At 37.0% G+C, this 57,671-nt stretch carries 45 protein-coding genes and 1 tRNA gene (1 of these 46 running past the window's edge); 34 read left to right on the top strand and 12 right to left on the bottom strand.

Annotated elements, in window-relative coordinates; all coding sequences use genetic code 11:
• The 17 genes from acnD to Q4493_RS09625 all read left to right on the top strand — a co-directional run.
• On the top strand, nucleotides 1-2,446 hold the 3' portion of the coding sequence (gene acnD / locus Q4493_RS09705) for a Fe/S-dependent 2-methylisocitrate dehydratase AcnD (RefSeq protein WP_303452018.1). It extends 197 nt beyond the left edge of the window; the window shows 2,446 of its 2,643 coding nt (coding positions 198-2,643); its start codon lies beyond the left edge, outside the window; the stop codon is at nucleotides 2,444-2,446.
• Nucleotides 2,447-2,621: 175 nt separating this feature from the next.
• The gene (prpF, locus tag Q4493_RS09700; protein WP_303452016.1) at nucleotides 2,622-3,827 is read left to right on the top strand and encodes a 2-methylaconitate cis-trans isomerase PrpF; all 1,206 of its coding nucleotides are present in this window, start codon (nucleotides 2,622-2,624) and stop codon (nucleotides 3,825-3,827) included.
• Nucleotides 3,828-4,026: 199 nt separating this feature from the next.
• Complete coding sequence (locus Q4493_RS09695; protein ID WP_303452014.1) at nucleotides 4,027-4,776, top strand: SIMPL domain-containing protein; 750 nt, start codon at nucleotides 4,027-4,029, stop codon at nucleotides 4,774-4,776.
• A 97-nt stretch (nucleotides 4,777-4,873) separates the two neighbouring features.
• Entirely contained in the window at nucleotides 4,874-5,347 is a 474-nt protein-coding gene (locus tag Q4493_RS09690; RefSeq protein ID WP_303452012.1) for a GAF domain-containing protein, read from the top strand.
• Nucleotides 5,348-5,349: 2 nt separating this feature from the next.
• Nucleotides 5,350-5,631: a hypothetical protein gene (locus Q4493_RS09685; protein WP_303452010.1), complete on the top strand. Its 282-nt coding sequence runs from the start codon at nucleotides 5,350-5,352 to the stop codon at nucleotides 5,629-5,631.
• A 19-nt stretch (nucleotides 5,632-5,650) separates the two neighbouring features.
• Complete coding sequence (gene proQ, locus Q4493_RS09680; RefSeq protein WP_303452008.1) at nucleotides 5,651-6,379, top strand: RNA chaperone ProQ; 729 nt, start codon at nucleotides 5,651-5,653, stop codon at nucleotides 6,377-6,379.
• A 17-nt stretch (nucleotides 6,380-6,396) separates the two neighbouring features.
• Nucleotides 6,397-8,430, top strand: a complete 2,034-nt coding sequence (gene prc / locus Q4493_RS09675; RefSeq protein WP_303452006.1) for a carboxy terminal-processing peptidase — start codon at nucleotides 6,397-6,399, stop codon at nucleotides 8,428-8,430.
• 226 nt (nucleotides 8,431-8,656) lie between these two features.
• Entirely contained in the window at nucleotides 8,657-10,114 is a 1,458-nt protein-coding gene (nhaC, locus tag Q4493_RS09670; RefSeq protein ID WP_303452004.1) for a Na+/H+ antiporter NhaC, read from the top strand.
• A gap of 185 nt (nucleotides 10,115-10,299) precedes the next feature.
• Nucleotides 10,300-12,867 carry an aminopeptidase N gene (pepN, locus tag Q4493_RS09665; protein WP_303452002.1) on the top strand — a complete coding sequence of 856 codons (2,568 nt, stop codon included), beginning with the start codon at nucleotides 10,300-10,302 and terminating at the stop codon, nucleotides 12,865-12,867.
• Between the two features lie 4 nt (nucleotides 12,868-12,871).
• Nucleotides 12,872-13,087 carry a DUF2835 domain-containing protein gene (locus Q4493_RS09660; protein ID WP_303452000.1) on the top strand — a complete coding sequence of 72 codons (216 nt, stop codon included), beginning with the start codon at nucleotides 12,872-12,874 and terminating at the stop codon, nucleotides 13,085-13,087.
• Between the two features lie 371 nt (nucleotides 13,088-13,458).
• Nucleotides 13,459-15,534: a DUF1302 domain-containing protein gene (locus tag Q4493_RS09655; protein ID WP_303451998.1), complete on the top strand. Its 2,076-nt coding sequence runs from the start codon at nucleotides 13,459-13,461 to the stop codon at nucleotides 15,532-15,534.
• An 11-nt stretch (nucleotides 15,535-15,545) separates the two neighbouring features.
• Nucleotides 15,546-16,904: a DUF1329 domain-containing protein gene (locus Q4493_RS09650; RefSeq protein WP_303451996.1), complete on the top strand. Its 1,359-nt coding sequence runs from the start codon at nucleotides 15,546-15,548 to the stop codon at nucleotides 16,902-16,904.
• A gap of 86 nt (nucleotides 16,905-16,990) precedes the next feature.
• Nucleotides 16,991-18,001, top strand: coding sequence for a YCF48-related protein (locus Q4493_RS09645; protein WP_303451994.1), 1,011 nt, complete (start codon nucleotides 16,991-16,993; stop codon nucleotides 17,999-18,001).
• Complete coding sequence (locus Q4493_RS09640; protein ID WP_303451992.1) at nucleotides 18,002-20,335, top strand: RND family transporter; 2,334 nt, start codon at nucleotides 18,002-18,004, stop codon at nucleotides 20,333-20,335.
• A gap of 297 nt (nucleotides 20,336-20,632) precedes the next feature.
• A complete protein-coding gene (locus Q4493_RS09635) occupies nucleotides 20,633-25,474 on the top strand; it encodes an NAD-glutamate dehydrogenase (protein ID WP_303451990.1) in 4,842 nt (1,613 codons plus the stop codon).
• Between the two features lie 55 nt (nucleotides 25,475-25,529).
• The gene (gene pyrD, locus Q4493_RS09630) at nucleotides 25,530-26,540 is read left to right on the top strand and encodes a quinone-dependent dihydroorotate dehydrogenase (RefSeq protein WP_303451987.1); all 1,011 of its coding nucleotides are present in this window, start codon (nucleotides 25,530-25,532) and stop codon (nucleotides 26,538-26,540) included.
• Between the two features lie 82 nt (nucleotides 26,541-26,622).
• Nucleotides 26,623-26,883, top strand: a complete 261-nt coding sequence (locus Q4493_RS09625) for a DUF2999 family protein (RefSeq protein ID WP_303451985.1) — start codon at nucleotides 26,623-26,625, stop codon at nucleotides 26,881-26,883.
• A gap of 58 nt (nucleotides 26,884-26,941) precedes the next feature.
• On the opposite strand, the gene ccoS is transcribed toward Q4493_RS09625, so the two are convergent.
• The 7 genes from ccoS to ccoN all read right to left on the bottom strand — a co-directional run bounded on the left by ccoS (nucleotide 26,942) and on the right by ccoN (nucleotide 33,414).
• Nucleotides 26,942-27,160, bottom strand: a complete 219-nt coding sequence (gene ccoS / locus Q4493_RS09620; protein WP_303451983.1) for a cbb3-type cytochrome oxidase assembly protein CcoS — start codon at nucleotides 27,158-27,160, stop codon at nucleotides 26,942-26,944.
• A gap of 5 nt (nucleotides 27,161-27,165) precedes the next feature.
• The gene (locus Q4493_RS09615; RefSeq protein ID WP_303451981.1) at nucleotides 27,166-29,583 is read right to left on the bottom strand and encodes a heavy metal translocating P-type ATPase; all 2,418 of its coding nucleotides are present in this window, start codon (nucleotides 29,581-29,583) and stop codon (nucleotides 27,166-27,168) included.
• A gap of 5 nt (nucleotides 29,584-29,588) precedes the next feature.
• Nucleotides 29,589-30,083 (bottom strand): FixH family protein, encoded by a 495-nt coding sequence (locus Q4493_RS09610; RefSeq protein ID WP_303451980.1) that lies wholly within the window; start codon nucleotides 30,081-30,083, stop codon nucleotides 29,589-29,591.
• A 113-nt stretch (nucleotides 30,084-30,196) separates the two neighbouring features.
• A complete protein-coding gene (ccoP, locus tag Q4493_RS09605; RefSeq protein ID WP_303451978.1) occupies nucleotides 30,197-31,165 on the bottom strand; it encodes a cytochrome-c oxidase, cbb3-type subunit III in 969 nt (322 codons plus the stop codon).
• A complete protein-coding gene (locus Q4493_RS09600) occupies nucleotides 31,158-31,334 on the bottom strand; it encodes a cbb3-type cytochrome c oxidase subunit 3 (protein WP_303451976.1) in 177 nt (58 codons plus the stop codon). Before Q4493_RS09600 ends, ccoP begins: the two co-directional genes overlap by 8 nt.
• A gap of 2 nt (nucleotides 31,335-31,336) precedes the next feature.
• Nucleotides 31,337-31,981, bottom strand: coding sequence for a cytochrome-c oxidase, cbb3-type subunit II (ccoO, locus tag Q4493_RS09595; protein WP_303451974.1), 645 nt, complete (start codon nucleotides 31,979-31,981; stop codon nucleotides 31,337-31,339).
• Between the two features lie 11 nt (nucleotides 31,982-31,992).
• The gene (ccoN, locus tag Q4493_RS09590) at nucleotides 31,993-33,414 is read right to left on the bottom strand and encodes a cytochrome-c oxidase, cbb3-type subunit I (protein ID WP_303451972.1); all 1,422 of its coding nucleotides are present in this window, start codon (nucleotides 33,412-33,414) and stop codon (nucleotides 31,993-31,995) included.
• A gap of 399 nt (nucleotides 33,415-33,813) precedes the next feature.
• On the opposite strand from ccoN, the gene Q4493_RS09585 reads away from it, so the two are divergent.
• Nucleotides 33,814-34,263: a hypothetical protein gene (locus Q4493_RS09585; protein WP_303451970.1), complete on the top strand. Its 450-nt coding sequence runs from the start codon at nucleotides 33,814-33,816 to the stop codon at nucleotides 34,261-34,263.
• 127 nt (nucleotides 34,264-34,390) lie between these two features.
• On the opposite strand, the gene Q4493_RS09580 is transcribed toward Q4493_RS09585, so the two are convergent.
• A complete protein-coding gene (locus Q4493_RS09580; RefSeq protein ID WP_303452311.1) occupies nucleotides 34,391-35,014 on the bottom strand; it encodes a LysE family translocator in 624 nt (207 codons plus the stop codon).
• Nucleotides 35,015-35,312: 298 nt separating this feature from the next.
• Between Q4493_RS09580 and Q4493_RS09575 the strand changes: the two genes are divergently transcribed.
• The 6 genes from Q4493_RS09575 to Q4493_RS09550 all read left to right on the top strand — a co-directional run bounded on the left by Q4493_RS09575 (nucleotide 35,313) and on the right by Q4493_RS09550 (nucleotide 43,503).
• The gene (locus Q4493_RS09575) at nucleotides 35,313-36,710 is read left to right on the top strand and encodes an efflux transporter outer membrane subunit (RefSeq protein ID WP_303451968.1); all 1,398 of its coding nucleotides are present in this window, start codon (nucleotides 35,313-35,315) and stop codon (nucleotides 36,708-36,710) included.
• A 3-nt stretch (nucleotides 36,711-36,713) separates the two neighbouring features.
• Nucleotides 36,714-37,991 carry an efflux RND transporter periplasmic adaptor subunit gene (locus tag Q4493_RS09570; RefSeq protein ID WP_303451966.1) on the top strand — a complete coding sequence of 426 codons (1,278 nt, stop codon included), beginning with the start codon at nucleotides 36,714-36,716 and terminating at the stop codon, nucleotides 37,989-37,991.
• Nucleotides 37,988-41,083, top strand: coding sequence for an efflux RND transporter permease subunit (locus tag Q4493_RS09565; protein WP_303451964.1), 3,096 nt, complete (start codon nucleotides 37,988-37,990; stop codon nucleotides 41,081-41,083). The genes Q4493_RS09570 and Q4493_RS09565 overlap by 4 nt, the downstream gene beginning before the upstream one ends.
• A 23-nt stretch (nucleotides 41,084-41,106) precedes the next feature.
• Nucleotides 41,107-41,457: a purine nucleoside phosphoramidase gene (gene hinT / locus Q4493_RS09560; RefSeq protein WP_303452309.1), complete on the top strand. Its 351-nt coding sequence runs from the start codon at nucleotides 41,107-41,109 to the stop codon at nucleotides 41,455-41,457.
• A gap of 151 nt (nucleotides 41,458-41,608) precedes the next feature.
• On the top strand, nucleotides 41,609-42,682 hold the full coding sequence (locus Q4493_RS09555; protein ID WP_303451962.1) for a sensor histidine kinase: 1,074 nt from the start codon (nucleotides 41,609-41,611) through the stop codon (nucleotides 42,680-42,682).
• Nucleotides 42,679-43,503 (top strand): LytTR family DNA-binding domain-containing protein, encoded by an 825-nt coding sequence (locus Q4493_RS09550; RefSeq protein ID WP_303451960.1) that lies wholly within the window; start codon nucleotides 42,679-42,681, stop codon nucleotides 43,501-43,503. The genes Q4493_RS09555 and Q4493_RS09550 overlap by 4 nt, the downstream gene beginning before the upstream one ends.
• Nucleotides 43,504-43,540: 37 nt before the next feature.
• Here Q4493_RS09550 and Q4493_RS09545 read toward each other — a convergent pair whose 3' ends face one another.
• From Q4493_RS09545 to Q4493_RS09535, 3 genes are all read right to left on the bottom strand, one after another.
• Nucleotides 43,541-44,551: a 6-phosphofructokinase gene (locus Q4493_RS09545; protein ID WP_303451958.1), complete on the bottom strand. Its 1,011-nt coding sequence runs from the start codon at nucleotides 44,549-44,551 to the stop codon at nucleotides 43,541-43,543.
• A gap of 189 nt (nucleotides 44,552-44,740) precedes the next feature.
• Nucleotides 44,741-46,192 (bottom strand): pyruvate kinase, encoded by a 1,452-nt coding sequence (gene pyk, locus Q4493_RS09540; RefSeq protein WP_303451956.1) that lies wholly within the window; start codon nucleotides 46,190-46,192, stop codon nucleotides 44,741-44,743.
• 34 nt (nucleotides 46,193-46,226) lie between these two features.
• Nucleotides 46,227-47,078 carry a MurR/RpiR family transcriptional regulator gene (locus tag Q4493_RS09535; protein ID WP_303452307.1) on the bottom strand — a complete coding sequence of 284 codons (852 nt, stop codon included), beginning with the start codon at nucleotides 47,076-47,078 and terminating at the stop codon, nucleotides 46,227-46,229.
• 294 nt (nucleotides 47,079-47,372) lie between these two features.
• Between Q4493_RS09535 and zwf the strand changes: the two genes are divergently transcribed.
• Genes zwf through Q4493_RS09510 form a run of 5 tightly spaced genes read left to right on the top strand, consistent with a single transcriptional unit; the run spans nucleotide 47,373 to nucleotide 53,029 of the window.
• Nucleotides 47,373-48,842: a glucose-6-phosphate dehydrogenase gene (gene zwf / locus Q4493_RS09530; RefSeq protein WP_303451954.1), complete on the top strand. Its 1,470-nt coding sequence runs from the start codon at nucleotides 47,373-47,375 to the stop codon at nucleotides 48,840-48,842.
• Nucleotides 48,842-49,531: a 6-phosphogluconolactonase gene (pgl, locus tag Q4493_RS09525; RefSeq protein ID WP_303451952.1), complete on the top strand. Its 690-nt coding sequence runs from the start codon at nucleotides 48,842-48,844 to the stop codon at nucleotides 49,529-49,531. Before zwf ends, pgl begins: the two co-directional genes overlap by 1 nt.
• A gap of 27 nt (nucleotides 49,532-49,558) precedes the next feature.
• The gene (gene edd, locus Q4493_RS09520) at nucleotides 49,559-51,376 is read left to right on the top strand and encodes a phosphogluconate dehydratase (protein ID WP_303452305.1); all 1,818 of its coding nucleotides are present in this window, start codon (nucleotides 49,559-49,561) and stop codon (nucleotides 51,374-51,376) included.
• 18 nt (nucleotides 51,377-51,394) lie between these two features.
• Nucleotides 51,395-52,369: a glucokinase gene (locus Q4493_RS09515; RefSeq protein ID WP_303451950.1), complete on the top strand. Its 975-nt coding sequence runs from the start codon at nucleotides 51,395-51,397 to the stop codon at nucleotides 52,367-52,369.
• A gap of 9 nt (nucleotides 52,370-52,378) precedes the next feature.
• On the top strand, nucleotides 52,379-53,029 hold the full coding sequence (locus Q4493_RS09510) for a bifunctional 4-hydroxy-2-oxoglutarate aldolase/2-dehydro-3-deoxy-phosphogluconate aldolase (protein WP_303451948.1): 651 nt from the start codon (nucleotides 52,379-52,381) through the stop codon (nucleotides 53,027-53,029).
• A gap of 117 nt (nucleotides 53,030-53,146) precedes the next feature.
• Here Q4493_RS09510 and fabA read toward each other — a convergent pair whose 3' ends face one another.
• Complete coding sequence (gene fabA / locus Q4493_RS09505) at nucleotides 53,147-53,662, bottom strand: bifunctional 3-hydroxydecanoyl-ACP dehydratase/trans-2-decenoyl-ACP isomerase (RefSeq protein ID WP_303451946.1); 516 nt, start codon at nucleotides 53,660-53,662, stop codon at nucleotides 53,147-53,149.
• A 170-nt stretch (nucleotides 53,663-53,832) separates the two neighbouring features.
• Between fabA and Q4493_RS09500 the strand changes: the two genes are divergently transcribed.
• The 5 genes from Q4493_RS09500 to Q4493_RS09480 all read left to right on the top strand — a co-directional run bounded on the left by Q4493_RS09500 (nucleotide 53,833) and on the right by Q4493_RS09480 (nucleotide 57,670).
• The gene (locus Q4493_RS09500) at nucleotides 53,833-54,090 is read left to right on the top strand and encodes a hypothetical protein (protein WP_303451944.1); all 258 of its coding nucleotides are present in this window, start codon (nucleotides 53,833-53,835) and stop codon (nucleotides 54,088-54,090) included.
• 140 nt (nucleotides 54,091-54,230) lie between these two features.
• Complete coding sequence (gene uvrY / locus Q4493_RS09495) at nucleotides 54,231-54,875, top strand: UvrY/SirA/GacA family response regulator transcription factor (protein ID WP_303451942.1); 645 nt, start codon at nucleotides 54,231-54,233, stop codon at nucleotides 54,873-54,875.
• A gap of 29 nt (nucleotides 54,876-54,904) precedes the next feature.
• The gene (gene uvrC, locus Q4493_RS09490) at nucleotides 54,905-56,743 is read left to right on the top strand and encodes an excinuclease ABC subunit UvrC (protein WP_303451940.1); all 1,839 of its coding nucleotides are present in this window, start codon (nucleotides 54,905-54,907) and stop codon (nucleotides 56,741-56,743) included.
• A gap of 100 nt (nucleotides 56,744-56,843) precedes the next feature.
• On the top strand, nucleotides 56,844-57,425 hold the full coding sequence (gene pgsA / locus Q4493_RS09485; protein ID WP_303451937.1) for a CDP-diacylglycerol--glycerol-3-phosphate 3-phosphatidyltransferase: 582 nt from the start codon (nucleotides 56,844-56,846) through the stop codon (nucleotides 57,423-57,425).
• A gap of 172 nt (nucleotides 57,426-57,597) precedes the next feature.
• A tRNA-Gly gene (locus tag Q4493_RS09480) sits at nucleotides 57,598-57,670 on the top strand.
• Nucleotide 57,671: the final 1 nt, after the last annotated feature.

Here is a 57,671-nt window from a genome sequence, read left to right as displayed (position 1 = left end):
TATAGAGAATAAACAAGATTTAGATTTTCCTTGGTATCCAGCGCGGGTTGTTTGTCACGATATTCTGGGCCAAACGGCCTTGGTTGATTTAGCCGGTTTACGTGATGCTATTGCTGATCAAGGTGGCGATCCTGCAAAAGTGAACCCTGTCGTGCCTACGCAATTAATTGTCGATCACTCATTGGCTGTAGAACACGGTGGTTTTGAACGTGATGCTTTTGATAAAAACCGCGCCATTGAAGATCGCCGCAATACTGATCGATTCCATTTTATCGAATGGACCAAAACCGCCTTTAAAAATGTCGATGTAATCCCTGCCGGAAACGGCATCATGCATCAAATAAATTTAGAAAAAATGTCACCTGTTATTCAATCAAGGGATGGTGTTGCTTTTCCAGATACGTGTGTTGGTACGGATTCTCATACACCACATGTTGACGCTCTAGGTGTTATCGCTATTGGTGTTGGTGGTCTTGAGGCAGAAACCGTAATGTTAGGTCGGCCATCAATGATGCGATTACCAGATATTATCGGGGTTAAACTCATTGGTAAAAGACAAGCAGGTATCACAGCTACTGATATCGTTTTAGCGATCACTGAGTTTTTACGTAATGAAAAAGTCGTGTCAAGTTATCTAGAATTTTTTGGTGAAGGAACGGTTGATTTAACCATAGGTGACCGAGCCACTATTTCAAACATGACACCTGAGTACGGTGCTTCTGCTGGCATGTTTTATATTGATCAGCAAACCATAGACTACTTAACATTGACTGGACGAGAGCCAGAGCAAGTGGCTTTAGTTGAAACTTATGCTAAACATACAGGGCTTTGGGCTGATGATTTAAAAGAGGCTCAATATAAACGCGTGCTAACCTTTGATTTATCGACGGTAGGGCGTAATATGGCAGGTCCATCAAATCCTCACCGACGTTTAGCGACTGCTGATTTAGCTTCTAAAGAAATTGCTAAAAATCTAGAGCACTGTAAGCAACAAGAAGCGGCGGGCGAAATGCCTGACGGCGCTGTGATCATCGCGGCTATTACCTCTTGTACGAATACCTCTAACCCGCGCAATGTCGTTGCGGCGGGACTTATTGCCAAACGAGCAAATGAATTAGGTTTACTGAGAAAACCTTGGGTTAAATCATCTTTTGCACCGGGTTCTAAAGTCGCAAAACTATATTTAGAAGAAGCCGGCCTGCTAGAGGAAATGGAAAAACTAGGCTTTGGTATAGTGGGCTATGCCTGTACCACATGTAATGGTATGTCTGGCGCTTTAGATCCCAAAATACAACAAGAAGTTATCGATCGTGACTTGTACGCAACGGCCGTATTATCTGGTAATCGTAATTTTGATGGACGTATTCATCCATACGCAAAACAAGCCTTTTTAGCATCACCACCATTAGTGGTCGCGTATGCCATTGCCGGCACTATGCGTTTTGATATTGAAAAAGACGTCTTAGGACAAGATCAACAAGGTAATGATGTTACCTTAAAAGATATTTGGCCCTCTGATGAAGCCATTGATGCAATTGTTTCTTCGTGTGTCAAGCCTGAACAGTTTAAGAAAATATATACGCCGATGTTTGATCTAGGCGCATTTGAACCTGCAGAGAGTCCATTATATAACTGGGATGAAAAAAGCACGTATATCCGCCGTCCTCCTTATTGGGATACCGAAGGTCAAGGTGCGCTTGCCGGAGAGAGGACCATGAAAGGGATGCGACCATTAGCAGTATTGGGTGACAATATTACTACGGATCATTTATCGCCCTCTAATGCTATTCAACTTAACAGTGCGGCTGGTGCTTATTTAGCTAAAATGGGCTTGCCTGAAGCTGATTTTAACTCTTACGCCACGCATCGAGGTGACCATTTAACAGCGCAGCGTGCAACGTTTGCAAATCCTAAATTATTTAATGAAATGTGTCAGGATGAAAATGGCACAGTTATTCAAGGTTCGTTAGCACGTATTGAACCTGAAGGTACACAGAGTCGGATGTGGGAAGCGATTGAAACATATATGGATCGTAAACAACCATTGATTATTATCGCAGGTGCTGATTATGGCCAAGGTTCATCACGTGATTGGGCTGCTAAAGGGGTGTGGTTAGCCGGAGTGGAAGTGATTGTTGCCGAAGGTTTTGAACGTATTCACAGAACTAACCTTATTGGCATGGGAGTTTTACCGCTTGAATTTCTTCAAGGCGAAACGCGTCATACTTACCAAATTGATGGTAGTGAAACGTTTGATGTTAAAGGTGAAACCTCACCAGGTGGTAATATGACCGTTAAAATGACACGTCAAAAAGGTGAGCGCGCAGGGGAAGTAATAGAAATAACAACCAAGTGTCGCTTAGATACTGCAGAGGAAGTTATTGTTCATGCCGCAGGCGGGGTATTACAGAAATTCGCTACCGACTTCTTGGAGTCTAATGTTTAAGCTGCTATTTTCGTCGTTAACTTTGTTAGGAGTGCTCATGTACACTTGTATATTCCGCGCTCCTGCCTTGTTATCAATAAAAATATCTAGCTTAACCATCAAACTCATAATGAAATAAATATATGTAAAGCGACTCTGGTCGCCTTTTTAAATTAAATGAAAATGAGAAATATATATGTCATTTCCTCCTCAAGTTAAAATTCCCGCAACTTATATGCGTGGTGGTACATCCAAAGGGGTGTTTTTTAATTTAACTGATTTACCAAAGCGTTGTCAGGTTGCTGGGAGTGCACGCGATAATATGCTTTTACGCGTCATTGGCTCACCCGATCCATATGGTAAACAAACTGATGGAATGGGGGGCGCGACATCAAGCACTTCAAAAACGGTGATTTTATCGAAAAGTGACATGCCTGAACACGACGTTGATTATTTATTTGGTCAAGTAGCCATTGATAAAGCGTTTGTCGATTGGTCTGGAAATTGCGGTAACCTTAGTGCAGCGGTTGGATCTTTTGCGATCAATTCAGGCTTAGTCAATCGTTCACGTATTCCCGAAAATGGCGTGTGTACTGTGCGTATTTGGCAGAAAAATATTGCAAAAACTATTATCGCACATGTACCCATTGTTAACGGCGAAGTACAAGAAACGGGGGATTTTAAACTTGATGGCGTCACTTTCCCTGCAGCAGAAGTCCCCGTTGAATTTATCTCGCCTGTTGACCCTTCTGAAGCTATGTTTCCAACAGGAAATGTTAAGGATGTTCTACAGGTGCCAGCCTCAGGTGGATACGATAGCATTGAACTTGAAGTGACGATGATAAGTGCTGGTATTCCTACAATCTTTATTAACGCTGAAGACATCGGTTATCAGGGCACTGAATTACAAGATGCTATTAATAATGATGAAATGGCGTTAGATCGTTTTGAAGTGATCCGCGCACATGGTGCACTTAAAATGGGGTTAATATCGGATATTTCTCAAGCTGCTGAACGTCAACATACCCCGAAAATCGCCTTTGTATCTTCGGCAAAAAAGTATACAACCTCGAGTGGTAAATACATTCAAGCTGATGAAATAGATTTAAATGTTCGTGCGCTTTCAATGGGAAAACTCCATCATGCGATGATGGGTACTGCTGCAGTTGCTATTGGCGCAGCAGCGGCAATTCCGGGCACAATAGTTGCCCTTGCCGCGAGTAAAAATGAAAAGCAAGAAGCCATTGAATCTGTCACATTTGGCCATCCATCAGGCGTATTAAAAGTAGGGGCCAAAGCCAGTAAAATTGATGGTCATTGGATTGTTGATAAAGCCATGATGAGCCGTAGTGCACGTATATTAATGGAAGGTTGGGTGCGTATCCCTGGAGATTCATTTTAAACGCTCACTTATTAATCGCCGCCTCTTACTCTTAAAAACTTAACTTAAATGAAGTCCCATTTTTTATAAAAATTATGGGGCTTTTTATTTGCATGAAAAAGGTAAATTGTTAAGCTGAACTTATTAATAATGCTTGTTGTCAGATGATTAAAGGTGAATTGAATACCCATTCACCTCATTTATTTTTGTAGGAGTGAAAATGTTTAAACGATTAGTCACCATTGGTTTGTTATTCATATTGCCTAACGTCAATGCTTTTGAGGGGATTGAAGTTACCGGTAAAGCGTCTGTGATGGCAATTCCTGATGTATTCTCATTAACAATTAGTATTAAAGAGAGAGGAAAAAGTGCTAACAAAACGAAAACGATAGTGGATGATAAAAGTGCTAACATTGTAAAAATGTTTATAAAACGTGGCATAAACGAAGAGAGTATCGATTCTTCACAAGTCCATATGTTTCCCATTTATGAAAAACCTTCGATAACATTTGAACAGCAAGAGCTACATAAACGGATTAACCCTCAAGAGAAAATAACATTATCTGGTAAAAGTTCACATCAAGATAACACCCGCCGCTTAACGCAGTTTGAAGTGAGTAGAACTATTAGTATTTCTTTTAAACAATTATCGCTTTACGACCAAATACTTGATGATTTAGTTAAACTAGGGGTAAGCCAAATTTCTCCCGTTGAAATGTCAATGGAAAATTCTGAGAAATTGTATCAACAAGCTTTATCTCAAGCTATTGATAAAGCGAAACAAAAAGCAAGTGATATCGCAAAGCAAGCCGGTGTTAAATTAGGTGGTCTTTTATCTTTAAAAGAATCGGGATATTATTCACCGATGCGATTTACTATGGCTAGTGAGGCAAAATCTAGTTTTAGTACGCAAGTCACCAAAAAAGCCGTTTCTGCTCAAGTTATCGCCATTTATGCCATAGATGATTAGATAATCTGTCTATTTAGGAATATATCTGCCATAAAGCTTTAATTTAGCGTATTATCGCGGTATGTTATGGCCATTTTGAAAATAGTGAATTATTTCTATGCTTAAAACTGATTTTTATGCTCAGTTAACACAGCAAACTAACGCTATTATTGGTGATGAAAAAGATATCATTGCTAATATGGCTAATATTAGTGCGTTACTTTTTGACGCTTTGGATAAAGTGAATTGGGTCGGTTTTTATCGGGTTTTTGGCCAAGAGCTTGTTTTAGGGCCGTTTCAAGGTAAAATTGCTTGTATTAGGATCCCCGTAGGTAAAGGGGTTTGTGGTACAGCGGTTTCAGAAAACAAAACTCAACGTATTGCCGATGTACATCAGTTTTCAGGACATATAGCTTGTGATGCGGCAAGTAATTCTGAAATCGTTATCCCAGTTGTAGTGAAAAATAAAATTATTGCTGTGTTAGACATCGACAGTGTAGCGTTTGATCGTTTTGATGAAGATGATCAACAAGGCCTAGAAGCAATTGTTGAAATTTTTGCACAATCAGTTGATAAAACACAAGAGTCGTAATCATGAAAGAATTTGTTGTTATTCATGATTATCTGGTTTCAGAAGCCGTTGTTGGTGACTGGGATGGTCAGGAAGAGTTAGTCGCAGAAAATCTTAATGAGATTTATCATACTTTGTATGATTATGCAGAAGAAGACATTGAACCTGAGGTATTAAGTGAATTACTAGCTTTGGTTTGGGAAAACTGGATAGGGCAAGATGCTTTAGCCGAAATTGAAAGTTCAGATATTAGTGACTGGTGTCAAAACCTGCTTGCTAATCGTGATCAGTATTTAACAGAGTAATTTAATAGAAAGTTGTATTATGGAAACTAAAACAGAAAGTGAAACACCTGTAGAAACTGCAGTAGAAACAGAAGCTCAGGTTGAGGCTAATACTAAACGCACCAGTACTAAAGAAATTATCGCTTATTTAGCGGAAAAATTTCCTGCATGTTTTTCAATCGAAGGTGCTGCTAAACCACTTAAAATAGGTATCTTCCAAGATCTTGCTGAACAGTTAACTGATGACGATACGGTAAGTAAAACACGTTTACGTCAAGCGCTTCGTCATTACACAAGTAGCTGGCGCTACTTAAAAGCTATTAAATTAGGTGCATTTCGTGTAGATATTAATGGCGAACAAGCGGCTGAAATTGATCAAGAACAAGCAGATTATGCGGCTAAAACGTTAAAAGAAAGCCAAGAAAAATTTGGTAACAAAAATTATAAAGACAATAATGGTAAAAAAACTTATAAAGGTAAAAAGCCTGAAAATAAAGACGCACAGTTAAAGTCAGGCGATAAAAGCAAGGTAAAAGATAAAGCTAAGTTTAAAGCTGTAAAGTCAACTAACCGTGCACAATCTAAAGTAACAGTTAAACTTAAACCTGTAGAGTCAAGTGCAGTAACTGTAGGTAAAGCAGTTAAAGTTCAATTAGGAAATTCGCCAATTGATGCTGTTATTACTGAAGTTTCGGGCAATGAAGTGAGTGTGCAACTTAATTCTGGAATGGTTGTCAAAACTCAAGTCAAAAATATTTTCACTGAATAATTTATGGAGTAGCAAGCATGCAAAAAATTTGTCGTATCGCACTTGCCGTATCGTTATCGCTAACCTCTGTTAGCCTATTTGCTTTATCAAATGCTGACAAATCAACACCTTTGCCGATTTTAGCACCTGAAGGTCAGCATGCTGCTTCTAGTAAAAGAATTACTGCACAATTTACCCGTGCTCATTATAAAACTGTTCAGATGGATGATGTTTTATCTGAACAGATTTTTGATCGTTATATCAAACAACTCGATTACAATCGTAATGTCTTTTTAGCTTCTGATATTAAGGGGTTTGAAAAATATCGTTTAGATTTTGATAGCGTTATTGCTCGTGGAAAACTTGATGTCGCTTATGATATTTATAATTTAAATATGCAACGTCGATTAGAGCGTTATGAATACGCGCTAACCTTATTAGAAAAGCCTTTCGATTTCACCAAAGAAGAAACTTATACCTATGATCGCGAAAATGCTGATTGGCCAGTTTCTGAGGTTGAGTTAAATGAATTATGGCGATTAAAAGTTAAATATGATGCGCTAAATTTAACGCTAGCGGGTAAAGAATGGGAAAAAGTTCAAGAAGTATTAGGAAAGCGTTATCGCTATGCCATAAAACGTTTAAAACAAAGTGAAAGTGAAGACGTTTTTCAAATCGTGATGAATAGTTTTGCTCGTGTGGTTGAACCTCATACTTCGTACTTATCCCCAAGAAATGCTGAACGATTCCAGATGGATATGAATTTATCACTTGAGGGAATTGGCGCAGTTTTAAGAGCAGAAGAAGATTATACGGTCATTCAAAGCATTGTTACGGGTGGCCCAGCAGATAAATCTAAAGCGTTAAAGCCAAAAGATCGTATTGTTGGTGTTTCTCAAGGTGAAGAAAAATTTGAAGATGTGATCGGTTGGCGGTTAGATGACGTCGTTGATTTAATCAAAGGGCCAAAAGGTAGTAAAGTTCGCCTGCAAGTTCTTTCTGGTGAAGAAATTGATGAATCTAGCATAAAAGTCGTATCAATTATCCGTGATAAAATTATTTTAGAAGATAGGGCTGCCAAGTCTGAGGTATTCTATGAGAAGCCTGGAGATGAAAGCAGTAAAAAATTAGGAGTTATTAATATTCCTAGTTTTTACAATAACTTATCTAGAGATGTTAAAAAAGAAATTGATAAGTTAAAAGAACAAGATATTGAAGGGATCATTATCGATTTACGCGGTAATGGTGGTGGTTCTTTAACTGAATCTACGTTGTTGACAGGCTTATTTATTGATAAAGGCCCTGTGTCACAAGTAAGAGATGGTGCGAATCGAATTTCAGTGAACCGTGATAAAGACGGTGTAAGTTATTATGACGGTCCTTTAACTGTGATGGTTGATCGTTATAGTGCATCAGCTTCAGAAATATTCTCTGCCGCTATTCAAGATTATGGACGAGGTGTCATCGTCGGTGAACATACTTTTGGTAAAGGAACTGTTCAACAACACCGTCCTCTTGGACGTGTTTATGATTTGTACGATAAGCCTTTAGGAAGTATTCAATACACTATTGCAAAGTTTTATCGTATTAACGGTGGCAGTACTCAACACCGTGGTGTATTGCCTGATATTGAATTCCCATCAGCGATCGACCCACAAGATTGGGGAGAAAGCAAAGAGGAGAATGCATTACCTTGGGATCAAGTACCTAAAGCTCCTTATGCACGGTTAAAAAATATTGCGACTGATGTTGAGTATTTAACTTCTTTACATCGAGAAAGAATTAAAACCAACACTGAGTTTAATTACCTTCTTGATGATATTAAGGAATATAAAGCCGAGAAAGATAATAAAACTATATCATTAAACTTAGCTGAACGAAAAGCTAAAGCCGATGAGAGAAAAGCTAAACAATTAGTGCGAGTGAATGAACGTTTATCTGCCATGGGTAAAGAACCTGTTACATCATTAGATGATTTACCCGATGAGCTTGATGAATTAGATCCCTTTTTAACGGAAACAGCTAAAATTACCTTTGATTTGGTATCACTTGGCAAAGTGGCTAAAAAATAATAAACAAACCTGTTTTAAAACCGCCTTTAACGGCGGTTTTTTTATTTATAAATATTTTTAATCAATATTGGTGAATAGTTATTAATTTTTACTGTAAATTTTCTTGTTCAATAATTGTTCGTTTACAATAAAGTTCTTGCAACCCTAGGCAAGTCAAGGCATGTTATGACCCGTTACACTTAAAACTATTATAATAAAACTACTTGTATTAAGGTTAAACGCATTTATGTCAATTGAAAATCAAAGTAAAGCACCTAGTTTTTTTGATGCTTTAATTCCTCTTCTTTCATTAATCTTCATGTTAGCAGCGTCCGTTAGTTATTTCGCTGATAACTCATCCTATGGTCCAAATCAAATAGCCTTGTTGTTTGCTATGGGAATTGCGATTGTCATAGGACTAAAAAATGGCTATAGCTGGGCATCTATCGAGAAAGCGATTGTTCGTGGAATATCCATTTCTTTGGGAGCTGTTTTAATTTTATTAACTGTCGGGGCGTTAATTGGCACATGGTTGTTATCTGGAACGGTACCAACCATGATTTATTTTGGTTTACAAATTATTGACCCAAGTTGGTTCTATGCCGCTGCTTGTTTGGTGTGTGGTATTGTTGCGATGAGTATAGGCAGTTCGTGGACAACCGCTGCCACGATAGGGGTTGCGTTTATTGGTATTGCTAATGGCTTCGAAATGTCTAGTGCGATAACGGCAGGTGCCGTTATTTCAGGGGCATATTTTGGTGATAAATTATCTCCTTTATCAGAGACTACTAATTTAGCACCTGCGGTTGCAGGCAGTGAATTATTTGCCCATATTCGTTATATGTTATGGACCACTATTCCCTCAATAAGTATCGCTCTTACTTTATTTCTTATTATCGGTTTTAATCATTCAGCGGCGGGAGAAGTTAATGCTGCTACTATCGAAACGCTCAGTAATACCTTGCTATCGACCTATAATATTTCAGTGTTAAATTTAATTCCATTAGTAATTTTACTCGGTCTAGCTTACAAAAAAGTGCCCGCTTTTCCTGCCGTTGCAGTTGGTGCCATTATTGGTGCTATTTGGGCCGCAATTTTTCAACAAGATCTAATTTTAACTATGGTTGAAGATGGTGTGAGTCAATCAACGGCAAATATCACGGTGATATGGACCGCTTTTTTTGACGGTGTGGTAGTTGAAACCGGCAACAGTGAAATTGATGAGCTTTTAAGTCGTGGTGGTATGTCAAGCATGTTAAATACCATATGGCTTGTGATTTGTGCGTTAAGTTTTGGTGCTGTATTAGAGCATTTAGGAATGTTGAGAAAGTTTGTTGAATCTATTTTGGCAGCAGCCAAATCTACAGGTAGTTTAATTGCCAGTACTGTGGCGACGTGTATCGGCACTAACTTAATCACAGCTGATCAATATATGGCAATCGTCATGCCTGGTAGAATGTACAAAGAAGAATACGAACGACGTGGCTTACATCCAACAGTGTTAAGTAGAACTTTGGAAGATTCAGGTACCATCACTTCACCGCTTATTCCATGGAATACGTGTGGTGCATTTATGTTTGGCGCCTTGGCTTTGACTTCTTATGAGTATATATTTTATTGTTTTTTCAACCTAATTAACCCAATTATGGCTATTATTTATGGTTATGTAGGCTTTAAAATTAAAAAGATTACCGATGAGAATTAAAGGAAGGTGAGCTGAAAGTTTGAATTCGGATATTGCTTGATAATCAATAGCCATCATTTTAAAAATATAAATTAAATAATCATTCATTTTTAAGCCTGTTCACAGCAGGCTTTTTTCATTATGCGATTTTGTTTATGTGACAAAGCATGGCAAAATATAAGTAATATTTTTACTAGGATCTCTTTATGACAGATAACGCAGCACGAATATTAGCGGATTATCAAGCTAGCGACTTTGCCATTTCTAATGTAAACCTTACGTTTGAACTCGCTGATAATGCAACAATCGTGACTAATGAAATGAAAATTTCACGAGTGAATAACGCTAATACCGATTTAGTGTTAAATGGTGAGCATTTAACATTATTGTCAGTGTCTATTGATGGAGAAACGTTAAATAAAGATCAGTATCAAGTGACGGATGAATTGTTAACTATCGAAAAAGTAAAATCCAATTTTACTTTGATTGTGGTCACCGAAGTGAATCCGGAAGACAATACTTCACTTGAAGGCTTATTTAAATCAGGCGGTGCTTTTTGTACTCAATGTGAAGCCGAAGGGTTTAGACGCATTAGCTATTATTTAGATCGTCCAGATGTGATGGCTAAATTTACCACCAAAATCATCGCAGATAAAAACAACTATCCTTTTTTACTTTCAAATGGCAATAAAATCGCCGAGGGTGATCTGCCCAATAATATGCATTTTGTTACTTGGCAAGATCCTTTCTTGAAGCCTTGTTATTTATTTGCTCTGGTGGCGGGGGATTTTGATTTACTCGTAGATACTTTCAAAACAAGTTCTGGCAAAGACGTTGCTTTAGAGATTTTTGTCGATAGAGGCAATTTATTTAAAGCACATCATGCCATGGAATCGCTGAAAAAGTCGATGCAATGGGACGAAGAAACGTTTGGCTTAGAATACGACTTGGATATTTATATGATAGTCGCGGTCGACTTTTTTAATATGGGCGCGATGGAAAACAAAGGACTGAATGTTTTTAATAGTAAATTTGTTTTAGCGGATCAAAAAAGTGCGACAGATACTGATTATTTTAATATAGAAGCCGTCATTGCTCATGAATATTTTCATAATTGGACGGGGAATCGTGTTACTTGTCGAGATTGGTTTCAGTTAAGCCTAAAGGAAGGGCTAACAGTATTTAGAGATCAACAATTTAGTGCTGATATGCATTCAGCCGCAGTTGCTCGAATACAAAATGTTCGAGTACTTCGTGCTCATCAATTTGCTGAAGATGCGGGGCCAATGGCTCATCCCATTCGCCCTGAAAAAGTTGTCGAAATGAACAACTTTTATACATTAACCGTTTATGAAAAGGGTGCGGAAGTGATCCGTATGATCCATACGTTATTAGGTAAAGATAACTTTCGAAAAGGCATGGATTTATATTTTAAGCGTTTTGATGGTATGGCTGTCACTTGTGACGATTTTGTTGATGCTATGGCTGACGCTTCAGGTGTTAACTTACAACAGTTTAAACATTGGTATAGTCAATCAGGTACTCCTGAATTAACGGTGGTTGAAAGCTATGATGAAACGAGCAATAAGTTTTACCTTACCGTTAAACAAATAAATAAGCCAAGTAAAGTACAGCCTGAAAAAACAGATTTACATATTCCGATTAAAATAGAGTTAATTAATGGAAAGCAAAAAGAGCAGCATTGCTTAGCATTAACTAAAAATGAACAAACTTGGCAATTTAACAACTTTAAATCTAAACCGATTGTGGCATTTTTATCTGATTTTAGTGCGCCGGTAAAAGTTAACTTTCAACAAGACAATGATGAATTAGAAACCTTAATGGTTGATGCCAGTGATGCCTTTAATCGCTGGGATGCTGGACAAAGCTTATTGACGGGGTATATTTTAACTTTAATGAATGATAGTGAATTTGCTTTACCTCAAAAATTGATCACAGCTTTTGCTAAGATTTTAACTTCGGATAGCGACCCTGCATTAAAAGCTGAACAAATTACACTGCCAAGTTTTGATGAGCTGCTTGAGCAAGCTAACAAAGCCGATCCTATTGTTTTACTTAATGCTATCAAACAAGTGAAAGTGTTTTTAGCAACAGGACTTAACACACAATTTTTAGACATCTATCAAACTCATTACGAAAAGAGTTATAGTAACGATAGTCTTTCGATAGGTGAAAGGGCGCTTAAAAACAAGTGCTTTTCTTATTTATCAGAAGTGGCTGAGCATCAAAGTCTTATTACTAAGCATTATGAAAAGTCAGATAATATGACAGATACTTTAGCGGCTTTATCCGCTTGTGCAAAAGTAGAGCATAGTGATTTTTCAATGTTAATGGCTGATTTTGAGCAACAATGGTACGAAACGCCGCTAGTGATGGATAAGTGGTTTACGATACAAGCGAGTTTAGCGAGTGAAGAAATATTTACTCATTTAGATAAACTACTGTCACACCCTTTATTTACTTTGAAAAACCCCAATCGAGCACGTGCTTTAATTGGAGCATTTGCTCACCAAAACCCAAGGTATTTTCATTGTATTAGCGGTAGGGGCTATCAATTTTTAACAATGCAATTAAAGCAACTTAATGAAATTAACCCGCAAGTAGCTTCTAGGCTAATTACCCCTTTAATTCAATTTGATCGTTTTGATGATGAAAGACAATTATTGATGAAAGAGCAATTAGCAGAATTAGCCTTGTTGCCAAATCTTTCCAAAGATTTAAAAGAGAAGTTGGATGCTGCTTTAAAGATATAAGTTTATGGACTATTTTTTTTCTATTAATATTTCTACAGCTGACTTTTTACCTTATTACCAAGGAAAAATACAAGACATTGTTGTAACAACTACGCAAGGAAAAACAGTGCAGTTTCCGGCAATGCATTTAAGAAAATTTTTAATTCCAACAGGGATAAAAGGTTTTTTTTGCTTAAAAACAAAAAATAATAAGTTTCTTTCATTAGAAAAGTTAGCTTGATTAGAGTTAATGCTTTAAACAGTGGTCAGACCATCTTGCGGGTATTTATAACTAAGTTGATAACTGCTTAGAATCATTAGTGCGCATAAAGCTTTCAATAAAACTCTTCAAAAAATACAGCCGTTTTAAACGAGTGTTTTAAACGGCTTTTTTTATTTGTGCTAATATTGTGTGCAAGTCATTAAAATACAGTCTCTTAACAATCGTTTTTATCGCTTGATTAGCCCCAAAAATGATGCAATTATTGTTTTATACTACTATATTGAATCTAGTGTCTGGTTGATGAGTAGGGTTTGACCTTGCTGATCAGCGTAATGTAGAAAGATTATAAATATAACAATAATAACTGTTTCGGGTCTGGGGAGAGAGTAATGAAACAAAGCTCAATCAAAAGGTTTACAAAAAAACCATTGGTTATTGGTGTTGCTGCGGCATTAATGTGCTCAACAACTTCGCAAGTGTTTGCAGCTAATTTTGAATTAGGGAATTTTGATATTCGCTTTGATTCAACATTTTCTGTAGGAGCAAGTTGGCGAGTTGAAGATAGAAATTGGGGGGATACAGTTGGTAAATCAAATAATCCTAATAATGGTTTTGATTTTTCTAACTATCATCCTTCGTTAAATGCTAATCCAAATAATGCTGTTATCTGGCAAGGTGAAGGTTCTTACTCGAATAACGGTGATTCAGGTAATTTAAATTATGATGCGGGAGAAACTTTCTCACGATTATTTAAAGGCACTCATGAACTAGATATTCGAAATGATAATATGGGGCTCTTCCTACGTGGTATGTATTTTTACGATATGGAAATGTCTGACTCAGATCGAGCTTGGTCAAGCCCTCTCACAGGTAAGGTAAATGATCCATGTCGTGACGATACTGCATCAGAACAATTATGTAGTGATGTTCGTTTATTAGATGCTTATTTTTATGGTGACTTTGATTTAGGTGAAATGCCTTTCTCCGTTAGAATTGGTCAACAAGTTATTGGTTGGGGTGAAAGTACCTTAATTTCACACGGTATTAGTGAAATTAACCCTGTTGATATTTCTCGATTAAAAGCACCAGGCTCTGAGCTAACTGAAGCATTTATTCCATTTGGTGCTGTTTGGGCATCTTTAGGTGTAACAGAAAACTTCAACGTTGAAATGTTCTATCAATATCAATGGGAAAAAACTATTTTACCGGCACCAGGAAGTTACTTTTCTACCAATGATTTTGCCGGTGATGGTGGTCATTATAATAACGTTCAGTTAGGCTTTACGGGCAATCCTGATATGGATTTAGACTTTTTAATTGAGAGTTTAAATGACTTTAGAAATGACACCTTAGGTAAGTTAGGCGCCGCAGGCGGTGATCCAGCGCTATCTGGTGCGGTATTAGCGCAAGCAGGTGCTGATTATGTCGGGGCTTTCCCAACGAAATTAACGCTTAGACAAATGGATGCCGAAAATGAGCCAGAAGATGGTGGTCAATATGGTTTACGTTTATCTTGGTATTTACCTGAGCTAAATGAAACTGAAATCAGTTTATATCATATTAACTATCACAGCCGTCGACCAGTATTTTCTGGCATAACCGCTGATTTTAGTAAAGCAGGCCAAGATTTAGGTGCTATTTTAGCTGCACCAATTACCGAAGAAAATTACACAGACTTAGCTTCTTTCTCTCGTGTTGAACTTGATTATGCTGAAGATATTAAACTTTATGCGTTAAGTTTTAATACCACTATGGCAGGTACAGCCTTTGCGGGTGAAGTGACTTTTAGGCAAGATGAACCTTTACAAATTGATGATGTTGAATTGTTATTCGCTGCTATGCCTCAACAACTTGCTAATGCAGGCTTACGTCCTGATTTAGATGGCATATCTCAAATGCCTGTCTTTGGTTTAGGTCAAAAAGCTGATGGATTTATATTATCTGATACACTTCAAGCACAAATGACGATGACGCGTTTTTGGGGACCATCATTAGGTGCCAGTCAATTAACAACGTTACTTGAAGTGGGTGGAATTAATATTCAAGATATGCCAGATGAAGATGTTTTAAGACTGAATGGTCCTGGAACAGCAAGAAGTGGTGGGTTATCAGGTAATAAAGAGGGCTTAGCTTTAGGTCTGCAAAATGGTGTTGAAACCAACCCATTCCCAGATGATTTTGCATGGGGTTATCGATTTGTTACTAAACTTGATTATAGCAATGTATTTGCTGGTGTGAATATGTCTCCTCGCATTGTTTTATCGCACGATGTAAGTGGTATTACACCTGATCCATTATTTTTATTTGTTGAAGATAGAAAATCGATTTCTGCTGCGATATCGTTTGATTATCAAAGTCGTTGGTCTGCAGATATCGCTTATAACAGTTTCTGGGGCGGCGTAGGCACAACGAACCAAATGTCAGATCGCGACTATGTATCTTTCAATGTAAAATATTCTTTATAAGGCTTTAAAAAATGAAAAAAATTACCTTATTATCATTAGCGATTGGTTTTACTCTTTCAAGTGTTGCTAATGCTAAAGTTGATGAACAACAGGTTAAGAGATTATCGGGTGAATTAACGGCAATGGGCGCGGTTCGTGCTGCTAATGCTGACGGAAGTATTCCTGCATGGACAGGTGGTATCACAGAGCTACCTGCAGGGTATGTGGCTGGTACACACCATTTAGATCCGTTTCCTAACGATAAAATTGAATTTACTATTACTTCGGCTAATGTTGAACAATATAAGAGCGTACTTACCCCAGGACAAATTAAGTTATTTGAAACATATCCTGACACGTACAAAATGAACGTATATCAAACAAGACGTTCGGCATCCTTTCCTGAGCATGTATATCAAGCATCAATTGATAACGCTGGTCGTGCGGAATTGATTCAAGATGGTAATGGTATAACGCAATCAGCCGTTGGTGTACCATTTCCTATTCCTCAAAATGGTTTAGAAGCTATTTGGAACCATATTTTACGTTATCGTGGTGAAGCATTAACAAGACAAGCAGGGCAAGCAACGCCAACTGCCTCAGGTGATTTTACCTACATCGGTTTTGATGAAGAGCTTATGCTTCCTTATGGGGTGAAAGGCGCGTCTCCTGAAACCTTGGAAGAAAGTAATATTCTGTTTAAGTTCAAGCAGAAAGTTACAGAGCCTTCAAAATTGGTTGGTACGGCACTATTAGTTCATGAAACCATGGATCAAATAAAAACACCTCGCCAAGCTTGGATTTACAATAAAGGTATTCGAAGAGCGCAAAAAGCACCAACAGTAGCGTATGATGCCCCAGGTACAGCAGCAGATGGTTTAAGAACAACTGATGACTTTGATATGTTTAATGGTGCGCCGAATCGCTACACTTGGACGTTAAAAGGTAAACAAGAGCTATATATCCCATATAATGATTACCGTTTACATAGTGATAAAGTAACTTATGATGAAATTATCCAAGCAGGTCATATAAACCCTGACCTTGTTCGTTATGAGAAACATCGTGTTTGGGTTGTTGAAGCAAATTTGAAATCTGATACACGTCATACTTATAAAAAACGTGTGTTTTATATTGATGAAGATAGCTGGCAAATTGCGGTTACCGATATTTATGATGATCGTGATGAGTTATATCGTGTAGGTGTTGCTCATGGTTTAAATTATTATGAAGTACCAACGCAATGGTCAACACTAGATGTATTTCATGATTTCCAATCAAAACGTTATATTGCTATTGGTTTAGATAATGAAAACAAAATGTATGATTTTTCAGCTAAACTAAAAGATATACAGTTTACATCTAGAGCTTTACAGCGTGATAATCGCTAATTAAAACTGATTAGTGACTACAAAGGGCTGGCTAAGTGTCAGCCTTTTTTATATTGTTAAATTTTACATTTGAGGTAAATCGTTCAATGAGAATAATGACTGGCTTGATTTTTTGTTTGTTTCTAAGCGTGATAACAAAAGCTGAACAACAAGTAATGCCTGCAATGATGTCTCCTTTAGCTGTCAAATCAATGTTGTTAGATGTTACCAATGTTGATAATAAGTTTATGGTTGCTGTTGGTGAACGCGGCCATATTTTACGGGCGGAAAATTTAAAAGATTGGCAGCAAATGCCGGCCCCAAGTCAAACCACCTTAACAGCTGTTACTTTTGTAAATAGTCAATTAGGTTGGGCTGTTGGTCATGATGGTCTTATCTTACATACCTCAGATGGTGGGTTTACATGGAAAACCCAACAATTTCTTCCCCATCTTCAGAAACCCTTACTTGACGTCGCATTTATTAATGAAAACGAAGGTGTGGCATTAGGTGCCTACGGTTTATTTTTTCGTACTATCGATGGCGGTTTGACCTGGCAACAAGAATTTCATACCTCGTTACTTTCACAAGATGATTTAGATTACCTCGAGGAGTTGAAGCAAGAAGATGAGCAAACCTATTTAGATGAACGGGCTAGTATTCTTCCGCATTTCAACCGTATATTTTTAGATGGCCGTACAACATATTTAGTTGGTGAAGTTGGCTTGATCGCAAAAAGTAATGACTTTGGGAAAAATTGGCAACGATTTGATGATATATACCATGGTTCATTTTTTGATGTTGCTAGAACACAACAAGGCAATTTATTAACCGTAGGTTTGCGTGGCAACAGCTTTAGAAGTTTAACTAACGGTACTCCATGGCAAAAAAGCGAAACATCAGTTACCACATTATTAAATAGCATCGTTTTAGCCAGTGACACTCAATTGTTTTTACTTGGAAATAATGGCGTGTTGTTAGAGAGCAATGACGATGGTAGTACTTATACCAAACATTTACAAAATGATGGCAAAGCCTTATTAGCGGGCACTGTGTTTAATCAACAATTAGTCATCGCTTCAGAAGTCGGTATTAAAGTTTTACAGGTAATAAATTAAATGACAATCAACGCTTTTATTAATCGGTTAGAAATAACCATTTTCAGACATCGACTTTTCGTTTTAGTCTCGTTTATTTTATTAAGCCTATTTTTAGGTTTTCAAGCTTCTCAAATTAAATTGGATGCTTCGTTTACTAAAAATATACCTTTAAATCATGAGTATATGAAAACCTACTTAAAGCATCGAGAAAACTTTGGTGGGGCTAATAATGTACTTATTTCAGTTTGTCATCAAGAAGGTGATATTTTTAACCCTGAATTTTTTACTGCTTTAAAAGGAGTACATGATCAATTATTTTTCATTCCAGGGGTAAATCGAACACAAGTTAAATCTTTATTCTCCCCCAGTACACGTTTTGTTGAAGTCGTTGAAGATGGGTTTGCTGGAGGCCCTGTGGTTCCTGCCGACTTTAAAGCAGATGAACGCGGGCTAAATATTGTAAAAAATAATATTGAAAAAGCAGGTATTGTCGGGCGCATCGTTGCTGATGATTATAGTTGTGCCATGGTCAAAGCCATTTTGATGGAAAATAACCCTAACACGGGTGAAAAACTTGACTCTATTGCCTTGGCATCGGTACTCGAGAATGACGTTAGAAAACCTTTTGAAAAAGGAAATATCACGGTTCATATCATTGGTTTTACAAAAATGGTTGGTGATGTTGCTGAAGGTGCCAAAGGGGTGGTGACATTCTTTGCCGTTGCCATTGGTATTACCTCTATCATGGTGTTTTTATTTTCTCGCTCTATTGCTTTAACCGTTTTACCCATTGCTTGTTCATTAATTGCTGTTATTTGGCAAATGGGGTTATTGTCTAGTTTAGGTTTTGGCTTAGACCCCATGTCTATTCTCGTACCGTTTTTAGTCTTTGCTATTGGTGTTAGCCATGGTGTGCAGATGATCAACGCCATAGGGAAAAAAGTTGCTCAAGGCCTACCAACAAAAGAAGCGGCACAATTTAGTTTTCGTTCCTTAATTATTCCTGGGGGAGCGGCACTATTATCCGATACCGTTGGTTTCATCACTTTATTATCTATCGATATAGGTATTATCCGTGAACTCGCTATAACGGCATCCCTAGGTGTGGCGGTTATAATCTTTACCAATTTATTGTTGTTACCCGTATTAATTTCTTACTTAAATTTAAATAAAACAGAAGAAACGGCTGACAAGCAAACAACTGAAAATAAATCTGAAAAATTTGCTAGCCTTTGGAAGTTCATGGCGAGCTTTACTCAGAAAAGTGTTGCATCGGTCATTTTGGTTATTACCACTATCTTATTCTTACTGGGGTATCATTATTCTCAACAACTCAAAATAGGTGAATTACATGCTGGAGCTCCTGCACTACATGAGGAGTCAAGGTACAATCAAGACACCTTTTTAATCACCAATCGATATGCAATTAGTGTCGATTATATGTCTGTTATTGTTGAAACGACGGCAAATGCATGTACTGATAGTCATGTGCTTAAAACAATGGACGATTTTCAATGGCGCATGGAAAATGTTCAAGGAGTGCAATCGGCAGTAAGCTTACCTTCAGTTATGAAAGTGATAAATGCCGGCTATTATGAAGGGAATTTAAAATGGCGTATTATTTCTCCTAATCAGTTTGCTTTAGCGCAAGCATTATCTAATGTGCCAAGCTCTACAGGTTTGTTAAACAACGAATGTAGTGTGATGCCTATCATTTTATTTTTGAAAGATCACAAGGCAGAAACGATTGATCGAGTCGTTGAGCAAGCTAAACTGAATATCAGCCAGCTAAATAATGACTATTTAACCTTCAAACTTGCTTCAGGGCCGATTGGCGTCATGGGAGCGACCAATGAAGCGGTTGCACAAGCTCAGTTACCTATGATGATCTATGTGTATGCTGCTGTTACTTTATTATGTTTAATTAGCTTTAGAAGTGTGCGAGCGACGATATCGGTTGTTGTACCATTGTTTGTTGTTTCAACGTTAGCTCAATGGTTAATGACAGTACTAGATATTGGTTTAACCGTATCTACATTACCTGTTATCGCTTTAGGCGTTGGTATAGGCGTTGACTATGGTATTTATATCTTATCGACAATGAGTGTGAAACTAAGAGATGGTTTATCGTTAAATGAAGCTTATTTAGAAGCGCTTTATGAACGAGGTAGTGCGGTATTAATTACCGGTATTACATTAGCAATTGGTGTTTCTACGTGGTTCTTTTCTGATTTGAAGTTTCAGGTAGATATGGGCATCTTGCTCACCTTTATGTTTTTGGTGAATATGATCGCAGCGGTTACCGTTTTACCGGCAATTGCGAGTTTTTTATGGAAAGATAAAAATAAATAAAAATTTTTAAATTTGTTTAAAAATGCATAAATAAACAAGAAAATGGCCGAAAGGTCATTTTCTATTTATAACTAGTGAATAAACAATTATTGATACTGACATTTCCTTGCTGAATCTCCCTTTTATAATGGTCTGAGCAGAAAAATAATGCTCGCAATACCTTAAATTTACTAATAAAATTCAATATATAGTCTATCCTGTTAAGCAAAGGTTTAATTTGATAGATATAAACATAAAAATTAATAAATTAAATATTACACAAATTATTGAAGCGTTTTATCCAAAAAGGAAAACGGCATGGCGTTAGTAGACGGTTTACCCTCAGTGATACTATCTAATGTAGTACAATTAATACAACAAAAAGTACCTTCGGAAACAGCTCCTTTAGTAGAGCAGTTCTCTAATCTACTTTATAAAAATATTTCCACTTTAGACTTAGCCCATCGTAATGATAGCGATATGTACGGTGCTACCTTAAGTTTATGGAATTCTCTTAATGATCATCAAGAGAATACTCCCATTATTAAAGTGTTTAACCCTCAAGTTTCAAAACATGGTTGGAAATCAAGCCATACCATTATTGAAGTTATCATTCGTGATATGCCATTTTTAGTTGATTCAATTCGTATTGCGTTGAATCGATTAGGTGTAACACCTCACTTGATGTTAAATAGTCCTATCAAACTTATCAGAGATAAAAACCATAATATCTCTCAATTATCGACTGCTTCAGATAAAAAAATGAAATCAACGTCAATTGAAACAGTGTTTTTTATTGAGATTGATAGACAATCTGAGCAAGAAGTATTAGATAATATTGCCAAAGAACTTCATTCAGTTGTTAGCGATATTGATATTACTGTTAATGACTGGCAAGCCATGCAAAATCGTTTAAGTGAAGTGATCACTGAAACGAAAAAAGCTAAGGTTCCTTGTTCAAAACAAGAGCAGAATGACAGTTTAGGCTTCTTAGAATGGTTACTAGATAATAACTTTACCTTATTAGGCTATCGCTCGTATGATGTTAAAACATTAAGTGGTGATATGGCATTAGCTGCTAACGTTGATTCAAGTCTAGGCCTTATGAAGCGCTCTAGTGGCACAAAAGAGCGTTTGCTTTCTACTTTAAGTCAATCTGCTCGTGAATTAGCGCTGGGTAATAACTTACTTATTTTAACTAAAACCAATTCTCGTTCTCGTGTTCACCGTCCTGCTCATTTGGATTATATCGGTATTAAGCGTTTTGATAACAAAGGAAAGGTGATTGGCGAAGAAAGATTTGTTGGCCTTTTTGGCTCGGCATATTACACCAACAGTGCCTTAGATTTACCTTTGATAAAATCTAAAGTGGAAGGCGTTTGCCATTCATCTGGTTTTGCGGTTGGCACGCACGCCTATAAAACCTTGATTAATATTCTTGAAACTTATCCTCGCGATGAAATTTTACAGTCGAGTACTGAAGAATTGCTGAAAAATGTTTTAGGCATTTTTCAAATGCAAGAACGTGATTATTCAGGACTATTTATTCGCAGAGATGCTTTTAATCGTTTTTATTCTTGTATGGTTTATGTTCCTAGAGAACGATATAACACAGCTTTACGGGTAAAAACTCAAGCGTTATTAAAAGAAGCATTTGGTAGTGATCAAGAAGTTGAATTTACCACTTACTTTTCAGAATCAGCACAAGCAAGAACGCATTATATTGTTCGTGTGAAAACAACAAAAGCAGATATCAACGTGAAAGAAATTGAAAAGAACTTAAACGAAGCCGCGCGTAGTTGGGATGATAAATTAGCAGAAGCCTTAAACTCACACAAAGGCGAAGCTCAAGGTAAAGAATTAAGCCGTAAATACGTGAGCTTTCCACAAGCCTATAAAGATGAAGTTTTACCGGGATCTGCCATTGTTGATATAGAGAAATTAGAGTCGATTTCTAATAGCAACGATCTTGAAATGCTTTTCTATCAACCTCAAGAAGAAAAAGCTGATAGCCGTTTTGTTAAATTAAAACTATTCCATAAAGGTGAACCATTACATTTATCTGATGTGTTACCAATGTTAGAAAACTTTGGTTTACGTGTTATTGGAGAAAGTCCACATTTAGTTCGTACTTTAGAAGGCGAAATGTGCTGGATTTTAGATTTCTCAATGTTACTTACCGGTAATGAGAAATTTAACTTAGAAAAAGTCCAAAATTTATTTCAAGACGCCTTTGCAAAAGTTTGGTCAGGTAAGCTTGAAGACGATGGCTTTAACCGTTTGATTTTAGGTGCTGAGTTAGCCGGTCGTGAAGTTTCAATTTTACGTGCCTTTGCTAAGTATGAGCGTCAAATTGGCGGTACTTTTAGTCAAAATTATATTGAAGACACTTTTGCTCGATACCCGAACATAGCTGAATTGTTAATTAATTTATTTAATTTACGTTTCGATCCTAACGCTAAATCAAGTGAAAAAGCTATAAACAAAATATTAGCTGAAATCGAAAGCTCTTTAGATAATGTTGCCAATTTAGATGATGACAGAATTATTCGCCGTTTTGTAGAAATGATTAATGCGACTATTCGTACTAACTATTTCCAACCACATCCTGAAACCGGTGAGAAATCTTATATTTCATTTAAAATAACACCGTCGTTAATTACAGATGTTCCATTACCGATACCAGCATTTGAGATTTTTGTATATTCTCCACAGGTAGAAGGTGTCCATTTACGTGGCGGTAAAGTTGCTCGTGGCGGATTACGTTGGTCTGACAGACGTGAAGATTTCCGCACAGAAGTACTTGGCTTAGTAAAAGCGCAACAAGTTAAAAATACCGTTATTGTGCCAGTTGGTGCAAAAGGCGGGTTTGTTTGTAAACAATTACCAGAAGGTGATAGAAACGAGATTTTTGAAGCCGGTAAAGAATGTTATAGAACCTTTATTCGAGGTCTGTTAGATATTACGGATAATATCGTCGCTGGCGAAATCGTACCTCCTGAAAATGTAGTGCGATTAGACGAAGATGACCCTTATTTAGTTGTGGCAGCAGATAAAGGCACAGCTACGTTTTCAGATATAGCAAATGGTATTTCTGATGAGTATAACTTTTGGATGGGTGATGCTTTTGCCTCAGGTGGTAGTGTAGGTTACGACCATAAAGGCATGGGGATCACAGCAAAAGGCGCGTGGGAATCGGTGAAGCGCCATTTCCGCGAAATGGACATTGATTGTCAAACGACAGATTTCACCTGTATTGGTATAGGTGATATGGCTGGCGATGTGTTTGGCAATGGTATGTTGTTATCAAAGCATATTCGTTTACAGGCTGCTTTTAACCATTTACATATCTTTATCGATCCTAACCCAGATGCAGCATCTACATATGTTGAGCGGGAAAGGTTGTTTAATTTACCCGGTTGTAGCTGGGAAGATTACGATCAAAGCTTAATTTCTGAGGGTGGTGCGTTATTTAAACGTTCTGCTAAGTCTATTAAATTAACCCCTCAAATTAAGAAAATGTTGGGTACACAAAAGCAAAGTATGTCACCGAATGAGCTGATCCAAGCTTTGTTAATGATGAAGGTTGACTTATTGTGGAATGGCGGAATTGGTACTTACGTTAAATCAAGCAAAGAAAGCCATCTTGAAGTAGGCGATAGAGCAAACGATTCGTTACGTATTAATGGTTCACAGCTACAAGCTAAAATTGTCGGTGAAGGTGGTAATCTTGGTTTGACGCAATTAGGTCGAATTGAGTACGCCATTAAAGGCGGTCGCATTAATACAGATGCCGTGGATAATGCTGGTGGTGTTGATTGTTCAGATAACGAAGTTAACATTAAAATTTTATTAAATGGTTTGGTGCAAAACGGTGACCTAACTGTAAAACAACGTAATAAAATTCTTTATGATATGACCGATGAAGTTTCTGAAATCGTGCTTGATGATTGTTATCGCCAAACTCATTCATTATCTATTACTAACCAACGTGGTGTTAATCAATTAAAAGAACAAACTCGTTTTATTCATGATTTAGAGCGAAGCGGTAAGTTAGACAGAGCATTGGAATTTATACCTAATGATGAAGAACTAGCAGATCGTCTAGCACAAGGAAAAGGACTTACTCGTCCTGAATTATCGGTATTACTTGCTTATAGTAAAATGGTACTAAAAGAAGATTTAGTCTGCCCTGAAATTACTGAGAACCCGTATCACGATAGACTTTTAATTGAAGCTTTTCCAAAGCAGTTGCAAAATAAATACAGTGCAGAAATGCAAGACCATCCATTAAGAGCTGAAATTATCGCCACACAATTAGCCAATAATATTGGCAATGATATGGGCTTTAATTTTGTTAATAGGATGAAAGAAGAAACAGGCGCTTCTGTTTCTGAAATTGCTAATTGTTATGCCATGGCAAGTGCTATTTTTGAAATGTCTGAGGTTTGGAAATCGATTAGTGATTTAGATAATAAAATTTCTACTATGGTACAAACTGAAATGTTATTTCAGTTAAGAAGAACCGTACGACGTGCCACACGTTGGTTCTTACGTCATAGAAATAAAGCTTTAGATATTGCTCAATCGATTAAATATTATAGTTCGACTTTTAAAGTGTTGGCTGAAAACCTTCATGACTTTATGATAGAAAAAGAGGTTGAACAATTAAAACGGGTTGAAACGGATCTGGTAAATGCTGGTGCGCCTAAGAAAGTGGCAAAACGTATATCTCAACTAAGCACTTTATTCTCTGTTATGGATATTGCCGAGTTAACCGATAATGATGGCCGCTCAGTTGAGTTAGTTGCTGATGTTTACTTTAAACTTGGTGCTCGATTGAATTTACATTGGTTCTTAGATCAAATCACTAAACAACCCGTTTCAAATCATTGGCAGGCGCTAGCAAGAGCTTCATTTAGAGAAGAGTTAGATTGGCAGCAACGTTCAATAACGGCCGTTATACTTCGATCTGATCTTAAAGGTAAAAATGTTGATTCTATGTTAGATGATTGGATTAACTGTAATCAAGAACCCCTTGAGCGTTGGAATCATATTCTAGATGATTTCAGAGTGGGGCAAACACATGAGTTTGCTAAGTTTTCAGTTGCACTTAGAGAGTTAATGTTATTAAGTTTAAACTGTGATCCAAGTAAATAAATGATAGAATCCCCGCTTAAGCGGGGATTTTTTTAATATATAATTTAGAGGTGATATGTTTTATTCGGCTATTCGTAAAGTTTTTTTCCAGTTTGACCCAGAAACCATTCATGAATTAACCATTAAGAGCCTGAAAACGACAGGGGCAACTCCTTTAAACTTCCCATATAAGCAAACTATTGCGAGTAAGCCAAAACAAGTGATGGGCATCCATTTCCCTAATCCATGTGGCTTAGCTGCGGGATTAGATAAAAATGGTGAATGTATTCGTGCCTTTGATGATATGGGGTTTGGTTTTATCGAAATTGGTACCGTTACTCCTCGTCCACAACCGGGAAACGATAAGCCAAGAATATTTCGATTACCGGAAGCTGATGCAGTAATCAATCGAATGGGCTTTAATAATAAGGGGGTTGACTACCTAGTTAGCCAAGTACGTAAAGCGAAATTTAAAGGTATTCTGGGTATTAACATTGGTAAAAACAAAGACACCCCCGATGAAAATGCTAAAGATGATTATATTTACTGTATGCGCAAGGTGTATAACTTTGCCACGTATATTACCGTTAATATTTCTTCACCAAACACTCCAGGACTTCGCTCTTTGCAATATGGTGAAGCATTAAATGAATTGTTGTCAGCGTTAAAAGAAGAGCAAACGTCATTAGCGCAACAGTATGATAAATATGTGCCTATTGCCGTTAAAATTGCACCTGATTTAACCGAGCCTGAAATTTTGTCGATTGCTGAATGTTTAATAGCAAATAATATTGATGGTGTGATCGCTACGAATACGACGTTATCGAGAGAGGGTGTAGAAAACCTTGAATTTGGTCAAGAGCAGGGTGGTTTAAGTGGTCAGCCAGTCAAAGATAAAAGCACTGAAGTCATCAAGTTTTTAGCGAAAGCTCTTGATGATAAACTTCCTATTATTGGTGTTGGTGGTATTGCTAGCGGTGCTGATGCTAAAGAGAAAGTAGCGGCTGGTGCCGCATTAGTGCAAATATATACTGGCTTTATTTATCAAGGCCCTGAACTTATTAAAGATATTGTTAGAGCATTATAAATTTACTTTTGATCACATAAATGATTAAAGTCAAAACCTTACATTAACTGACTAAACTATTAAAAATGAAGGAAAAAGCTGTATGAACCCTATTATTGAAACGTTGAAAGAATTGAATATTAGTGATGAAAAAATTGCTGAAGTTTTTCAAGCTTTAACGGAAAACCCGATCACGGCAATGGGGACGATTCAATCGTTAGGTATTCCATCTGATAAATTACAAGCGTTAATGATGATGTTAATGACCAACCCTGATTTGATCAAAGAGGCGGTTGATGAGTTAGGGCTCGATTTTTCAAAAGTCGAGCAAGCGAAAGCAAAATTAAAAGAAAGCCAAAGCTAAAGTTAAAACTAAGTTATCAAGCTCATTAAATTGGAAATATGAACTATTAAGAAACAAGCTAAGGCTGATTATTAGTGTTAGCTTGTTTATTACTATCAATATGACTGTTTGTATCAGCTTTGTCCTTTGGTGATACTTTTTCGTCATCAAACAAAATACTCAATCCTTGTTTTTCTAGATCTTCAAATTGATCGGTTTTGACCGCCCAAAAAAATAAATAAATCCCTATCGCTGTTAATAAAACGGCAATGGGGATCAAAACATAAATAATACTCATAAATTTTAATCCTTCACTTTTAAAAGACGAAGTGAATTGGTTATCACTAGTATTGAGCTTAATGACATTCCAATAACTGCCATATAAGGGGTAATATTGCCAGAAACGGCTAAAGGTAATACGATGGCATTATAGCCGAAAGCCCAACCATAGTTTTGCCAAATAATGTGTTTAGTTTTATTAGCAATTCTTTTTAATGTATAAACTGATGATAAATTATTGTTCAGTAATATAACATCAGCACCGCTTTTCGCGATATCTGTACCTCCTCCCATAGCAATTGAGACATGCGCTGCACCAAACACTGGCGTATCATTAATGCCATCTCCCACCATGGCAACGGTATGATTATTTTGTAATTGTTTGATTTTATCCATTTTATCGGTTGCCGTTAATTGGCTATAAACACGATCAAGCTTGACGATAGCTTGTGCTTTTTCACAACCTGCTTGATGATCACCAGAAAACATACAGGTTTTTATATTAGCTTGACGTAACTGCTCGATAAGTAGTGGAGCTTGCTTTCTAACCTTATCTTTTAGATAAAACGCAGCCGCTAGCTTTCCATCAATTGAAAGTAAGCATTGTGCGTCGTTATATTGCTGACAATTTATTATTTCACTCTCATTGGTAAGTTTAGTTGGTTGAAGAAACCAGGAAGGTTTACCAATCGAAATACTTAAACCATTTACGCTGCCAATGACCCCTATACCGGCTAATATTTCAATATTTTGAGCAAGATCGTTAAAATCCCTATAAGGACTAAAAGCTTTTGCTATTGGATGCTCTGAATGTGCTTCGAGAATTGCAGCATAAGCTAAAAGAGACTCTTGGGAGTAAGTTTTATCAATAACAATTAACTTATCTATGGTGAAGTCACCAGACGTTAACGTGCCAGTTTTATCAAAGGCAATTAAGTCAACCGCTGGGATAGTTTCCATTACGTGAGATGATTTAATCATAATACCAGAGCGGTTTAATCGTGTAGTTGCACAAGTTAAAGCTGTTGGTGTTGCTAATGAAAGCGCACAAGGGCAGGTAGCCACAAGCACCGAAAGGGTGATCCAAAAGGCTTCTTCTGGTAAATGTTGTTGCCAAAACCAAGCAGTAGCTATAGCTGTGAGTAAAATTACCGCGACAAAATATTGCGCGATTTTATCTGAAAGTTTGGCTAGTTTAGGCTTATGAGCTTGTGAGGCTTCACTAATTCGGATCAGTTGACTAAGAAATGAGTGTTGTCCAGCTTTTTTCACTTCTATTATAAGGTTGCCATCACCATTAATAGTACCGGCAAAAACAGACTCTCCTTTTTGTTTTGATACGGGTAACTGCTCACCTGATAACATTGCCTCATTAAGTTGACTTTCGCCTGATATTATTACGCCATCGGCAGGAACGGTTTCACCTGGTTTAATAATAACGTTATCACCAATTAACAGCTTACGAGCGATAATAAATTCTTCTTTGTTTCCGTTAACTCGTAGTGCGGTCATTGGCATTAATTTTAACAGGTTTGAAGATACTTCAGCTGCTCTGTTTCTCGCTCTAAATTCTAAAAACTTGCCGATTAATAATAAAAAAGTAAACATAGCTACCGATTCAAAATAGACTTCACCACTTTGATTGATTGTTGCCCAACTACTCGCTAAAAAGGCTAAAATAATAGCGATAGAAACAGGAACATCCATCGATAATCGTTTTGCTTTTAACGCGTTTATCGCGCCAATATAAAAAGGAAATGCACCATAACTGATAATTGGTAATGTGAGAAAGAGGCTGCTGTAACGCAGGTATACATGGTTAAGCTCTGACATGCCCGAAAAAGCGCCAAAATATAAACCTACTGCAATCATCATTACTTGCATCATCAATATGCCAGAAATGCCGAGACGTTTGATAAAAGCTTTACTTTGTTTTTGATTCGCTTTTTCGACATTGCTTGCTTTGAATGGTAAAGCTTTATAACCAATCTTATCTATGGCTATTAGTATTTCACTAAGTTTAAGTTGGCTGTCTTGCCATGTTATGGTGGCTCGCTGTGTCGTTGCATTAACATTGATAGTGATTAATCCATTGAGCTTACTGAGCTGCATTTCAATAAGCCAAGCACATGCGGCACAACTGATTCCTTCAATGGTTAATATTGTTGTTATATTTTTCCCATCATTGTAAGCAAATTCATCTTGTAAACTTTTATCGTCTAATAACGTAGTGCGTTTTAATTGTTCAGGAACTAAGCTGTCGCTTTTAGTGCCGGGTTCAGTGCGAAAGCGGTAATAATCAGTCAGTGAATTATCCACTATCGTTTGAGCCACTGCTGAACAACCGATACAGCACATTGGTTGTTCAGTACCATCAATACAAACTGACAATGAAATCCCTTTTGGAATGATTTCATCACAATGAAAACAAGAAGTGGCCATGTTGTTTAATTAGCTTCGATAGATTTCGGTAAAATATCAATAAAATTTGATTGAGGAAGTGTAATCGTATTTTGAATTTTCCAATGATTTTCAAAAGGGCTGATCGTGATTCGCCATTTACCTGATATGTCTTGATCAATGATTTGTCTAAACATACCAGAAGCATCAGCAGTCATTGCAAAATAGAAATCTTTCTCCTGTTGGGTAGGGTGATAAAAGTTGACATTTAATAATGGAAACTCTTTATCTATACCCGTTGGCTTTATCACTAATTCGTTGTTATCAAATTTCAGAGCAAAAGCCATTCCTAGTTTTTGCGCATGTTTGATTTTAGTTAATTCTAAATTAATGGCTTTGCCTTTTTTATAATAATCTCCAACGACTAACGGATCAGGATCTGTATTAGCGATTATTAATGTTGTAATACCGGCAATGACCGCCGATAACGGGAGAAAAAAAACTAACCATGCCCAAGGTTCTTTATACCAAGACGTTTTCATGTATTTACTTATTACCTTAAAAAAGAAGAGGTATTATACGGACTTTGTTTATGAGTGACCAATAAAAAAGCCTTAGTGATTTCACTAAGGCTTTTCAACATTGTTAGCGACTTTTAGTTTTGCGAAAGGCTATATACATAAGCACTGATCACATGAACTTTTTGTTCGCCTAAAATATCTTGCCATGCAGGCATAACCCCAGCACGACCATGACGAATCGATTGCTCAATCACACGTTGAGAACCGCCATATAACCAAATGTTATCGGTTAAATTTGGTGCTCCTAATGGCAATCCCATCGCGGTACTGCCCGTACCATCTACACCGTGACATCCTGCACACATCGCAAATTTTTCTTGTCCCGCTTTAGCTGATTCAGCATTTACTTCACGGCCACTTAAACTCATCACATAAGCCGCGACATCTTTAACGCCTTGCTCTCCACCTAACATAGTTTCCCAGCCAATCATGCCTTGTGCTTTACGACCATGCATGATGCTCGCTTTTATCGCTTCAGGAGAACCACCATATAACCAATCTTTATCAGCAAGGTTAGGGAAGCCCGTTGTACCGTGAGCATCTGAGCCATGACACTGCGAACAGTTTTGAATAAACAAACGTTGGCCGACTTTTAATGCTTCAGCGTCTGTCGCTAAATCTTCAATGTTTCTGGACGCGAATGCTTTAAAGATTGGACCAAACTTAGCATCTGCTGCTTTTACTTCCATATCATATTGCACGATAAGGTTGTTTTCTTTAGCAAAATCAGCTTTAGCACGAGATTCCTCTAAATTTAGAATCCCTTGATTTGAACTTGTCCAACCAAATAGTCCCTGCCAATTGCCTAACCCCGGGTACATCAGTAAATAACCAAAGCCCCAAACAATTGTTATTAAGAAGAAGGTACTCCACCATTTTGGTAGCGGATTATTTAATTCTTCTATCCCGTCGAAGGCATGTCCTGTTGGCTCTCCTTCTTCAACGTCAGCAAAGTTCTTTAAACACATACGTAATAATAGGTAACACCCAATTAATGTACCAAGTGAAAGAACGGTTATCCAAATACTCCAGAAGCTAGACATTATTAGTTTCCTGTTTGTTTATTTCTTCTTTGTGATCATCTTCAAAAATAGAGTTAGCCGCTTTATCAAACGAAGATTTTCGTTTTTTACTGTACGACCAGAACACAATGATGATAAAAAGTGCCAATATAATGAGTGCAATTACGCCTCTAAGCGTGCCGTAATCCATGATTATTTCAACGCATGACCAAGCGATTGCAAGTAAGCTATCAAAGCCTGCATTTCGGTTTTACCTTTTACATCAGCTTTAGCGTTAGCAATGTCTTTAGCCGAATATAAAGGAATAGGATTACCTTGCTCATCTTTATGCGAGCGATTTCGAGTTAAAAAATTAAAGGTTTCTAATTTTTTACCGGTTAATTCGCCATCAAGTTTATTTACATCTAACCATTTAAAAGAAGGCATGTTTGATTCGGGCACTACTGAACGAGGGTCTATTAAATGAGCTCGATGCCAATCATCGCTATAACGACCGCCAACGCGAGCTAAGTCAGGCCCTGTTCTTTTTGATCCCCATAAAAAAGGATGTTCCCAGACCGTTTCACCGGCAACTGAGTAATGTCCATACCGTTCTGTTTCTGCGCGGAAAGGGCGGATCATTTGACTATGACAAACGTTACAACCTTCACGAATATAGATATCTCGACCTTCCATTTCTAAGGCCGTATACGGACGTAAATTATCAACCGGTGTTGTTGTTGCTTTTTGGAAAAACAATGGGGTAATTTCAACTAATCCCCCAACACTGATTGCTAAAATAGTAAAAATAAAGAATAAGCCTACATTTTTTTCGACTTTTTCATGTTTATTGGTCATGTTTCGTCTCCTTAGGCTGCTTCTAAAGGCTTCAGACTATTGTCTTTAGCATTAATCGTTTTAAACATGTTGTATGCCATTAAAACAAAACCAGCAACAACGAATACACCACCTACGAAACGAATGAAATAGAACGGATACGAAGCAGTTAAACTTTCGACAAAAGAGTATGTTAACGTGCCATCTGTGTTTACAGCTCGCCACATTAACCCTTGCATTACACCAGAAATCCACATGGCAACAATATATAAAACTACCCCAGTGGTATGTAACCAAAAATGAGTATTAATCAAACGAATACTGTACATACGACCTTGGTTAAATAAAACAGGAATTAAATGATACATAGCACCAATTGACACCATGGCAACCCAACCGAGTGCACCAGAGTGAACATGACCTACAGTCCAATCAGTGTAATGAGAAAGCGCATTTACTGATTTTATCGCCATCATAGGTCCTTCAAAGGTAGACATACCGTAGAAAGATAATGAAACGATTAAGAAACGTAGAATAGGGTCATGACGAAGTTTATGCCAAGCACCTGATAACGTCATAATACCGTTAATCATACCACCCCAAGATGGTAGGAATAATACGATAGACATTACCATACCAACTGACTGAGCCCAATCAGGTAAAGCTGTGTAATGAAGGTGATGAGGACCTGCCCAAATATATAACGAAACTAACGCCCAAAAATGCACAATAGATAAACGATATGAATAAACAGGGCGTTCAGCTTGTTTAGGAACAAAATAATACATCATACCTAAAAAGCCTGCTGTTAATAAAAAGCCTACAGCATTATGACCGTACCACCATTGCATCATCGCATCGATAGCACCAGAATAAATAGAATATGACTTCATCATAGAAACAGGGATAACCATACTGTTACCGATATGCAAAACAGCTACGGTGAGAATGAAACCACCGAAGAACCAGTTAGCAACATATATATGAGAAGTTTTGCGATTCAAAAGCGTGCCGAAAAAGACAATGGCATAACATACCCAAACCACGGCAATTAAAATATCAATTGGCCATTCTAATTCTGCATACTCTTTACTACTAGTATACCCTAGAGGCAAGGTGATAATTGCCAAAAGAATGACAGCTTGCCATCCCCAAAAGGTGAATGATGCGAGTTTCCCACCAAACAAAGTTGTTTTACAAGTACGCTGTACGACATAATAAGAGGTAGCAAACAAAGCACTTGTACCAAAAGCAAAAATTACTGCACTGGTATGAAGTGGGCGAAGACGGGAGTAGGTTAACCATGGTGTTTCAAAATTTAATGCTGGCCAAATTAATTGAGCGGCAATAAGGACACCGACAAGCGTACCAACAAATCCCCAAATAACTGTCATGACGGTAAACTGTTTTACTACATCGAAGTTATATGACGGCTGATCAAGCGTTGTTGTCATTTTTATTGTTCCGTTAACAAAGTTAGTTTTACTATATGTTGAAAATTAAGCGTTGTAAGATTTCAGCTTATAATTTTCGCAATAGTTTTCGTGAGTATGATATAAATCACATGTTTCGAGCGTAACGTATTATATCATTGGTAATTTTACCTTTTCGTGATGATTTAGATCAATGAAAAAATGTGATTTAAATCAATAAAAAGGATTTAACATTGATTAATTATTAAGATAAGTACGCGATCGTTTAATTATTGAACTAAAAACAAAATAATTATAAAAACTGTAGACTAGATATCAGTGTTAAGCTAGATGGAAAGTTTAATTTTAGGTTTTTAAATAATAATATTGGCTGTATTTGTTGAAGGGCAAATACAATCTTTTATCACTTGGTGTTTTCTTATGTTCAAACCTGCACAAGGTTTATTGCTGCTTTTAATGTTTCTTTTAGTAGCTTGTATGCCTAATAAAGAGCAACGTGATATTTATGTTGTTCCTCAATGCATAGCAAGCCAAAGCCAATGCCAAATCAACATAGCGCAGGCTCGATATGATATTTTATTCAATGTTAAGTCTGTAACGCCGGAACAACCATTTAGTATTATTGTTAAAAGCAAATCCCTTGATGGCAATGTGCTAATTAGTGGTTATTTAGAAGGAAAAGAAATGTATATGGGGAAGATCCCTTTATTTTTTGAGAAAGATGAAGCCGGTAATTTTGTTGCCCCAACTATGTTAGGTAGTTGTGCAGAAAAAGAAATGATTTGGCGTATGTGGTTAATCATTTCAGATGAAAAACATCCAAGTAAAACGCAACCTGTATTTATCGATTTTACCAGTTATCGACATTAATTTTTACTTTATGGGTTTTATCAAAGCGTCAAATTGTCGGATAGTTATGATGCTAATTAAATAATCTTTTTGTATTTATCTCATAAGACTTAACTTATTTCACAATATTTAACTTATTTCATAATACTTAACTTAGCGCTAACCATATTGCGACCGCTATCATTAAACTTCCTGACACTTGATTGAGCCGTTTTACATTATTTTGTTGCGTTAATATACGGCCAATTGTTTTTCCACCTGCGGCGTATAACATCATGCAAATAAACTCAGAAATTATAATAATTATCACTAAAACAGTTAGTTGAGGAAGTAACGCGTAATTATTGTTAATAAAGGGGGGGAGTAATGAAACCATAAATGCCCAACCTTTAGGATTGGCAATTGCGGTTATAAAGCCCTGATTGAATAATTGTTTTTTACTAATAGAAGATGAGCAATTTTGTTGTGTTGTCAGGGCAAGTTTACCTTTTGAAAACCACATGTTTAAGCCAACATAAAGCAAATAAGCTGCACCGACAAACTTCAAACCTTGAAAGAGAAAAGGCATTTTTAACATAAGTGATGAAATACCAACAACAGATGCAATCGCGACACATGCCACACCTAATAGCTCACCCCACATCATCCACAAAGTGTTTTTTACGCCAATTGAAATTCCTAAGGTCATGGCTAATGTCATGCACATGCCTGGGGTAATGCTGACCAAAAAGAAAGTAGGAATAAAAAGAGAAACTAATGCAAAGTCGATCAAGGTGAGATCCTCAGGTGTTTTAAGGCGATGATAATAATTGAAAGACGAAGTCAGTAACAGCAGAAATGTCATTTAACTTACTTATACAGTTACTTGTCTAATTGTCATAGAATCGCAGTGTAAATCTTTGTAAATAAACTTGTTGAATTGCAAAGGTAAAATTAACCTTTTATCACTATATAAAAATTGACTTTATATTAACTTAAATTTGATGGTGAACATGAATTACGGAAATACCAACAAACAGAAATTTAATTTGCCCACTTTTCTAGCACTTTGTAGTGTTAGTGTATTCTTAGTGTCTTGTTCCTCAACCTCGGGTCGAACTGAAGCCAGTCGTGATATTGTTTATCCACAGCACTGGCAATCCATTAAATCTCAAATCAGTGATGATGCACAAAGTAGTGATAATTGGATAACCACTTTTAATGATCCGCAATTAATTGCGCTTGTCGAGCAAGCCATTAAACAAAACCGATTGCTTAAAACACAAAAAATCACTATGAAGTTAGCTGAGCAAAAAGCCCTAGTTAGCGGCGCAAGTCGATTACCTGCTCTCACATTAAACCAAGGTAACTCAAGACGTAAAAATGTATCTGATGATGTTGCTCAGTACACAAGTAGTGCGGATGTTGATCTTGAATTAAGCCTAGAAGTTGATATTTGGGGTAAATTATCTGACCAACAAAACCAAGCTACGTTAAATTTTGCCGCCGCTAAAAGTACATACGAACATCAAAAAACAACCTTGATTGCCCAAGTGGCAAGCGCCTGGTTTGATGTGATATCCGCCCAAGAGTTATTAAACTTATATCAAGAAAGGGCCAAAAACTTAACAAATAATTTAGAAATGATCCAAGCATCATATCGCTTAGGGCTTAACGATGCATTAGATGTATATTTAACTCAAAATGATGTCAGTCAAGAGTCGGCTCGTGTAGCACAACAGCAACAAGTATTATCAGTAGCTAAGCGTCAACTCGAATTGTTAATTGGAGAGTATCCCGACGGTAATTTTACTAGTAACGTTGCATTACCGGTATTAAATCAAGAGGTACTTATAGGCGCTCCTGCGCAACTATTAACTAAAAGGCATGATATTTTAACGTCTTGGTATCAATTACTTGCTTTAGATGCTGGGTTAGCAGTTTCACATAAACAACGTTTCCCGAAAATTTCATTATTTGCTAGTACTGGTGATAGCTCTGATGAACTGCAACATTTACTTGATGGCAGCTCGCTTGCCTGGTCGTTAATTGGTAACTTAACGTTACCTTTGTTTGATGGAGGTCGACTTGCTTCACTTGAAAAACAAGCAAGACTCGAAGTTGAACAACAAGAGCAATATTATCTTAATGATCTTTACCAAGCATTTGCTGATGTTGAAAACAATATTGCAAACAGCAAGGCATTAAAAGAACGTTATCAACATTTAACGTTAGCAAGCCAAAATGCCTTAACAGCTGAGAAGCTTTCTTTTGATCAATATATGCGTGGTTTAGTAAGTTACACCACAGTGCTAGAGTCACAAAGGAGAGCATTTGATGCTCAAAACTCATTAATTCAACTAACGAATCAATTACTGCAAAATCGCATTTCTTTGTTTGTTTCACTTGGTGGATCACCTGTGAGTCAATCAGAAGAAAGCAACAACACAAGTACCATAGTCGCAAACAACCAACAGGTTAATCAATAAATTATGTCTATTCATACTCTCATTACCAAAAATAAAAAACTATTGCCTGTTTTTATCATCATTATTTTTGTTTTATTAGCTAAGGTTATTACTAGTAACCCGCCAACGGCAAAACGCGGAAAGCCAAGTGCAGTACCGCAAATTAGCGTTGATGTTCAAACCATTAAAAAACAAAAATATCCTGTAGTTATCGAAAGCTACGGCACTATTAAGCCAAGAACCCAGAGTATTTTATTCCCGCAAGTTTCAGGTCAAATTATTCATATCAGCAAGAATTTTCAAGCGGGCCAATTTTTTGAAAAAGGGGATGTATTAGTAGAGTTAGATGCTCGAGATCATTTATCTGAAGTCAAAATTTCTCAAGCAAACTTATATAGTGCTAAACAAGCATTGAGTGAAGAAGAAGCACGGGTTGAACAAGCTAAGCAAGATTGGCAAAGACTTGGTAATAGTGAAGATGCGCCTGACTTAGTACTAAGAAAACCACAATTGTTAGCGGCACAAGCTAAAGTACTTTCTGCACAAGCTAGTTTAGAAAAAGCGCAACTTGCCGTTGAACGCACTAAAATTGTTGCACCATATACCGGTCGTATTCTTTCGAAGGAGGTAGATTTAGGACAAGTTGTTTCTTCTAGCACTCGTTTAGCTGAGATTTATGCGGTTGATTATGTTGAAATTCGTCTTCCCTTAAAAAATAAAGACTTACGTTATATGGTGCTGCCAGAAAACCAACGGTTTACTAAAGCAACAACCAATGAACAACCGGCTGTAACCATTTATTCTGATTTAACGCAACGGGATACGTGGTTTGGAAAGGTGGTGCGTACTGAAGGAGCATTTGATCAAGACTCACAACAATTATTCGTGGTTGCTCAAATTGACGACCCCTATGGCGAAGGGAATAAACAAAGTTTACCCCTTAAAATTGGTCAATACGTTAGTGCCAAAATCAAAGGTAAAGAACTTGATAACGTTATCACGGTAGCCAATAAAGCGATTTATCAAGGAAGTTATGTTTATGTGGTTGATGATGGTGTCTTGAAAAGAAAAGAAGTGAAAATTGAATGGCAAAATCATGATATTGCCATTATCAAACACGGTGTTGAAGAAGGTGAATTATTGGTGATGACACCATTAGGCCAAGTTACTTCAGGTACTCCTGTTTCAATAGCGAGCAAAGATGGACAACAACAGCTAAGAAAAAAAGATAAACCAAGACCGGATCGCCAAGGTGAAAACCGTCCTGATCGTAAATCAAAAGATAAAGGAGCAACATCATGATCACTTGGTTCGCTAAAAATCACGTTGCCGCCAACCTTTTGATGATAACCATTCTATTAACTGGGCTTTTTTCATTAAAAGGCAATATACCTTTAGAAGTTTTCCCTTCGTTTGAATCAGATATTGTTTCAGTACGTGTTAGTTTACGAGGAGCAACGCCAGAAGATACCGAACAAGGGGTTGCTATTCGGATTGAAGAAGCCGTTCAAGACTTAGAAGGCATAAAGAAAATCAGTAGTACTTCTGTTGAAGGTTCTGCATCAGTTAGTATTGAAGCCGATAGTGGTTACGATGTGCGTAAGCTACTTTCTGATGTTAAAAGCCGAGTTGATGCGATTAATACTTTTCCAGCAGACGCAGAAAAACCCATTATCGCCATTATGCAGCGTAAACGGGATGTTATGTCGGTTACCATTTCTTCTATTTATGGTGAAAAAGAAATACGTGAATTTGCAGAAAAAGTGCGTGATGATTTATTAACGTTACCGCAAGTAACTCAAGTAAGTTTGGATGCGGTACGTAGTTATGAAATCAATATCGAAGTTAGCCAAGAAAAATTGCAACAATATCAATTAACTTTATCTGACATTTCTGACGCCGTTAAGGCAAGTTCAATAGACGTGTCAGCAGGTAACGTACGTACTGAGGGTGGTGATATTTTAGTGCGTAGTAAAGGTCAAGCCTACCGCCGAGATGAATTTGAACAAATAGTTATCAAAACACATCTTGATGGAACATTTTTACATTTGATAGATGTTGCTACGGTTAATGATGGTTTCGAAGAAGAGCCGCTTCGCGCACGATTTAATGGTGAACAAGGCGCATTAATTGAAGTCTTTAGAATTGGCAATCAAAGTGCAATTGACGTAGCCGATGCCGTTAAAGAATATATCGTAGAGCAACAAGATAGCTTACCAAAAGGGTTTAAGTTAAGTTATTGGGATGACGATTCTGAAATTGTAAAAAGTCGTTTAAACACCTTAATTACCAATGCATTACAAGGCGGATTCCTTGTTTTAATATTGTTAACGTTATTTTTAAGACCTTCGATAGCGTTTTGGGTATTTATCGGTATACCCATTAGTTTTATGGGGGCCTTTGTTATGATGCCTCTGTTTGATATTTCTATTAATATCATGAGCTTATTTGGTTTTATACTTGTTCTAGGTATTGTGGTTGATGATGCTATTGTTACTGGGGAAAATATATACCGGCATACTCAAACGGCGAAAACCAGTTTACAAGCAGCCATTGAAGGCACTAAAGAAGTTGCCGCCCCGGTTACCTTTGGTATTTTGACGACCGTTGCAGCATTTTTACCTTTAGCGTTTATAGAGGGGCGAAGAGGCGCACTGTTTGCTCAGATTCCTGTAATTGTTATTCCTGTACTATTGTTTTCATTAATTGAGTCTAAGTTTGTTTTACCTTCACATTTAAAGCATTTAAAACTTCGTAGTGATAAAACTAAAGTGTCTAAATTTAGTGCTTGGCAACAGCGCTTTGCTGACGGCTTTGAAAATGCGATTCTTAAGTATTATCAACCCGTTTTAGCAATTGCAACTAAAAATAGATTAACAACGATATCTTTATTTGCTGGTATCTTTATTTTGATTTTTGCTTTCATTGTTAGCGGATGGACAAAGTTCGTATTTTTCCCGCGCATTGCCAGCGAAACTGCACGTGCTAATTTAACAATGCCGGTTGGTACCAGCTATGATGTTGTTGATAGTTATGTTGAAAAAATGTCAAAAGCGGCTGCCTTATTACAAGATAAATATCGTGATGAAGACGGGAGTAGTGTCATTTTAAACACTTTAGCTATCACTAAAAATGAGACAGGACGAGTACGTTTTGAAATATTGCCCGCCGATAAAAATAATACCGGAGTTGGCATTCGACAGTTAGTCGCGGAATGGCGAGAATTAATTGGTGAATTACCTGGGGCGGAAAGTTTAACGTTTAGAGCTGAAATAGGACGTGCAGGAGATCCCATCGATGTACAACTATCAGCGACTAACTTAACAACCTTAAAAGAAGTGGCAGAACAAGTTAAAACACGATTATCTCAATATCCAACCGTGTTTGAAATTTCAGATAGTTTATCAAATGGTAAAGAAGAATTATCGATAGAACTCACTGAGCAAGGCCATGCGATGGGCATGTCGAGTTCATATGTCACCCGACAAGTGAGAAATGCGTTTTTTGGCTCACAAATTCAACGAATACAACGAGGTAGAGATGACGTCCGTGTGATGCTTAAATTCCCGCTAAGTGAACGTAAATCTATTGCTAGCTTAAGTGATATGTTGATAAAAACGCCTCAAGGCGGCAAAGTTCCACTTTCGCATGTTGCTACCTTAAAACCAGGAAAAAGTCCTTCAGCTATTAATCGTATTGATCGTTATCGAACTGTCAATGTGACGGCAGATGTTGATAAAGAAAATACTAATATGACGGTATTAAATGCTGAGCTTTTGCCCTATTTAGAAGAATTAACGAGTAAATACCCTGGGGTTAGTTTTACTTTTGAAGGTGAAGCGAGAGAGCAACAAGAATCGTTTGGTAGTATGGCGACGGGTTTAATATTTATTTTCTTTATTATTTATTGTTTATTGGCTATTCCATTCAAATCGTATATTCAACCCATCATTGTTATGTCAGTGATCCCTTTTGGCGCAATTGGTGCGGTCGTAGGGCATTGGATCATGGGGATGGATTTAACCATTATGAGTATACTCGGCATGATGGCACTAATTGGTGTTGTCGTTAACGATAGCTTAGTATTGGTTGATTTTATTAATAAAAGAAGGCTTGAAGGGGCTGAAGTCATGGATGCAGTATTAGTGGCGGGACGTTCAAGATTTAGGCCTGTTATGTTAACTTCATTAACGACTTTTATTGGGTTGATGCCATTATTATTTGAAAAAGCCACCCAAGCACAATTCTTGATCCCAATGGCGGTTTCATTAGGCTTTGGTATTATTTTCGCGACCTTTATTACCTTAGTATTGGTGCCAGTAAATTATTTATTAGTAGAAGATGCGAAAGAGTTTGTTAGACTTACCAAATCAAAATTTCAGACAGCATCATAGAGTGTAATATGAATAAACATATAATCGCAGAAGAAACTATTTTTTCTAAAATTATCAGACAAGAAATACCTACGCCTTTATTGTATCAAGATGAATTAGTGACGGCTTTTCGTGATATTTCTCCTCAAGCTGAGAGTCATATCCTGATCATTCCAAATAAATTGATCCCTACGGTTAACGACGTAGAAGAAGAGGATGAGTTAACCCTTGGTCGGCTCTTTACTGTCGCTAAAAAGCTTGCGAAAGAAGAAGGAATTGCTGAAGACGGATATCGTTTGATCATGAATTGTAATCAACATGGTGGACAAGAAGTTTATCATATACATATGCATTTAGTCGGCGGACAGCCATTAGGAAAAATGCTAAACATATAACGTTATTCAACGTTTATATAAAAATAGTAACTTTTACATCTTTATAAACATTTAAATGAGATAAAGTGTGTAAAAGTTACGTTTAATTGTCGTGCAGTTCCCCGTAAGGTCATTCATAATTTAAGGTAAAGTAACGAAAAGGTTGTTCTGTGTGAAGTGGGCAAAATTTATTGAAGATAAAAACAAATTATTCTGGTTTGTGCATAGTGCCGGCTGGTTTGGTTTTGCTTTAGTTTATTACCTTAGTTCATTATTACACGACTTACGTGACATTTTTGTCGTGATCATCTTCTTAAATGCATATGCTGGCTGGTTGTTTAGCATTCCATTACGTTATATTTATCGTTATGTATGGAATTTTACCCCACTTAAAATAGCAGCTAGTGTCATTGTTACCTCTGCCGTTACTGGGGTGTTGTGGCAAGTAGTGCAAAACATCAATTTTTGGGAAATTTATAAACACGGTTATCGTCCCGAGCATATTATTTATTACACACGTAATGGCTTGTTTTCTTTCTCAATTATGTTGAGTTGGAGTGTTTTATATTTCGGCACTAAGTATTATCAAATGCTACAAAAAGAAAGGCAAAACGTATTACAAGCGAATACGGTTGCCCATCAAGCGCAATTAAAAATGTTGCGCTATCAACTGAACCCTCATTTTCTTTTTAATACCTTAAATGCGATTTCCACTCTGATTTTAGTGAAAGAAAATACCACGGCTAATGCTATGGTTACTAAGTTAAGCGAGTTTTTACGTTATTCTTTGGATAAAGATCCGATGAAAAAAGTGACCTTAGAGAGTGAACTTCAAGCGTTAAAACTTTATTTAGATATCGAAAAAGTTAGGTTTGAAGAACGTTTGCAAGTCAATTTTAATGTTGCTAAAGATTGTCAAGTAGCATTAGTACCCAGCATGATTTTACAACCACTTGCTGAAAACTCCATTAAATATGCGATAGCTGTACAAGAACAGGGCGGAGCAATTACCGTTAATGTTTCCAAGTTTGGCCGAGATTTACTTATTGAACTGACTGATAATGGTCCTGGTGCTGAAATTAAAAATGGTAATTTATTTCGTGAACATGGTGTTGGTTTAGCGAATAGTCGTGAAAGATTACAAGCATTGTATGGTAATGAATTTTCATTAGTTGTTTCCAATAACGAGCCTAACGGTGTTAAAGTTAACATCAGAATGCCGTATGAAACTGGAACTATAGAATGAGTAAAATCTTATCCACCATTATTGTCGATGATGAAGCTCTTGCCAGAAAAGGCTTAGCGATAAGGTTACAAGAACATAAAGATATCAAGGTTATTACTGAATGTAGTAATGGCCGAGAAGCCATTGAAGCGGTTAGAGCTTATCAACCAGATTTAATGTTTTTAGACATTCAGATGCCGGGATTAGACGGTTTTGAAGTGGTAAAAGAAATTGCCGAACAAGGGCTAGAATTGCCGATGGTTGTTTTTGTGACCGCGTTTGATCAATATGCGCTAAAGGCGTTTGATGTTCATGCTCATGACTACTTACTCAAACCTGCCGATGAAACACGACTTGCTCAAGCGCTTGATAAAATTAGAGAAAAATTAATTGGTGAAGAAAATGCTCAGCATAAAGAAAAGTTAGTACGGCTAGTCAGTGATGTTACCGGTAACGATTGTGCTGATATTCTTAATGATTTAGCCCAAAATAAGCCTGTGTCAATTTCTCATTATTCTGATGTTTTAGCGATTAAAGATGCGGGCGAAGTAAGTAGGGTGCCGGTTAAAGATATTTTATGGATAGATGCTGCTGGTGATTATATGTGTGTTCATACAGAAGAAAATACACATATACTCCGTAAAACGATGAAGCAATTAGAAGAAAGCTTAGATCCGAAACAGTTTATTCGTAGTCATCGTTCAACCATAGTAAATAAACAATACATTAATAAATTTTGTAGTCAGCTGAATGGGGAATATTATTTAGTGATGAATAACGGTAAAGAACTTAAAGTCAGCCGTAGTTATAAAGACAAAGTAAAGTTAGCCGTAACGCAATAATCATCTCTGGAACAATTCTTTAAATCAACTATTGCTATTAAGCATCGGTTTGTTTTGATAACGCTAAAATATTATCTTGGGCATCAACCAAAAATGGATTGACGGTTTTATTATGCTGAACTGCTTGGCTTAATGGGATAAAACAAATAGTATTATTTTGTTCGCCTATCATTATATTACTCTTACTTTCTGAAATCGCTTGAACAGCCGACACCCCCATTTTTGTTGCTAAAATTCTATCTTTAGCGACGGGTGAGCCGCCTCGTTGAATGTATCCTAATGTGCATAATGTACAATCAATGCCCGTTATTTCTGTTAGCTTTTTCGCTAACGCTTCACTGCCATTTGGCCACAGATTTTCAGCAATCACGATTAAAAAACTTCGGTGCTTTTCTTGTTTCGCTGTTTTAATTTGCTCGGCTATTTGGGCCAATGTTTCTTGTTCTTGCTGTACGTTAAAATTTTCAAATGAAAGGACTTTTTCAGCGGCGCAAGAAATACCTACATTAAACGTTATTTGCCCACTTTTCCGACCCATGAGCTCCACTAAAAATACCCGCTCAAATGCGTCAGCGGTATCACGGATTTTATCAATGGCTGAAAGAGCAGTATCTACGGCAGTAGAAAAACCTATGGTAAAATCAGTGCCATCAATATCATTATCGATAGTGCCTGGTATGCCTATGACTTGTCCTTGCCATTGAGCTTGAATGGCTAATAAACCGTTAAATGAACCATCGCCTCCGATGACAATTAACGCATCAATTTTATTTTTCAGTAAAACATTGACCGCTTGCGTAATTCCCGTTTTATTGCGCATCTCTTTACAACGTGCACTTTTTAAAAGTGTACCTCCACGGTGGATCACGCCTTCAACGTCTTTAATCTTTAACGGTTTAAGCTCATTATTAATTAAACCGTTGTAGCCATGATAAAAACCAAAAACTTTATATTGAAAATGGTTACCAGCGATGACAATAGCTCGTATTGCTGCGTTCATTCCCGGTGCATCACCACCACTGGTTAAGATAGCTATATTTTTGGTCATATATTTAAGCGGTTTTGATCATTAACATAGATAAAACTTAACATTGAATAGTTTGTTTGCAAATATAAACTACTTGATTTGTCTTGATTCACTACATTGACGTTAGCAAGATCAAAAAAGGTAACTATTGATTAAATCAAATAGTTACCTTTTGACGTTTGTTAAAAATAGACTTTCTCTAAACTTTATTTATGAAAGATTTTCTTTTTTAACGTTAAGAATTTTTAACGTGTTTGTCGCACCAACAGTTTCCATTAGGTCACCGTGAGTGAAAATGACTTTATCGCCTACAGCGAGATCTGATTTATCAATTACTGCTTTTAAAACATCTTTGGCTAAATCATCATTGCTGCTTTTTGTTGAATCAAATTCAACAGGGTAAACACCGCGGTAAATAGCGGTTTTATTTAATGTTTTATTGTGACGCGATAATGAATAAATTGGTAAACCTGACGTTATACGAGACATTAATTTACTCGTATGGCCAGACTCAGTTAAAGCAATAATCGCTTTAACACCGTCTAAATGATTGGCTGCATACATGGCTGAAAGTGAGATGGTTTCAGAAATTTCAGTAAAAGTAATATCCATGCGATGACCTGATGTATTTACTGAACGATGTGTTTCTGCACCAAGACAAACTTCTGACATTGCTTTTACGGTTTCAACAGGGTATTTACCTGCAGCCGTTTCAGCACTTAACATCACTGCATCTGTACCATCAAGCACAGCGTTTGCCACATCCATAACTTCTGCACGAGTTGGCATTGGTTGCTCAATCATCGTTTCCATCATTTGTGTTGCTGTAATAACGACACGGTTTAATTTACGACTTCTTGCGATAATGTGCTTTTGTTTACCAACAAGTGCCGCATCACCAATTTCAACGCCTAAATCGCCACGAGCAACCATAACAACGTCAGACGCTAAAATAATGTCATCTAACACTTTATCATCGTTAACAGCTTCTGCACGTTCAATTTTAGAAACAAGTTGTGCTTCACAGCCTGCTTCTTGTGCTAATAAACGCGCTTCACGCATATCAGCCGCATCACGTGGGAATGACACAGCAAGAAAATCAACATTAATTTTCGCAGCTGTTTTAATATCTTCTTTATCTTTAGCCGTTAATGCAGGGGCAGTTAATCCACCACCTTGGCGGTTTATGCCTTTATTGTTTGATAAAGGGCCACCAACAGTAACTTCTGTGAAAACAGATGGACCTACGGTTTTTAATACTTTTAATTGAACGCGACCGTCATCAAGTAATAAAATATCGCCTTCTGAAACATCGTCTGGTAGTTTTTTATAATCAATACCGACTTTTTCCTGACAACCTTCACCTTTTGGAAGCGTTGCATCTAACTCAAATTTGTCACCAATAGCAAGTTTGATCGGGCCGTCTTTAAAAGTGGAAACACGAATTTTAGGACCTTGTAAGTCTCCTAAAATACCAACATATATACCAAGTTCATCAGCGACTTCACGTACTGTTTTAGCTCGTTGAATGTGGTCTTCAGCAGTTCCGTGTGAAAAATTTAAGCGAACAACGTTAACACCGGCAGCGAGCACATTTTTTAACGTTTCTCTATCTTCAGTTGCAGGACCTAAGGTCGCAACAATTTTCGTTCTTCTAGGCATTTTAATCCTTAGTATAAAACTAATTAATAATGAATTATGGTTCTTTACGTTCGAAACGAGAGCTTCTTAAGCTATCTTTTACTTTTTTCAAATTGTCTCTAAATTTCGTACCACGGCGTAAAGTAAAGCCGGTCGCTAAAATATCAATAAGTGCTAATTGAGCAATTCGAGAAGACATAGGCATATATAAGTCTGTATCTTCGGCAACATCGACAGATAAAACGATGTTACATTCTTTAGCTAGTGGTGTACCTTCAGTCGTGATCCCAATAACGGTGGCATCGTTTTCTTTAGCTAAACTAGCAACTTCAACTAAAGACTTTGTTCTTCCAGTGTGTGATATAACAACGACTACATCACCTTGTTGACTATTAATAGCACTCATACGTTGCATTAATATGTCATCAAAATAGACAACTGGTACATTAAAACGGAAAAATTTATTTAGTGCGTCATGAGCTACAACCGCAGAGGCTCCCAAACCAAAAAAAGAAATTTTATTTGCTTGGGTTAATAAATCTACTGAACGATTTATTGTGTTGGTATCTAAACTTTTTCGCGCGAGTTCAAGATTTGCCATTGTTGATTCAAATATTTTAGCGGTATATTCATCGGCGCTATCATTTTCATCAACATGTCTATTTACATAGGGAGTTCCATTTGCCAAACTTTGGGCTAGATGTAATTTAAAGTCTGGGTAACCTTTTGTGTCTAATCTTCGACAAAAACGGTTAACAGTTGGCTCACTGATGTTTGCTTGTTTAGCTAAAGCAGCAATGCTTGCATGAATAACAGTGTTAGGCGATGACATGATCACTTCAGCAACTTTACGTTCTGACTTACTGAAGGTATCTAGCTCATTCGCAATTTTTTCTAATATATTCATCATTACCACCATAGTTATTTTTATTAAGTGTAATTAATTTTCTTAATATTAAACAGAAAAAATGAAAATTTCTTTCATTTTTCTTATTAATATAAAACAAAATGGCAATTTTGTGCAAATGTTTAATAATATAACGCAGGTTTTTTTACTTTTTGCACCATTACGAATAAAGGATAACGTTATTTTGTAGTAAAGTTACAAAAAGTTCTTTACTGAGCTATCAACAAGCGCTAAATTAGTGCAAAATGTAGTTTAGTTACAATTAAAATATTAAAAAACTAGAGAGTTAGTCCTATGAAAAACACCGAATATCAGTCTGCTAGCGAAATTGTACTCTTTGGTGCGCTTGGTGATTTATCTCGTCGCAAATTATTACCAGCCCTTTATCAACTTGATCAAGTAGGCTTATTAAATCCTGAAAGCAGAATAGTAGCGGTTGCAAGACAAGATAGTAGTCTTGAAGAATTCACTGAGTTTGTCATGGAAAATTTAACAAACTTTGTCAAAGAAGGATTAGATAGTGATGTTATCGAACGTTTTAAATCTCGCCTTGTTTATCAACAATTAGATTTTAAAGACACTGCTGCTTATAAAAATTTAGCTGCAACAATAGAGAATGGCCATCCAACACGTGTTTATTATTTTTCTACACCACCTGCTATTTATGGTGATATTTCTGATGGCTTAAAATCGGCAGGTTTAATTACTGATGCTGATCGTGTGGTTATGGAAAAACCTATTGGCCATTGTTTAGCGTCATCGAAAGTGATTAATGACCAAGTTTCACGATATTTCAACGAAAACCAAATTTATCGAATTGATCACTATTTAGGTAAAGAAACCGTATTAAATTTATTAGTACTTCGTTTTGCTAACTCATTATTTACCAATAATTGGGATAGAAATAGTATTGATCATGTTCAAATCACTGTTGCTGAAAGTGTTGGCATTGAAGGTCGTTGGGGCTTTTATGATGATGCAGGACAAATGCGCGACATGATCCAAAACCATCTATTACAAATTTTATCTTTATTAGCAATGGAGCCTCCAGCCGATTTAAGCGCCGAAAGTATCCGTGCTGAAAAATTGAAAGCAGTGAAAGCCTTAGTACCTATTGATCGTAGTAACGTGAAAGAAAAAACGGTACGTGGCCAATATGCTGACGGTTATTTAAATGGTAATCCAGTACCTGGTTATTTAAACGAAGAAGGGGCAAATACCAGTAGTAATACTGAAACCTTTGTGGCAATTAAAGCCGAAATTGATAATTGGCGCTGGGCAGGTGTTCCCTTCTATTTAAGAACAGGTAAAAGAATGCCTGCTAAGCATAGTGAGATTGTGGTTCATTTTAAAGAACAAGCACACAACATCTTTAAAGATAGCTATGCAGACTTACCAGCAAATAAATTGACGATTCGATTACAGCCTGATGAAGGCGTTGAATTGCAAATGATGAATAAAATACCTGGTATTGCTTCTCAAATGCATATTCAAGAAAACAAGTTAGATTTGAGCTTTTCAGACACCTATGAAGATCAACGTGTTATTGATGCATATGAACGTTTAATGCTGGAAGTCATTAATGGTAATCAATCTCTATTTGTCAGTCGTGACGAAGTTGAAGCTGCTTGGACTTGGGCTGACAGCATTATTGATGCGTGGAAATCAACGAATGAAGCACCTAAGGCTTATGCGGCAGGTTCATGGGGACCGGTTTCTTCGATTTCATTGATTGCACGTGATGATAGACAGTGGGTGGAATAATGTATCAATTAAATGAATTTGAATCACGGGCAGCACTCGATATAAAGCTTGCTGATACCGTCGCTGAGTTGTTAACGAAAGCCGTTGCCAAAAAAGGTAAAGCAAGTATTGCTGTTTCTGGTGGTTCAACACCGAAAGGCTTTTTTACTGCCTTATCTAAAAAAGATCTACCATGGCAAGATATTACGATTACTTTAGCGGACGAACGTTGGGTAAGTATAGAGGGTGATGCCAGTAATACTCGCTTAGTTCATGAGAATTTATTACAAAACAATGCTGTGAATGCCAAGTTTTTTCATTTAAAACAAGGTGATGAACTTTGTGAAGAAACTTTAGCTGATCTTAATATAGCGGCTAATTCTGCATTGTTACCTTTAGATATTCTGATTTTAGGCATGGGGGAAGATGGTCATACAGCGTCTTTATTCCCTTGTAGTGATGAAATTGATGAATGTTTTGCTACACAGTCTCCTTTGTTAAAAGTAGTCCCTAAAACGGCACCACATGACAGAATTTCTTTCAGTTTTTCTGCACTAAAATCCAGTGAAAATGTCTTTCTTCATATTAGTAGTGCAAATAAAAAAGCAGTACTTAATAGTGCATTAGCAGAATCTGATATTAAACAAATGCCAATAAGGGCATTTTTACAAGACCCTGAAATTAATACCAATGTGTATTGGGCGGAGTAAATTATGAGTAATTCAACAGTAGTACCAGTGAAAAAAGAAATAGTCGATATAACTAATCGTATTATTGAACGTAGTAAACCGACCCGGTCTGCATATTTAAGTCGGATAGAGGCTGCAAAATCAGAAACCGTGCATCGTGCTAATTTAGCATGTGGTAACTTGGCTCATGGCTTTGCCGCTTGTGGCAAAGATGAAAAAGCAATTTTACGTGGCGTTAACCACTCTGATATTGCGATTGTTTCTGCTTATAATGAAATGCTTTCTGCTCATCAGCCTTATGAAACATACCCTGTAATCATCAAAGAAGCCGTAAAAGAAACCGGTGGTATTGCCCAATTTGCTGGTGGTGTACCTGCGATGTGTGACGGTGTTACTCAAGGTCAAGATGGTATGGACCTTAGCTTAATGAGCCGCGATGTTATTGCAATGTCTACTGCTGTAGCGTTATCTCATAACATGTTTGACGGTGCATTAATGCTTGGTATTTGTGACAAAATAGTACCAGGCTTATTAATTGCTAGTATGTCTTTTGGTCATTTACCAACAGTTTTTGTACCAGCAGGGCCAATGCCATCTGGTATTCCAAATAAAGAAAAAGCGCGTGTTCGTCAACAATACGCAAAAGGTGAAATTGGTAAAGATAAATTATTAGAAGCCGAATCAGCTTCATATCATGCACCTGGCACTTGTACTTTCTTTGGTACGGCTAATTCAAATCAACTTGTAGTTGAATTTATGGGCTTGCATTTACCTGGAGCTTCTTTTGTTCAACCTAATACAGTGTTGCGAAAAGAGTTAACTAAAGCCGCTGCACGTCAAGTAACCCGTATTACACAACAATCTGGTAACTATATGCCGATTGGTAAAATGGTTGATGAACGTTCAATTGTTAATGCCATTGTTGCTTTGTTAGCGACTGGCGGATCAACAAATTTGATCATGCATATTATCGCATTTGCCAAAGCGGCAGGTATCATCATTAATTTCCACGACTTCCATGACCTATCTGAAGTAGTGCCATTATTAACACGCATTTATCCTAATGGTCATGCTGATGTAAACCACTTCCAAGAAGCAGGTGGCATGGCATTACTCTTTAAAGAATTAATTGATGCAGGTTTAATTCACGAAGGTGTTGAAACTATTTGTGGAAAGGGGCTTAGCCGATATACCCAAAAGCCAACAATAGAAGATGGTAAGTTAGTGTGGGTTGATATTCCTAAAGTTTCAGGTGATCCAGAAGTAATTGCAACCTTTGAAAAACCTTTCAGTAAACATGGTGGTTTATTAACGCTTAAAGGGAATATTGGTACGTCTGTGATTAAAACATCTTCTATGCCTATTGATGATGTAGTTATCAAAGCACCAGCGATTGTTTTTGAAGATCAACATGAAATTGATGTGGCGTTTAAAGCGGGTGAACTAAACAAAGACTTTATTGCTGTTGTGCGCTTTCAAGGACCTAAAGCTCGTGGCATGCCAGAATTGCATAAATTAACTCCGCCATTAGGTGTTTTACAAGGTAACGGACATAAAGTTGCCTTAGTGACAGATGGTCGAATGTCTGGGGCATCAGGTCGTGTACCGGCTGCTATACATCTTTGTCCAGAAGCTTTAGATGGCGGCATTATTGCTAAAATTAATACTGGCGATATGATTGAACTTAACTGTAAAACAGGTGAGTTAAACTTATTAGTTGAAGAAGCAGAATTAAATCAACGTCAATGTGCACAGTTCCAAAAAAATAACCACCATTTAGGTATGGGGCGTGAGTTGTTTGGTGCTATGCGTCGTAATTTAAGTACCGCTGAAACAGGTGCTTGTTCTCTTTTTGATGATGAATAACCTTTTCGGGCATTAATAATGAGTCAAATTATAAACTTAGTGGCGGATATTGGTGGTACTAATATCCGGTTAGGCACTTTTGAGCAAGATTCGCCAGTAACCGATTTAAAAGTATATCAATGTGGCAATTATCCAAGTTTGTCTGCGGTAATTCATACTTATATCAATGAAGCAAACTTAACAGGTAAAACGATCAATGCATGTTTAGCTATCGCGTGTCCTGTTGAAAATGATTTAATCTCTATGACTAATTTGCCATGGGAATTTTCTCAAAAAGCTTTGAAAGAAGAATTATCCCTGAACACATTATTGTTGATCAATGATTATACGGCAATTGCTCACGCTGTTCCTTATCTTAGCAATGATCAAAAAGTACAAATTGGCGGCGGCGAAGTGGTTAGCGGTAAGCCTATCTCTATATGTGGTCCGGGTACAGGGCTAGGGGTGGCAAATGTTGTACCTTTAGCGCAAGGACAATGGCAAGCGCTTGGTGGCGAAGGTGGACATGTTGATTTTGCCCCAATTGATCAAACAGAAATTCAAATACTCGATTTTTTACTAAACCAATATCAGCATGTTTCTTATGAGCAACTATTATCTGGTTTAGGTTTAGAACAAATTTATCAAGCATTGAACCATATCGAACAAGCTGGTCAGCCACAATTGTCTGCCAAAGACATTTCAGCTAAAGCATTATCGAATACCTGTAAATTGTGTGAAAAATCATTAGCACAGTTTTGTAAAATATTAGGCAGTTTTGCTGGTAATTTATCGTTAACATTAGCCAGTTTCGGCGGTGTGTATATTGCTGGTGGTATCGTGCCACGATTTATTGATTATTTAAAACAAAGTGAATTTAGAAGCCGTTTCGAGAGTAAAGGTCGGATCACGTTTAACCAAACGATCCCGACATTTGTGATCACGGAATCACAGCCCGGTATTTTGGGCGCTTCGGCATACCTTCGACAACACAACCTTCAAAACAAAGGATAAATAGGAATTATGACCTCACCACAAAAATGGCAAGTAGCGCCAAAAGATCTTTTCGCCATGGGACCTATTGTTCCTGTATTAGTTATCAAAGATGTCGAGGATGCTTTACCGATAGCTGAAGCACTTCTTGAAGCAGACATTAAAGTACTTGAAGTTACTTTAAGAACGCCGGCGGCTTTAGATGTTATTAGCACCATTGCCAAAGCATTACCTGAAGCCGTTGTTGGCTCTGGAACTGTAACTAATCGTGAGTTATTACAACGTTCTGCAGATGCAGGCGCAAAATTTGCGATTAGTCCAGGGTTAACAAAAGATTTATTACAAGCGGGTAACGAAGGTGATATCGCGTTAATTCCAGGGATTTCTTCAATTTCTGAATTAATGGACGGTATTGATTATGGATACGATCATTTTAAATTTTTCCCTGCAGAAGCTTCTGGCGGTGTAAATGCGATTAAATCAATTGGTGGTCCATTTGCCGATATTCGTTTTTGCCCAACTGGCGGTATTAATATCAACAATATTAATAATTACTTAGCCTTACCTAATGTGGCGTGTTGTGGTGGCTCTTGGTTAGTGTCTGATGAAATTATCGCACAAAAGAATTGGAAGCAAATCACGGAATTAGCGAAACAAGCATTAGCGCATGTAAAAGGCTAAAAAGAGGGGGAGCATTATTACTTGGTTAATAATGCTTTTTCGCTAAAAAAAAACGCTAATAACGTATGTTATTGGCGTTTTTTAATATTTAAGATAAAGCTATATTAACCGCAGGTTTTAAAAAGCTGAAGTGTCAGCAAATAATCCCACTTTTAAGTCTTTAGCAACGTAAATTTCTTTACCGTCAACACTTACTGTACCGTCTGCTATGCCCATAAACAATTTACGTTTAATAACACGCTTTAAATCAATTTTATACGTGACTTTTTTCGCCGTAGGTAATACTTGACCAGTAAACTTAACTTCACCTACACCTAAAGCACGACCTCGACCAGGTCCACCAGCCCAAGCTAGGTAAAAACCAACAAGTTGCCACATTGCATCTAAACCTAAGCAACCTGGCATTACAGGATCACCTTTGAAGTGGCAATCGAAAAACCAAAGATCTGGTGTGATATCTAATTCAGCGATAATTTCACCCTTATCAAATAAACCGCCTTCTTCTGTAATGAGGTTGATTCTATCCATCATTAACATATTGTCAGAAGGTAATTTACTGTTGCCTTCACCGAAAAAGTCAGTGGTACCGGCTAAGATCAGATCTTCTTTTGAAAACGAATTTTTTTGTGTCATGGTAACGATTTTACTCTTTGATTTTTAAAGGCGCTACTTTAGCGAACACTTGTACACTAAACAACTCCGAACAGTACTTTTTTATAAAATTATTTGTCATATATCATAATTCACGTAAAATATGGTAACGCATAACTTGTTTAGTAATTGTTTACATGAATGATAACAATATGAAAGTAGAGAAAAAAAAGGCATTAACCAATGCTGAAAAACAAAAACGATATCGAGAAAGGCAAAAAGACCGTGGAAAGCAAGAAATGAGAGGATACTTATCGCCAGAAGCAAAAGAGTGCTATCGTTTAATATCAGAGCAAACCGGTTGGAATGACAGTGTCATTTTAAGTAATGCAGTTAGGCTCACATACGCAGCATACAAAAATGGACAAGTCGGATTGTTAAATAGTTGGCTAACAAAAAATAAACTTTAAATGCTTTGTAATATATATTTACATTTAGCAGAGTAATATTAATAAAATAAGACATATTTTTTTAAAAGATTAATCGCTATACTCATTGTCTAAGCGATAGTCTTTAAACCATTAGACAAAAATAATAAGGTGATTCTCCGTTGATTAATGTGTTACTAGTTGATGATCATGAGTTAGTTCGTACTGGTATTAGAAAAATACTCGATGAAGTGAAAGGACTTAAGGTTATAGGGGAAACTCAAACAGGTGAAGAAGCTGTTCAGTTCTGTCGTAAAACTGAGCCTGATGTTGTGTTAATGGATATGAACATGCCTGGCATTGGTGGTTTAGAAGCGACTAAAAAGATTATTCGTTATGCTCCCGATGTAAAAGTTATTGTCTTAACGGTTTACTGTGAAGATCCTATTCCAACAAAAGTCATGCAAATAGGTGCTGCAGGTTATTTAACCAAAGGTGCGGGACCTGATGAAATGGTTAATGCAATTCGTGCCGTTAATAGTGGTCAACGTTATATCACACCTGAAATTGCCCAAAAGATGGCATTAAACCAATTTAAATCCGCGGAAGAAAACCCATTCAATATCTTGTCTGAACGTGAATTACAAATCATGTTGATGATAACTCGTGGTGAAAAAGTACCTAATATTTCTGAACAATTAATGTTAAGTACAAAAACTATCAACAGTTATCGATATCGTATGTTTGAGAAGCTCAATGTTGGTAACGATGTCGAATTAACCCATTTAGCTATCCGTCACGGTATGTTAAAAACTGAAAAGCTTTAACCGGTTAACGTTATCGATTAGTTACCCCCTTGAACAGCCCACTTCCAGAATTTGATCATCAAGCTTTTCTGTCTGTTGTTACACAACAGGCAGGTGTTTATCGTATGTACGATAAAGATCAAACGGTAATTTATGTAGGTAAAGCGAAAGACCTTAAAAAAAGATTGACCAGTTATTTTAGAAAAGATGTCGGTAGTAATAAAACTAAGGCGTTGGTAAAACAAATTTGCGCGATTGATGTTACTGTTACTCATACTGAGGGTGAAGCATTAATTCTCGAAAACAACTATATAAAGAAATATCAGCCGAAATATAATATCTTATTAAGAGATGATAAAAGTTATCCCTACTTATTGATTACCGATCATAAACACCCCAAATTAGGCCTTCACCGTGGTGGAAAAAAAGTCAAAGGTGATTATTTTGGCCCTTATCCAACCGTAGGGGCCGTGTGGCAAAGTTTACGATTGATGCAAAAGCTTTTTCCCATCAGACAATGTGAAGACAGCTATTATCGTGCGAGAAGCCGTCCTTGTTTACAATATCAGTTAAATCGTTGTTCTGCGCCATGCGTGGATAAAATTTCAAAGCCGGATTATCAGCAGCAAGTTGACTTAGCGAAATTATTTCTGAAAGGAAAAAGTTCTTTAGTTATTGAGCACTTGGTTGAAAAAATGGAACAAGCGAGTGTTGAGTTAGCCTTTGAAAAAGCGGCAAAATATCGTGATCAAATAACTACGTTACGAAAAGTTCAACAACAGCAATACGTTAGTGGTTTTGCTGCTGAAATGGACGTCATTGGTATTTATCGTGATAAAAACCAAGTCTGTGTTCATTTATTATTTATTCGAGATCATAAAGTTTTGGGCAGTAAAAGCTATTTCCCAACCATCCCTGCTGAAACACAAGATAAAGATATCGTTCAAGCATTTATTAGTCAGCATTATTTTGGTCAAGATCTCAAAGCAGGGCGTATTCCTAAAGAAATTATTACGCCAATTGAAATTGATAATAACCTTGATATACAACAATTATTGACAGCACAAGCTGAACATGAAGTGAAATTATTGTTTAATGTTAGAACAGAACGAGCCAATTATATAAAGCTAGCGAATACCAATGCCCAAAATGCGCTTGTTACTAAAAACAGTCATAAAGAATCGGTTCAAGCAAGGTTTATCGCATTAAATGAAGTTTTTGATTTAGACGGCGGTATACAACGGATTGAGTGTTTTGATATTAGCCATACTATGGGACAACAAACCATTGCTTCAAATGTAGTATTTAACCAAGAAGGCCCGGTAAAAAGCGATTATCGTCGTTATAACGTTCATGGTATTACACCCGGCGATGATTATGCTGCTATGGCGTTTGCTTTAAATAAGCGCTATGGAAAAGTGACGAATGTTGAAAAATTGCCAGATATTGTTTTTATTGATGGCGGGAAAGGGCAGTTATCAAAAGCCGAACAGTTTTTTAATGAACTAAATTTAGAAAAAACGCCATTGTTAGTTGGGGTTGCTAAAGGAGAGTCAAGAAAACCAGGTTTAGAAACGTTAATATTAGCGGGTAGTCATCAATTAATTTCATTGCCAGGAAATTCTCCTGCTTTACATTTAGTACAGCACATCAGAGATGAATCACATCGATTTGCTATAGCTGGGCATCGTGCTAAAAGACAAAAAGTAAGTAAAAAATCAGCGTTAGAGTCTATTCCAGGGATAGGGGTTAAAAAAAGACAAATGCTATTGAAGTATTTAGGTGGTTTACAAGAAGTGCTGCAAGCAGATGTGACTGATTTAGCTAAAGTACCGGGAATAAGTGTTGCTCTAGCAACAATAATTTATGATGCATTACATGACAATTAACGCAATAACTGTGTAGAATAAAACTTTAAAGGCGATATCGTTATTTAACTTTAATGTTTAGTGATAATCGTGATACTTCAATTAAGTAGTGTGAAATTAAATGTGGACTATCCCCAATCAAATAACCTTGTTTAGAATTTTATTGATCCCAGTTTTTATAATAGTTTTCTATTTACCGGTTGAGTGGCATTATTTTGGTGCGTTTGCTGTCTTTTGGTTTGCTGCTATTAGTGATGCACTTGATGGCTACTTAGCTCGAAAACTTAATCAATCGTCTGCTTTTGGTGCTTTTATTGATCCTGTGGCCGATAAATTAATGGTTGCCGCTGCATTGATCATGATCGCAGAAGATTATCAAAATTGGTATATAGCTGTAGCCGCCATGATAATGATTTCTAGAGAAATATTTATCAGCGCACTTAGAGAATTTATGTCATCTAGAGGCAAGCGGGATATAGTAGCCGTATCAACGTTAGGTAAATATAAAACCGCAGCACAAATGTTAGGAATTATGGGGCTGATTTGGCAACCAAATGAAAACGATGCTTTGTTAAATTTTTTATATATTCCACATGAACTCATTAATGGCGCAGCTTATTTCTTTTATGCAATAGCGACTATTTTAACCGTTTGGACTATGGTGATTTATTTCAAAGCAGCATGGCCAGAATTAAAAGACTAGAACATTGGTTAAAAACCATGCAAAACTTTCTAGATATGTGTTAAAAAATCATCATTTTAGTCGGTTTTTAATCAGTTGAAAAAAAATTGAATTTAAATTGAAATTAAAGGGTTGACTCGTCAATATTTCAATGTAGAATGCACCACCAGTTGACAGGGAGTCAACAGATGAAGCGGCTGTAGCTCAGCTGGTAGAGCATCACGTTGCCAACGTGAATGTCACGAGTTCGAGTCTCGTTAGCCGCTC

It is taken from the genome of Colwellia sp. 1_MG-2023 (assembly GCF_030546755.1).
In the GTDB taxonomy this organism is placed as follows: Bacteria; Pseudomonadota; Gammaproteobacteria; order Enterobacterales; family Alteromonadaceae; genus Thalassotalea_H.
Note: the sequence above shows the minus strand (reverse complement) of the source record. Positions and strands in the feature narration are given on the sequence as shown.

Bases quoted from the DNA above. Each gene is read 5' to 3' on its own strand.
- prpF (WP_303452016.1), top strand. From the start codon at position 2,622: ATGTCATTTCCTCCTCAAGTTAAAATTCCCGCAACTTATATGCGTGGT.
- Q4493_RS09695 (WP_303452014.1), top strand. From the start codon at position 4,027: ATGTTTAAACGATTAGTCACCATTGGTTTGTTATTCATATTGCCTAAC.
- Q4493_RS09690 (WP_303452012.1), top strand. From the start codon at position 4,874: ATGCTTAAAACTGATTTTTATGCTCAGTTAACACAGCAAACTAACGCT.
- Q4493_RS09685 (WP_303452010.1), top strand. From the start codon at position 5,350: ATGAAAGAATTTGTTGTTATTCATGATTATCTGGTTTCAGAAGCCGTT.
- proQ (WP_303452008.1), top strand. From the start codon at position 5,651: ATGGAAACTAAAACAGAAAGTGAAACACCTGTAGAAACTGCAGTAGAA.
- prc (WP_303452006.1), top strand. From the start codon at position 6,397: ATGCAAAAAATTTGTCGTATCGCACTTGCCGTATCGTTATCGCTAACC.
- nhaC (WP_303452004.1), top strand. From the start codon at position 8,657: ATGTCAATTGAAAATCAAAGTAAAGCACCTAGTTTTTTTGATGCTTTA.
- pepN (WP_303452002.1), top strand. From the start codon at position 10,300: ATGACAGATAACGCAGCACGAATATTAGCGGATTATCAAGCTAGCGAC.
- Q4493_RS09660 (WP_303452000.1), top strand. From the start codon at position 12,872: ATGGACTATTTTTTTTCTATTAATATTTCTACAGCTGACTTTTTACCT.
- Q4493_RS09655 (WP_303451998.1), top strand. From the start codon at position 13,459: ATGAAACAAAGCTCAATCAAAAGGTTTACAAAAAAACCATTGGTTATT.
- Q4493_RS09650 (WP_303451996.1), top strand. From the start codon at position 15,546: ATGAAAAAAATTACCTTATTATCATTAGCGATTGGTTTTACTCTTTCA.
- Q4493_RS09645 (WP_303451994.1), top strand. From the start codon at position 16,991: ATGAGAATAATGACTGGCTTGATTTTTTGTTTGTTTCTAAGCGTGATA.
- Q4493_RS09640 (WP_303451992.1), top strand. From the start codon at position 18,002: ATGACAATCAACGCTTTTATTAATCGGTTAGAAATAACCATTTTCAGA.
- Q4493_RS09635 (WP_303451990.1), top strand. From the start codon at position 20,633: ATGGCGTTAGTAGACGGTTTACCCTCAGTGATACTATCTAATGTAGTA.
- pyrD (WP_303451987.1), top strand. From the start codon at position 25,530: ATGTTTTATTCGGCTATTCGTAAAGTTTTTTTCCAGTTTGACCCAGAA.
- Q4493_RS09625 (WP_303451985.1), top strand. From the start codon at position 26,623: ATGAACCCTATTATTGAAACGTTGAAAGAATTGAATATTAGTGATGAA.
- ccoS (WP_303451983.1), bottom strand. From the start codon at position 27,160: ATGAGTATTATTTATGTTTTGATCCCCATTGCCGTTTTATTAACAGCG.
- Q4493_RS09615 (WP_303451981.1), bottom strand. From the start codon at position 29,583: ATGGCCACTTCTTGTTTTCATTGTGATGAAATCATTCCAAAAGGGATT.
- Q4493_RS09610 (WP_303451980.1), bottom strand. From the start codon at position 30,083: ATGAAAACGTCTTGGTATAAAGAACCTTGGGCATGGTTAGTTTTTTTT.
- ccoP (WP_303451978.1), bottom strand. From the start codon at position 31,165: ATGTCTAGCTTCTGGAGTATTTGGATAACCGTTCTTTCACTTGGTACA.
- Q4493_RS09600 (WP_303451976.1), bottom strand. From the start codon at position 31,334: ATGGATTACGGCACGCTTAGAGGCGTAATTGCACTCATTATATTGGCA.
- ccoO (WP_303451974.1), bottom strand. From the start codon at position 31,981: ATGACCAATAAACATGAAAAAGTCGAAAAAAATGTAGGCTTATTCTTT.
- ccoN (WP_303451972.1), bottom strand. From the start codon at position 33,414: ATGACAACAACGCTTGATCAGCCGTCATATAACTTCGATGTAGTAAAA.
- Q4493_RS09585 (WP_303451970.1), top strand. From the start codon at position 33,814: ATGTTCAAACCTGCACAAGGTTTATTGCTGCTTTTAATGTTTCTTTTA.
- Q4493_RS09570 (WP_303451966.1), top strand. From the start codon at position 36,714: ATGTCTATTCATACTCTCATTACCAAAAATAAAAAACTATTGCCTGTT.
- Q4493_RS09565 (WP_303451964.1), top strand. From the start codon at position 37,988: ATGATCACTTGGTTCGCTAAAAATCACGTTGCCGCCAACCTTTTGATG.
- Q4493_RS09550 (WP_303451960.1), top strand. From the start codon at position 42,679: ATGAGTAAAATCTTATCCACCATTATTGTCGATGATGAAGCTCTTGCC.
- Q4493_RS09545 (WP_303451958.1), bottom strand. From the start codon at position 44,551: ATGACCAAAAATATAGCTATCTTAACCAGTGGTGGTGATGCACCGGGA.
- pyk (WP_303451956.1), bottom strand. From the start codon at position 46,192: ATGCCTAGAAGAACGAAAATTGTTGCGACCTTAGGTCCTGCAACTGAA.
- Q4493_RS09535 (WP_303452307.1), bottom strand. From the start codon at position 47,078: ATGAATATATTAGAAAAAATTGCGAATGAGCTAGATACCTTCAGTAAG.
- zwf (WP_303451954.1), top strand. From the start codon at position 47,373: ATGAAAAACACCGAATATCAGTCTGCTAGCGAAATTGTACTCTTTGGT.
- pgl (WP_303451952.1), top strand. From the start codon at position 48,842: ATGTATCAATTAAATGAATTTGAATCACGGGCAGCACTCGATATAAAG.
- Q4493_RS09515 (WP_303451950.1), top strand. From the start codon at position 51,395: ATGAGTCAAATTATAAACTTAGTGGCGGATATTGGTGGTACTAATATC.
- Q4493_RS09510 (WP_303451948.1), top strand. From the start codon at position 52,379: ATGACCTCACCACAAAAATGGCAAGTAGCGCCAAAAGATCTTTTCGCC.
- fabA (WP_303451946.1), bottom strand. From the start codon at position 53,662: ATGACACAAAAAAATTCGTTTTCAAAAGAAGATCTGATCTTAGCCGGT.
- Q4493_RS09500 (WP_303451944.1), top strand. From the start codon at position 53,833: ATGAAAGTAGAGAAAAAAAAGGCATTAACCAATGCTGAAAAACAAAAA.
- pgsA (WP_303451937.1), top strand. From the start codon at position 56,844: ATGTGGACTATCCCCAATCAAATAACCTTGTTTAGAATTTTATTGATC.